The sequence below is a fragment of the Pseudomonas sp. B3(2017) genome (assembly GCF_002113595.1).
GTDB lineage: Bacteria > Pseudomonadota > Gammaproteobacteria > Pseudomonadales > Pseudomonadaceae > Aquipseudomonas > Aquipseudomonas ekonensis.
The window spans coordinates 229,233-286,903 of sequence record NZ_NEIU01000001.1 but is presented as its reverse complement, the minus strand read 5'-3'; the positions used below and the strand labels follow the sequence as shown (position 1 = coordinate 286,903).

Annotated in this window: 49 protein-coding genes and 1 pseudogene (1 of these 50 only partly in view); 27 read left to right on the top strand and 23 right to left on the bottom strand. The window is 64.9% G+C overall.

Annotated elements, in window-relative coordinates; genetic code table 11:
• Both CAG33_RS01170 and CAG33_RS01165 read right to left on the bottom strand, forming a co-directional pair.
• Positions 1-651 carry the 5' portion of a YihY/virulence factor BrkB family protein gene (locus CAG33_RS01170; protein ID WP_085580580.1) on the bottom strand. It extends 300 nt beyond the left edge of the window, so 651 of the gene's 951 nt are visible here — the first part of the coding sequence; the start codon lies at positions 649-651; its stop codon lies beyond the left edge, outside the window.
• Between the two features lie 174 nt (positions 652-825).
• Positions 826-1,017: a CsbD family protein gene (locus CAG33_RS01165; protein ID WP_085580577.1), complete on the bottom strand. Its 192-nt coding sequence runs from the start codon at positions 1,015-1,017 to the stop codon at positions 826-828.
• Between the two features lie 197 nt (positions 1,018-1,214).
• On the opposite strand from CAG33_RS01165, the gene CAG33_RS01160 reads away from it, so the two are divergent.
• Positions 1,215-1,592, top strand: a complete 378-nt coding sequence (locus tag CAG33_RS01160; protein ID WP_085580575.1) for a hypothetical protein — start codon at positions 1,215-1,217, stop codon at positions 1,590-1,592.
• A gap of 64 nt (positions 1,593-1,656) precedes the next feature.
• Here the strand turns inward: CAG33_RS01160 and fadD1 are convergent, their stop codons facing one another.
• The gene (fadD1, locus tag CAG33_RS01155; protein ID WP_085580573.1) at positions 1,657-3,360 is read right to left on the bottom strand and encodes a long-chain-fatty-acid--CoA ligase FadD1; all 1,704 of its coding nucleotides are present in this window, start codon (positions 3,358-3,360) and stop codon (positions 1,657-1,659) included.
• A 348-nt stretch (positions 3,361-3,708) separates the two neighbouring features.
• The gene (gene fadD2 / locus CAG33_RS01150) at positions 3,709-5,397 is read right to left on the bottom strand and encodes a long-chain-fatty-acid--CoA ligase FadD2 (RefSeq protein ID WP_085636629.1); all 1,689 of its coding nucleotides are present in this window, start codon (positions 5,395-5,397) and stop codon (positions 3,709-3,711) included.
• Between the two features lie 226 nt (positions 5,398-5,623).
• Between fadD2 and CAG33_RS01145 the strand changes: the two genes are divergently transcribed.
• Both CAG33_RS01145 and CAG33_RS01140 read left to right on the top strand, forming a co-directional pair.
• Positions 5,624-6,568 (top strand): alpha/beta hydrolase, encoded by a 945-nt coding sequence (locus CAG33_RS01145; protein WP_085629573.1) that lies wholly within the window; start codon positions 5,624-5,626, stop codon positions 6,566-6,568.
• Positions 6,569-6,609: 41 nt separating this feature from the next.
• Complete coding sequence (locus CAG33_RS01140; RefSeq protein WP_003227420.1) at positions 6,610-7,080, top strand: MaoC family dehydratase; 471 nt, start codon at positions 6,610-6,612, stop codon at positions 7,078-7,080.
• 137 nt (positions 7,081-7,217) lie between these two features.
• Here the strand turns inward: CAG33_RS01140 and CAG33_RS01135 are convergent, their stop codons facing one another.
• Positions 7,218-7,685 carry a PA2169 family four-helix-bundle protein gene (locus CAG33_RS01135; RefSeq protein WP_085580567.1) on the bottom strand — a complete coding sequence of 156 codons (468 nt, stop codon included), beginning with the start codon at positions 7,683-7,685 and terminating at the stop codon, positions 7,218-7,220.
• 205 nt (positions 7,686-7,890) lie between these two features.
• Here CAG33_RS01135 and CAG33_RS01130 point away from each other — a divergent pair, with 205 nt between their 5' ends.
• Positions 7,891-8,127, top strand: a complete 237-nt coding sequence (locus CAG33_RS01130) for a DUF3820 family protein (protein WP_085580565.1) — start codon at positions 7,891-7,893, stop codon at positions 8,125-8,127.
• A gap of 26 nt (positions 8,128-8,153) precedes the next feature.
• On the top strand, positions 8,154-9,335 hold the full coding sequence (locus CAG33_RS01125; protein WP_085580563.1) for an aminotransferase class V-fold PLP-dependent enzyme: 1,182 nt from the start codon (positions 8,154-8,156) through the stop codon (positions 9,333-9,335).
• Here the strand turns inward: CAG33_RS01125 and CAG33_RS01120 are convergent.
• From CAG33_RS01120 to zwf, 4 genes are all read right to left on the bottom strand, one after another.
• A complete protein-coding gene (locus tag CAG33_RS01120) occupies positions 9,319-10,065 on the bottom strand; it encodes an intradiol ring-cleavage dioxygenase (protein ID WP_085580561.1) in 747 nt (248 codons plus the stop codon). The two genes, CAG33_RS01125 and CAG33_RS01120, sit on opposite strands and share 17 nt — an antisense overlap.
• 214 nt (positions 10,066-10,279) lie before the next feature.
• A complete protein-coding gene (locus CAG33_RS01115) occupies positions 10,280-10,945 on the bottom strand; it encodes a bifunctional 4-hydroxy-2-oxoglutarate aldolase/2-dehydro-3-deoxy-phosphogluconate aldolase (RefSeq protein WP_085580559.1) in 666 nt (221 codons plus the stop codon).
• Positions 10,946-10,962: 17 nt separating this feature from the next.
• Positions 10,963-11,676, bottom strand: coding sequence for a 6-phosphogluconolactonase (pgl, locus tag CAG33_RS01110; protein WP_085629567.1), 714 nt, complete (start codon positions 11,674-11,676; stop codon positions 10,963-10,965).
• Positions 11,663-13,129, bottom strand: coding sequence for a glucose-6-phosphate dehydrogenase (gene zwf / locus CAG33_RS01105; protein WP_085636627.1), 1,467 nt, complete (start codon positions 13,127-13,129; stop codon positions 11,663-11,665). Before zwf ends, pgl begins: the two co-directional genes overlap by 14 nt.
• 226 nt (positions 13,130-13,355) lie before the next feature.
• Here zwf and CAG33_RS01100 point away from each other — a divergent pair, with 226 nt between their 5' ends.
• Positions 13,356-14,216, top strand: coding sequence for a MurR/RpiR family transcriptional regulator (locus tag CAG33_RS01100; protein WP_170929938.1), 861 nt, complete (start codon positions 13,356-13,358; stop codon positions 14,214-14,216).
• Positions 14,217-14,450: 234 nt separating this feature from the next.
• Here the strand turns inward: CAG33_RS01100 and CAG33_RS01095 are convergent, their stop codons facing one another.
• The 11 genes from CAG33_RS01095 to edd form a co-directional block, all read right to left on the bottom strand.
• On the bottom strand, positions 14,451-15,305 hold the full coding sequence (locus CAG33_RS01095; protein WP_085629563.1) for a D-hexose-6-phosphate mutarotase: 855 nt from the start codon (positions 15,303-15,305) through the stop codon (positions 14,451-14,453).
• 114 nt (positions 15,306-15,419) lie between these two features.
• Positions 15,420-16,769, bottom strand: coding sequence for a carbohydrate porin (locus CAG33_RS01090; protein WP_085580548.1), 1,350 nt, complete (start codon positions 16,767-16,769; stop codon positions 15,420-15,422).
• Between the two features lie 94 nt (positions 16,770-16,863).
• Positions 16,864-18,024 (bottom strand): ABC transporter ATP-binding protein, encoded by a 1,161-nt coding sequence (locus tag CAG33_RS01085; RefSeq protein WP_085580546.1) that lies wholly within the window; start codon positions 18,022-18,024, stop codon positions 16,864-16,866.
• 2 nt (positions 18,025-18,026) lie between these two features.
• Positions 18,027-18,872 carry a carbohydrate ABC transporter permease gene (locus tag CAG33_RS01080; protein ID WP_085580544.1) on the bottom strand — a complete coding sequence of 282 codons (846 nt, stop codon included), beginning with the start codon at positions 18,870-18,872 and terminating at the stop codon, positions 18,027-18,029.
• Positions 18,865-19,773: a carbohydrate ABC transporter permease gene (locus tag CAG33_RS01075; protein ID WP_085580542.1), complete on the bottom strand. Its 909-nt coding sequence runs from the start codon at positions 19,771-19,773 to the stop codon at positions 18,865-18,867. The genes CAG33_RS01080 and CAG33_RS01075 overlap by 8 nt, the downstream gene beginning before the upstream one ends.
• 136 nt (positions 19,774-19,909) lie before the next feature.
• A complete protein-coding gene (locus tag CAG33_RS01070; protein WP_085580540.1) occupies positions 19,910-21,211 on the bottom strand; it encodes an ABC transporter substrate-binding protein in 1,302 nt (433 codons plus the stop codon).
• A 118-nt stretch (positions 21,212-21,329) separates the two neighbouring features.
• Positions 21,330-22,589, bottom strand: a complete 1,260-nt coding sequence (locus CAG33_RS01065; protein ID WP_085580538.1) for an AGE family epimerase/isomerase — start codon at positions 22,587-22,589, stop codon at positions 21,330-21,332.
• A 214-nt stretch (positions 22,590-22,803) separates the two neighbouring features.
• Positions 22,804-24,273 carry an ATP-binding protein gene (locus CAG33_RS01060; RefSeq protein ID WP_085580536.1) on the bottom strand — a complete coding sequence of 490 codons (1,470 nt, stop codon included), beginning with the start codon at positions 24,271-24,273 and terminating at the stop codon, positions 22,804-22,806.
• Positions 24,263-24,994, bottom strand: coding sequence for a response regulator (locus tag CAG33_RS01055; RefSeq protein WP_085580534.1), 732 nt, complete (start codon positions 24,992-24,994; stop codon positions 24,263-24,265). The genes CAG33_RS01060 and CAG33_RS01055 overlap by 11 nt, the downstream gene beginning before the upstream one ends.
• 166 nt (positions 24,995-25,160) lie before the next feature.
• Positions 25,161-26,111 carry a glucokinase gene (locus tag CAG33_RS01050; protein ID WP_085580532.1) on the bottom strand — a complete coding sequence of 317 codons (951 nt, stop codon included), beginning with the start codon at positions 26,109-26,111 and terminating at the stop codon, positions 25,161-25,163.
• Positions 26,108-27,934, bottom strand: coding sequence for a phosphogluconate dehydratase (gene edd / locus CAG33_RS01045; protein WP_085629553.1), 1,827 nt, complete (start codon positions 27,932-27,934; stop codon positions 26,108-26,110). The genes CAG33_RS01050 and edd overlap by 4 nt, the downstream gene beginning before the upstream one ends.
• 220 nt (positions 27,935-28,154) lie before the next feature.
• On the opposite strand from edd, the gene gap reads away from it, so the two are divergent.
• The 9 genes and pseudogenes from gap to CAG33_RS01005 all read left to right on the top strand — a co-directional run bounded on the left by gap (position 28,155) and on the right by CAG33_RS01005 (position 38,683).
• Positions 28,155-29,156 (top strand): type I glyceraldehyde-3-phosphate dehydrogenase, encoded by a 1,002-nt coding sequence (gap, locus tag CAG33_RS01040; RefSeq protein ID WP_085580527.1) that lies wholly within the window; start codon positions 28,155-28,157, stop codon positions 29,154-29,156.
• Between the two features lie 169 nt (positions 29,157-29,325).
• Positions 29,326-29,844 carry an RNA polymerase sigma factor gene (locus tag CAG33_RS01035; protein ID WP_085580525.1) on the top strand — a complete coding sequence of 173 codons (519 nt, stop codon included), beginning with the start codon at positions 29,326-29,328 and terminating at the stop codon, positions 29,842-29,844.
• Positions 29,845-29,968: 124 nt separating this feature from the next.
• Entirely contained in the window at positions 29,969-30,934 is a 966-nt protein-coding gene (locus CAG33_RS01030) for a FecR domain-containing protein (RefSeq protein WP_085580523.1), read from the top strand.
• Between the two features lie 122 nt (positions 30,935-31,056).
• A complete protein-coding gene (locus CAG33_RS01025) occupies positions 31,057-33,642 on the top strand; it encodes a TonB-dependent receptor (RefSeq protein ID WP_085636625.1) in 2,586 nt (861 codons plus the stop codon).
• A 111-nt stretch (positions 33,643-33,753) separates the two neighbouring features.
• Positions 33,754-34,350, top strand: a complete 597-nt coding sequence (locus CAG33_RS01020) for a biliverdin-producing heme oxygenase (protein WP_085636623.1) — start codon at positions 33,754-33,756, stop codon at positions 34,348-34,350.
• A gap of 160 nt (positions 34,351-34,510) precedes the next feature.
• Positions 34,511-34,906, top strand: a complete 396-nt coding sequence (locus tag CAG33_RS01015; RefSeq protein ID WP_085580517.1) for a YbaN family protein — start codon at positions 34,511-34,513, stop codon at positions 34,904-34,906.
• Between the two features lie 112 nt (positions 34,907-35,018).
• A pseudogene (locus CAG33_RS28930) lies at positions 35,019-36,317 on the top strand (chemotaxis protein); the annotation flags it as partial.
• A 150-nt stretch (positions 36,318-36,467) separates the two neighbouring features.
• Positions 36,468-37,223: a methyl-accepting chemotaxis protein gene (locus CAG33_RS28925; RefSeq protein WP_371856096.1), complete on the top strand. Its 756-nt coding sequence runs from the start codon at positions 36,468-36,470 to the stop codon at positions 37,221-37,223.
• 110 nt (positions 37,224-37,333) lie between these two features.
• Positions 37,334-38,683 carry a CoA transferase gene (locus CAG33_RS01005; protein ID WP_085636620.1) on the top strand — a complete coding sequence of 450 codons (1,350 nt, stop codon included), beginning with the start codon at positions 37,334-37,336 and terminating at the stop codon, positions 38,681-38,683.
• Between the two features lie 159 nt (positions 38,684-38,842).
• Here the strand turns inward: CAG33_RS01005 and CAG33_RS01000 are convergent, their stop codons facing one another.
• Both CAG33_RS01000 and arcD (CAG33_RS00995) read right to left on the bottom strand, forming a co-directional pair.
• Positions 38,843-39,694, bottom strand: a complete 852-nt coding sequence (locus tag CAG33_RS01000) for a DNA-3-methyladenine glycosylase (RefSeq protein WP_085636618.1) — start codon at positions 39,692-39,694, stop codon at positions 38,843-38,845.
• Positions 39,691-41,118, bottom strand: a complete 1,428-nt coding sequence (gene arcD, locus CAG33_RS00995; protein WP_085580509.1) for an arginine-ornithine antiporter — start codon at positions 41,116-41,118, stop codon at positions 39,691-39,693. The genes CAG33_RS01000 and arcD (CAG33_RS00995) overlap by 4 nt, the downstream gene beginning before the upstream one ends.
• A 450-nt stretch (positions 41,119-41,568) precedes the next feature.
• Here arcD (CAG33_RS00995) and arcD (CAG33_RS00990) point away from each other — a divergent pair, with 450 nt between their 5' ends.
• From arcD (CAG33_RS00990) to CAG33_RS00935, 12 genes are all read left to right on the top strand, one after another.
• A complete protein-coding gene (gene arcD, locus CAG33_RS00990; protein ID WP_085580507.1) occupies positions 41,569-42,996 on the top strand; it encodes an arginine-ornithine antiporter in 1,428 nt (475 codons plus the stop codon).
• A 33-nt stretch (positions 42,997-43,029) separates the two neighbouring features.
• Positions 43,030-44,286, top strand: coding sequence for an arginine deiminase (arcA, locus tag CAG33_RS00985; protein ID WP_085580505.1), 1,257 nt, complete (start codon positions 43,030-43,032; stop codon positions 44,284-44,286).
• A 68-nt stretch (positions 44,287-44,354) separates the two neighbouring features.
• Positions 44,355-45,365 carry an ornithine carbamoyltransferase gene (locus CAG33_RS00980; RefSeq protein WP_085580503.1) on the top strand — a complete coding sequence of 337 codons (1,011 nt, stop codon included), beginning with the start codon at positions 44,355-44,357 and terminating at the stop codon, positions 45,363-45,365.
• Between the two features lie 177 nt (positions 45,366-45,542).
• The gene (gene arcC / locus CAG33_RS00975) at positions 45,543-46,472 is read left to right on the top strand and encodes a carbamate kinase (protein ID WP_085580501.1); all 930 of its coding nucleotides are present in this window, start codon (positions 45,543-45,545) and stop codon (positions 46,470-46,472) included.
• A 61-nt stretch (positions 46,473-46,533) separates the two neighbouring features.
• The gene (locus tag CAG33_RS00970; protein WP_085580499.1) at positions 46,534-46,896 is read left to right on the top strand and encodes a DUF5064 family protein; all 363 of its coding nucleotides are present in this window, start codon (positions 46,534-46,536) and stop codon (positions 46,894-46,896) included.
• A gap of 216 nt (positions 46,897-47,112) precedes the next feature.
• Positions 47,113-48,621: a sigma-54-dependent transcriptional regulator gene (locus tag CAG33_RS00965; RefSeq protein ID WP_085580497.1), complete on the top strand. Its 1,509-nt coding sequence runs from the start codon at positions 47,113-47,115 to the stop codon at positions 48,619-48,621.
• A 437-nt stretch (positions 48,622-49,058) separates the two neighbouring features.
• Positions 49,059-49,442: a glycine cleavage system protein GcvH gene (gene gcvH / locus CAG33_RS00960; protein ID WP_085636616.1), complete on the top strand. Its 384-nt coding sequence runs from the start codon at positions 49,059-49,061 to the stop codon at positions 49,440-49,442.
• An 11-nt stretch (positions 49,443-49,453) separates the two neighbouring features.
• Entirely contained in the window at positions 49,454-52,306 is a 2,853-nt protein-coding gene (gcvP, locus tag CAG33_RS00955) for an aminomethyl-transferring glycine dehydrogenase (RefSeq protein WP_085636614.1), read from the top strand.
• 195 nt (positions 52,307-52,501) lie between these two features.
• Positions 52,502-53,878, top strand: coding sequence for an L-serine ammonia-lyase (locus tag CAG33_RS00950; RefSeq protein WP_085636612.1), 1,377 nt, complete (start codon positions 52,502-52,504; stop codon positions 53,876-53,878).
• Positions 53,879-53,922: 44 nt separating this feature from the next.
• The gene (gcvT, locus tag CAG33_RS00945) at positions 53,923-55,047 is read left to right on the top strand and encodes a glycine cleavage system aminomethyltransferase GcvT (RefSeq protein WP_085580489.1); all 1,125 of its coding nucleotides are present in this window, start codon (positions 53,923-53,925) and stop codon (positions 55,045-55,047) included.
• A gap of 404 nt (positions 55,048-55,451) precedes the next feature.
• Positions 55,452-55,664 carry a cold-shock protein gene (locus CAG33_RS00940; RefSeq protein ID WP_085580487.1) on the top strand — a complete coding sequence of 71 codons (213 nt, stop codon included), beginning with the start codon at positions 55,452-55,454 and terminating at the stop codon, positions 55,662-55,664.
• A 97-nt stretch (positions 55,665-55,761) separates the two neighbouring features.
• The gene (locus CAG33_RS00935) at positions 55,762-56,250 is read left to right on the top strand and encodes an RDD family protein (protein ID WP_085580485.1); all 489 of its coding nucleotides are present in this window, start codon (positions 55,762-55,764) and stop codon (positions 56,248-56,250) included.
• A gap of 133 nt (positions 56,251-56,383) precedes the next feature.
• Here the strand turns inward: CAG33_RS00935 and nadA are convergent, their stop codons facing one another.
• A complete protein-coding gene (gene nadA / locus CAG33_RS00930) occupies positions 56,384-57,442 on the bottom strand; it encodes a quinolinate synthase NadA (RefSeq protein ID WP_085636610.1) in 1,059 nt (352 codons plus the stop codon).
• Positions 57,443-57,671: the final 229 nt, after the last annotated feature.

The following is a 57,671-nucleotide window of genomic DNA, read 5'->3' as shown; positions in this document are numbered from 1 at the left end:
CACCGAGCCGGGGGTGATGAAGCGGAACTCCTGCTTGACGTCGGGCATCACGTAGTAGATCACCGCCACCGCGACCATCATCAGGATCACGATCACCGGCCAGCGGGCGATCGTCCACACCGTGACGACCGCTTCCTCCAGCCCCACCTGCGACGCGATCCAGCCCATCACCTGGGGCCCGAGCACCATCAGCGCGGCGGCCACCAGCAGCATCCCGGCGATGCCGACGGTGTAGATGACCGACAGCGGAAAGCGCTTCCAGATCGGCCGGCCCTCGACGACGTCGTAAGCGGCGTTCATCGCGCTCATCATCAGCCGCACGCCGGCGGACGCGGTGTACAGGGCGACCACGATACCCACCGAGAGCAAGCCGCCCTTGGACTGCTGCAACTGGTCGATCACCGGGTTGACCTGCTCCAACGCCTGGGGCGGCAGCACCAGCTCCGATTGCAGGCGCAGCCAGGAAAAGAAGTCCGGCAGGTGCAGGAAACCGATCAGGGCGATCAGGAACAGGATGAACGGGAACAGCGAGAACAGCATCTGGTAGGCCAGCGCCGAGGCATAGGTCGACATCTCGTCGGCGATGAATTCAGTGACCGTGCGCACCATCACCCGGTGCAGGGGCAGACCTTTCATGTCCGGAAAAATCATTCGCGTCTCCTTTCGCCGCAAACAGGTTCAAGTCGTGGCGACTCAGGGGCCGTGCTCTTTCATCAAGGTAGCTTACTTGGCGCCGTTGAAACACCGTGTTCCGTGACCGCAGGTGAACGGCACAAAAAACGGCCATCCTTGGATGGCCGCCGGGGTGAATCGTTCAAGGCCGGGTCACGCCTTGTCGACACCTTTCTTGATCGCGTCCTTGGCTTTGCCGACCGCTTGCTGGGCTTCGCCTTTCTTTTCCTGCAGCTTGCCTTCAGCCTGCAGACGCTGGTTGTCGGTGGCCTTGCCGACGCCTTGCTTGACGTTGCCGACCGCTTCGTTGGCCATGCCTTTCACTTTATCGCTCGTGCTGCCCATGGTGATTCTCCTTGGAACATTGACGGGGAAATGTCATTACGCAACGGTGGACTGACCGCGTTCGCCCAAGGTTTCATTTATTTTCGGCGGCCTTCATTCGTCGCGCCGGGCATGCCGGGCTTTATGTTTGCCGGGTTTGCCCCGAGAATGGCCACCTGACGGGCGCCACGCGCCCAAGACCGACCCGCAGGATTCCCATGAAACTCGACAAACCGCAGGCCATCGCCCGAATCAACCAGCAACTGGGCGGAGCCGTGCTCGGCGTCAACAACTGCCACTTCACCGAACTGAATCGCAACCGCAACATCTGGTGGTTCGACATCCCGATGTCGCGCCTGGCGATCGGCCAATACCCGTGGATCCACCTGCTGATGCACACCCCGGCCACCGACGAGTTGCTGCACGTTAAGGTGCCGACCGCGTTCCTGCGCGAACAGCTCGACGGCCTGGTGGTGCGCAACCAGGGCAAGCGCAAGGCCGCCCTGAGCCTGGAACTGAGCGCCGACAAGGATTCGTTCCTGCAGGACATGCGCCCGGCGGGCACGAACGTGAACTTCGCCAGGTTCCGCCAGTAAGGCAGAACCCGCCCTCGCCACGGCCACCGGCAAAAAAAAGCCCCGCATCTGCGGGGCTTCTTGTTTACGCGGCGCTGGCGTTCTTGGCCTTGATCTTCTTGAGCTCTTCGTCGCGCAGTTCGCGGCGCAGGATCTTGCCGACGTTGGTGGTCGGCAGCGAATCGCGAAACTCCACCGAACGCGGCACCTTGTAGCCGGTGACGTTGGCGCGCATGTGCTCCATCACCTGTTCCTTGGTCAGGGTGACGCCCGGCCGCGCGACGATGAAGATCTTGATCGCCTCGCCCGACTTCTCGTCAGGGATGCCGATGGCCGCGCACTGCAGCACGCCCGGCAGGGTCACCAGCACGTCTTCCAGCTCGTTCGGGTACACGTTGAAGCCCGAGACCAGGATCATGTCTTTCTTGCGGTCGACGATGCGCATGTAGCCGTCCGGCTGGATCAGCGCGATGTCGCCGGTCTTGAGCCAGCCTTCGCTGTCGAGGATCTCGTCGGTGGCCTCCTGGCGCTGCCAGTAGCCCTTCATCACTTGCGGGCCCTTGACGCACAGCTCGCCGATCTCGCCCATCGGCTGCTCGACGCCGGCATCGTCGACGACCTTGCACAGGGTCGACGGCACCGGAATGCCGATGGTGCCGATCTGGATGTTCTGGATCGGGTTGACCGTGGCCACCGGGCTGGTTTCGGTCATGCCGTAGCCTTCGCAGATCGGGCAGCCGGTGACCGCTTTCCAGCGCTCGGCCGCCGCCAGTTGCAGGGCCATGCCGCCGGACAGGGTGACCTTCAGCGCCGAGAAGTCCAGCTTGCGGAAGCCTTCGTTGTTGCACAGCGCCACGAACAGGGTGTTGAGGCCGACGAAGCCGCTGAACTTCCACTTCGACAGTTCCTTGACCATCGCCGGCAGGTCGCGCGGGTTGCTGATCAGGATGTTGTGGTTGCCGATCAGCATCATCGCCATGCAATGGAAGGTGAACGCGTAGATGTGGTACAGCGGCAGCGGCGTGATCAGGATCTCGCAGCCCTCGTTGAGGTTGGAGCCCATCAGCGCCTTGCACTGCAGCATGTTCGCCACCAGGTTGCGGTGGGTCAGCATCGCGCCCTTGGCCACGCCGGTGGTGCCGCCGGTGTACTGCAGCACGGCCACGTCGCCGCTGGCCGGGCTGGCCTCGGCCACCGGCTGGCCCTGGCCCTTGCTCAGCACGTCGTTGAACTTGACGGCCTTGGGCAGGTGATAGGCCGGCACCATCTTCTTCACGTACTTGATGACGCTGTTGATCAGCAGGCGCTTGAACGGCGACAGCAGGTCGGCGACCTCGGTGACGATGACGTGCTTGACGCCGGTCTTGGGCACCACGGCCTCGGCCAGGTGGGCCATGTTCGCCAGGCACACCAGGGCCTTGGCGCCGGAGTCGTTGAACTGGTGTTCCATCTCCCGCGCGGTGTACAGCGGGTTGGTGTTGACCACGATCAGCCCGGCGCGGATGGCACCGAAGACGGCCACCGGGTACTGCAGGACGTTGGGCAGCTGCACGGCGATTCGATCACCGGGCTGCAAATCGGTATGCTGTTGCAGGTACGCGGCAAAGGCACCGGACAATTCGTACAGTTCACCGTAGGTGATCGTCTTGCCCAGGTTGCTGAAAGCCGGTTTGTCGGCGAAGCGCTGGCAGGACTGCTTCAGCACTGCTTGAATATTCGGGTACTCGTCTGGATTGATGTCGGCAGCAATTCCAGCGGGGTACTTATCCTTCCAAAAGTCTTCGATCATGGAAGCCCACTCCTCAGCAACGCGAATTCAACACCGCATTCGATGCGATTGTTATTGGTGTGTGTTTATTGTGGTGAGTCTGGCTTTTCTTCAAGGCCGAGAAGTCACAAAGCGCGCCGAGAGTAGCAGCTTTGCCAAGGGGCGACTAGAGCCAAAAGTGGTCGCCACAGTCATTTAAATGACTCAAGACCCTTTAAAAGTCATTTTAGAGCAAAAAACCTATACACCCTTGAAAGCCCCGGTTTTCGGGGACACCCCCCTAAAAAATCGCGAGCAGGCCCGCGCCTACAGAAGTGTCCATGCCTCTGTAGGCGCGAGCCTGCTCGCGATGGCGTCAGACGCAGTTCGTCAGGCGATGTCCCGCAGCTCCCGCCGCAGGATCTTGCCGACCGGCGTCATCGGCAACGACTCGCGCAGCACGATGTGCTTGGGCACCTTGTAGGCGGTGAAATTCTCTTTGCAGTAGGCCTTGAGCTCTTCCAGGCTCACGCCGGTTTCCCGGGCCACCACAAACAGCTTCACCGCCTCGCCGGAGCGCTCGTCCGGCACGCCGATCACCGCGCAGTTGGCCACCTTCGGGTGGGCCATCACCACGTCTTCGATTTCGTTGGGGTACACGTTGAAGCCCGAGACGATGATCATGTCCTTCTTGCGGTCGACGATGCGCACGAAGCCGTCGGGATCGATCACGGCGATGTCGCCGGACTTGAACCAACCGTCGGCGTCGAGCACCTCGGCGGTGGCTTCGGGCTTCTGCCAGTAGCCCTTCATGATCTGCGGCCCCTTGATGCACAGCTCGCCGCGCTCCCCTGTCGCCTGCTCGACCCCTGCGTCGTCGATGACCTTCAAGGTGGTGCCCGGCACCGGCAGGCCCACCGTGCCCAGCCGCGACTGGTCGCCATAGGGGTTGGTGCAGGCCACCGGCGAGGTTTCGGTCAGGCCGTAGCCCTCGGTGATGCGGCAGCCGGTGAGCTGTTCCCAGCGCTCGGCGGTGGCCTTGACCAGCGCGGTGCCGCCGGAGTTGGTGAGCTTGAGGCTGGAGAAGTCCAGGGACTTGAAGTCCGGATGATCCATCAGCGCGACGAACAGGGTGTTGAGCCCCAGCAGCGCCGAGAAGCGCCAGTTCTTCAGCTCCTTGATGAAGCCGCCTATGTCCCGCGGATTGGTGATCAGCACGTTGTGGTTTCCGGAGACCATCATGCACATGCAGTTCGCCGTGAACGCATAGATGTGGTACAGCGGCAGCGGCGCGATCATCACCTCCTGCCCTTCGCGCAGCAGCGGCTGGCCGTCGCTGCCCAGCTGGGCGAGGCAGGCGCGCACCTGCTGCATGTTGGCCACCAGGTTGCCGTGGGTGAGCATCGCGCCCTTGGCCAGGCCGGTGGTGCCGCCGGTGTACTGGAGCACGGCGATGTCGTCCAGGCCGACCTTCAGCGGCTTGATGCCCAGGCCCCGGCCCAGGCGCAGCGCGCTCTTGAACGACAGCGCCTGGGGCAGCGAATAGGCCGGCACCATCTTCTTCACCTTGCTGACCACCGTGTTGACCAGCCAGCCCTTGGCGGTAGGCATCAGGTCGCCCATCTTCGCTTCGATCAGGTACTGGATGTCGGTGTCCGCCAGCACTTGCTGCACCTTCTGGCCGAACATGTTCAGGTACACCAGCGCCCGGGCGCCGGAGTCCTTGAACTGGTGACGCATCTCCCGCGCGGTGTACAGCGGGTTGGTGTTGACCACGATCAGCCCGGCCCGCAACGCGCCGAACACGGCGATCGGATAATGCAGGACATTGGGCATCTGCACCGCGATGCGGTCCCCCGGCACCAGATCGGTGTGCGCCTGCAGGTAGCCGGCGAACGCCGCGCTGTGACGTTCGAGCTCGGCGTAGGTCAGGGTCACGCCCATGTTGCTGAACGCCGGGCGGTCCGCGAATTTCTTGCAGGAACGCTCGAACACCTCGATCACCGACTTGAACTCACCCGCGTCGATGTCCAGGGGCACGCCCGCCGGGCGTTTGTCATTCCAGAAATCAGGTTGCATTGTTCTTGTCCTCTTTACCTGAGCCGTTCCGGGGCCGCCTCTCTGTCACTTTTGAATGCGCAGCGCGAAAAGCGGGGCTCCCCGGACACTAGCAGCTATGGTCAATCAGGCAAATACGGGCAGCGTCCCCATTGATCCCGTGAATCTTGCGGCCGTGGCGCGGGCGGATCGGACGCGCTATACAATGCAACGACCTCGAACCGGGCAGCTCTGCAAAGGAATCGCCATGATCCACGACACCTTCTGGCTGGACGCGAATGACCGCACCCGCCTCTTCGTCAACCAGTGGCTGCCCGCCGCGCCGCTGAAGGCGGTGATCCTGCTGGCCCACGGCATGGCCGAACACAGTGCCCGCTACGCCCGGCTGGCGGATCGGTTGTGCGCCGAAGGCTACGGCGTGTACGCGCCGGACCTGCGCGGACATGGCAAAACCGCCGATTCCGGCACCCTCGGGCATTTCGCCGACGACGACGGCTGGTGCAAGGTCGTCGGCGACCTGGCCAGCCTCAACCAGCACATCGGCCAGGCCCACCCCGACGTGCCGATCGTGCTGCTCGGCCACAGCATGGGCAGCTACCTGGCCCAGGCCTATCTGCTGCACCACAGCGCCAGCCTGCACGGGGCTATCCTCAGCGGCTCGAATTTCCAGCCCGTGGCGCTGTACCGCGCGGCACGGCAGATCGCCCGCTTCGAGAAACTGCGCCAGGGCGCCAAGGGCCGCAGCGCGCTGATCGAATGGCTGTCGTTCGGCTCGTTCAACAAGCGCTTCAAGCCGGCGCGCACCGCTTTCGACTGGTTGAGCCGCGATCCGGCCGAAGTCGACAAGTACGCCACCGATCCGCTGTGCGGTTTCCGCTGCACCAACCAGTTGTGGATCGACCTGCTCGGCGGGTTGCAGCAGATCAGCAAAGCGTCCAATCTCGCCCAGATCGATCCGGGCCTGCCGCTGCTGGTGATCGGCGGCGAATGTGATCCGGTGAGCGAAGGCAAGCGTCTGACTGATCTGGCCGATGCCTTGCGCGCGGCCGGCAGCCAGAACCTGCAACTGAAGATCTATCCGCAGGCGCGGCACGAATTGTTCAACGAGACCAACCGCGACGAAGTGACCGCCGATGTGCTGGCCTGGATCGACCAGGCCCTGAGCCACCGCCGGCCGCACCGGTCCGAGTAATCTTTCTGGATTCACCCCATCCGTCACAGGAACCGAAACCGATGACCCAGGTTACCAACATCCCTTACGAAGCCCTTGAAGTCGGCCAGACCGCCAGCTACAGCAAGACCGTCGAAGAGCGCGACATCCAGCTGTTCGCCGCGATGTCCGGCGACCACAACCCGGTGCACCTGGACGCCGAGTTCGCCGCCGCCAGCATGTTCAAGGAGCGCATCGCCCACGGCATGTTCAGCGGTGCGCTGATCAGCGCCGCCGTCGCCTGCGAGCTGCCTGGGCCCGGCACCATCTACATCGGCCAGCAGATGAGCTTCCAGAAGCCGGTGAAGATCGGCGACACCCTGACCGTACGCCTGGAGATCCTCGAGAAACTGCCGAAATTCCGCGTGCGCATCGCCACCCGCGTCTTCAACCAACGCGACGAGCTGGTGGTGGACGGCGAAGCCGAGATCCTGGCGCCGCGCAAGCAGCAGACCGTGACGCTGCCGACCTTGCCGGCGATCAGCATCGGCTGACGCGAACCGGCATGGCCCAAACAATGCGGGAGCGAGCCTGCCCGCGAAAACCGTCTGACAGTCGATACCGATGCTGACTGTTCTGACGCCATCGCGGGCAGGCTCGCTCCCACAGTTCCGGCTTTAGCGGTGTTGGATCATGAGCGCGCGCGGGCCTGGTTGCGCAGGGCCTTCACCTGATCGTGATTGCGCTGCACACCGTGGTACTGGCGTTCGACCAGGTCACGGATGCCCACCAGATTGTGCTTGTTGATCTTGTCGATGGCGTCGCGGTACGCCTTCAGGGCGTGGTCCTCGCCGCGCTCGGCCTCATTGAGCACCGCTTCTTCATCCTTGCCGGTGAACATCGCCTTGACGTCGACCCAGCGGCGGTGCAGATCGCCGCTGACGCTGGTGGAGGTTTCCGGATCGCCGCCCATCGAACGCACGGTCGCCTGCAGTTCGGCGGCCGCCGCGGCGCAGTCGCCGGAGCGTTTGACGAACAGCGCCTTGAGTTCCGGATGCTTGATGTCTTCGGCACAGGTCTTGAACCCTTCCTGACCGTCCTTGCTGGTTTCGATCAGGTCGTTGAGTACGGAGATGGCCTCTTTGTTCATGTCGGTCATTTTTTGATTCCTCACATTCGATGGAAGATGCAAGGAGGTGTTGCAGCGGCCGTGCCAGCGCCAGATTCTGAATTAACCCATTAAAAATCAATGAGTTATAAAGAAAGGCAAAATCTGTATCCCCTTTATTTGCATGATCTGTCATTTGGCCTGCATGCAGAATGCCTGTATTTTCCGAAGCGTAACGAATCCGGATCTACCCCCGATGAACCCTGAGAAACTCGAACTGCTGATCACCCGCGAAATGCCTTTCGGCAAGTACAAGGGACGCATCATCGCCGACCTGCCCGGCCCGTACCTGAACTGGTTCGCCCGTGAGGGCTTCCCGAACGGCGAGCTCGGTGGCCTGCTGGCGCTGATGCACGAAATCGATCACAACGGTCTGTCGGACCTGCTTGAACCGCTGCGCGCCAAACACGGCAAACCCGCCCCGCGCCACTGAGGCGCCCCCCCTGTTGCGAGCCGACCATGCCCGATAACACCCGCCGCGCCCGAGACGAAGCCTTCTGGCAAACCTTCGCCGACCGCTACGATGTCCAGCCCGGCCCGATCAACCTGGAAAACGGCTACTTCGGACGCATGTCGCGCACCGTGGTCGAGGAATACCAGCGCAACATCGAGCTGATCAACAACAGCAACTCGGTCTACGTGCGCCAGCGTTTCGAGCAGCACGACAGCCTTGAGATCCGCGCGCATCTGGCCGAGCTGATCGGCGTGCGGGCACAGAGCGTCGCCTTCACCTGCAACGCCACCGCCGCCCTGCAGTCGCTGATCCGCAACTACAACCGGCTGCGGCCGGGCGACCAGGTGCTGATCAGCGACCTGGAGTACGACACGGTCAAGAGCGCCATGCGCTGGCTCGCCGGCAGCCGCGGGGTCGAGGTGATCGAGATCGAGCATGCGCACCCGGCCAGCTTCGACGGCTTGCTGGCGACGTACCGCGAAGCGTTCGTCCGCTACCCGAACCTCAAGCTGATGGCGCTGACCCACGTCACCCACCGCACCGGCCTGGTGATGCCGGTGCAGGCCATCGCCGCGCAGGCGAAGGAGCACGGGGTGGACATCATCCTCGACGGCGCCCATGCCCTCGGCCAGATCGATTTCGACCTTGAGGCGCTGGGCATCGCCTTCGCCGGCTTCAACCTGCACAAATGGATCGGTTCGCCGCTGACCCTCGGGTTCCTCTACATCGCGCCGCAGCGTCTGGCCGACATCGATCCGGACATGGCGGAAGCGCACTTCCCGGTCACCGACATCCGCTCGCGCACCCCCTACAGCACCCCGAACTTTCCGGCGCTGATGACCCTGCCCCTGGTGTTCGAGGAACACCGGGCACTGGGCGGCGCACCCGCCAAGGGCGCGCGGCTCAACCACCTGCGCGACCTGTGGGTGAAGGCCGTGCGCAACCTGCCGGGCATCGAAGTGATGACCCCGGACGACCCGCGCCTGTACTGCGGCATCACCTCGATGCGCTTCACCCGTCACCCCGACCAGCAGGTGCTGGTTGATCGCTTGCTCAACGAGTTCAACCTGTTCACCGTGGCGCGCAACGGCTCGGCGTGCGGCCCCTGCATCCGCATCACGCCGGGGCTGACCACCACCGCAGCCGACATGCAGCGCTTGGTCGTCGCCCTCAACGAACTGCGCTGACCTCCTGCACCGTATACTTGTCGAAGTCCTCGGGCTTGATCTGCGTCGACACCGCAAAGGTGTCGATGCCGATCGTCAAATGGCCGAAGAACCCGTCTTCGTGGCTGTCGCGCCCCACCGGCCAGACGGTCAGCGTCGAGGCCTCGCCGCCCATGCCGCTGAAGTAGGCGTCCTGATCGTTGCCCAGGGGTGACGAGGCGCGTCCGCGATAGGCCTTGGCGTTGAGCACCGCCCGGGAGACGACCTCGGGAAAGTACAGCTGGCCGACCCAGGCGACATGACGTTCCTCCAGGTACGCGTGGCCGCTGGGGATGCGCACCGCCACATGGATGTGCAGCGTGCGCCCGGCGTAGTAGCCGGGATAGATGGTGGTGAAGCGTACCCGCCCCTTGGGGTCGCTGAACTGGCTGCCACGCAAGTAAGTGTCGTCGTCGGTGCGCGGCACCGAACCGACGGCCTCCGCGTCGACCTCCACATCCGGATCGACCCGGCTCCAGCCGGAATAGGCACCGCGGGCATTGCAGTGCCAGATGTCCACCAGCGCACCGTTGACCGGCTCGCCGGTCATGGCGTCCACGATGGTCAGGCGCAGCAGCAACGGCAGGCCCTCGGCGCCTTCGCTGATGTTGCGCCGCAGCAGTTTCGGATTGCGGAAGTACGGCCCGGCGACTTGCTCGGGGGCCAACTGGTAAACCGTGCAAGACGACGGCGCTGAAGACTGATCATCCATGACGCGTTCTCCTTTGCGTAAGAAGCACGCAGGTTAGCGCCGCTGGTGATCGGTCGTGCGGTAACTATGTATCGCGGCATGTATCGCGGCATGTATCGCGGGATGTGCTGCGGGATGTCCCCCGCCGCTTTTCGCCGGGCAAAAAAAAACGGTGCACCGACCAAGCGCACCGTAAAGCCGTAGAACACACAACGAAGTGTCGGGTGAAGCGGAATCAGTCCAGCAGCGCCAGGGCCTCGGCGGTGCATTCCTGAATGCGGGCCCAGTCGCCGTTCTTGACCCACTCCGGATCAAGCATCCAGCTGCCGCCCACGCACATGACGTTCTTCAGCGCCATGTAGCTCTTGATGTTGGCCGGGCCCACGCCGCCGGTCGGGCAGAATTTCACTTCGCCGAACGGGCCGCCGAGGGCCTTGATCGCTGCCACGCCGCCGCTGACTTCGGCCGGGAACAGCTTGAAGCGGCGGTAGCCCAGGCCATAGCCTTCCATGATGCCGGAGGCGTTGCTGATGCCCGGCAGCAGCGGCACCGGGCTGGCGACGCTGGCTTCGAGCAGGTCGCGGGTGATGCCCGGCGTGACGATGAACTGCGAGCCGGCGGCTTCGGCGGCGGCCAGCATGTGCCGGTCGAGCACGGTGCCGGCGCCGGTCACCAGTTCCGGACGCTGTTCGCGCAGGATCTGGATCGCCTTGAGGCCGAACTGCGAACGCAGGGTCACTTCCAGCGCCGTCAGGCCACCGGCGGCCAGGGCGTCGGCCAGCGGCAGCACGTCCTGTTCGCGGGCGATGGTGATCACCGGCAGGATCCGCGCCTTGGCGCAGAGGCTGTCGATCAGGGCAACTTTGTCCGCCATGGAAACGGTCGGGGATGGGTTTGTCATAGCGGCTGTTCCTTGGCTCATGGGCACCAGTAGATCTCTAACGTGGGTTGCAGAAACGCGCGAACCGGCATGGCGGCGACATCGTCGCCGGCCACTGCGGCGTTCAGGGTGGCCAGTTTGGACTGGCCGGAAATCGACAGAATCTTGTGCCGGGCCGAGGCCAGCAGCGCTCGGCTCATGGTCAGGCGCTGACGCGGCACGCTCGGCGCCAGCATCGGCCAGCAACGGCGGGTGCCGTCGGCCTGCAGGGCCTGGGCCAGGTTCGGGCTGTCGGGGAACAGCGAGGCGGTGTGCCCGTCGTCGCCCATGCCCAGCACCAGCACATCGATGGCCGGCAGCTCGCCCAGCAGGCGGTCGGCCTGTTCGGCGGCCTGTTCGACGCTGGCGGCAGCGCTGTACAGGCTCAGGAACTGCGCCTTGGCCGCCGGGCCCTTGAGCAGGTACTGCTTGAGCAGGCCGGCGTTGCTGTCGGCGTGTTCCACCGGCACCCAGCGCTCGTCGGCCAGGGTCACGGTGACGTTCGCCCAGTCCAGGTCCTGCTTGGCCAGGTGCTGGAAAAACGCCACCGGGCTGCGCCCGCCGGACACCACCAGCACCGCGTGGCCACGGGCGGCGATGGCATCGCCCAGTTGCTTGGCCACGCTCAGCGCCAGGCCTTCGGCCAGCAGCACCGGGCTCTTGAAGGCATGGGCGCTGACGCCCGCCGGCAGTTTCACATCAGATATCGCCATACCACGACCTCCCGTCCCGCGTGATCAGTGCGATGGAGCTCATCGGCCCCCACGACCCGGCCGCATACGGCTTGGGCGCATCGCCGGACTTCTTCCACCCGGCGATCAGTTGGTCGCACCACTTCCACGCGGCTTCGATTTCATCTTTACGGACAAACAGGTTCTGGTTGCCGTTCATCACTTCCAGCAACAACCGCTCGTAGGCGTCGGGGATCCGCGCGCTGCGCCAGGTGTCGGAGAAATTCAGCTGCAGCGGCCCGCTGCGCAGTTGCATGCCTTTGTCCAGGCCTTGGTCCTTGGTCATCACACGCAGGGAAATGCCTTCGTCCGGCTGCAGGCGGATGATCAGTTTGTTGCTGATCTGCAGGCGCTGCTCCGGCGCGAAGATGTAGTGCGACGGTTCCTTGAAGTGGATGACGATCTGCGACAGCTTCTGCGGCATGCGCTTGCCGGTGCGCAGGTAGAACGGCACGCCGGCCCAACGCCAGTTGCGGATGTCGGCACGCAGGGCGACGAAGGTTTCGGTGTCGCTCTGGGTGTTGGAATTGGGTTCTTCGAGGTAGCCCGGCACGGACTTGCCTTCGCTGTGGCCGGCGATGTACTGGCCGCGCACCACCTGGGTGGTCAGGCCTTCCGGACTGATCGGCGCCAGGGCCTTGAGCACCTTGACCTTCTCGTCGCGGATGCTGTCGGCGGACAGGTCGGCCGGCGGGTCCATGGCGATCAGGCAGAGCAGCTGCAGCAGGTGGTTCTGGATCATGTCCCGCAGTTGGCCGGCCTTGTCGAAGTAGCCCCAGCGCCCCTCGATGCCGACCTTCTCGGCCACGGTGATTTCCACGTGGGAGATGTAGTTCTGGTTCCACTGGGTCTCGAACAGGCTGTTGGCGAAACGCAGGGCGATCAGGTTCTGGACGGTCTCTTTGCCCAGGTAGTGGTCGATTCGGTAGGTGCGGTTCTCCGGGAAGAACTGGGCCACGGCGTCGTTGACCTTGCGCGAGGATTCCAGGTCCGAGCCGATCGGCTTCTCCAGCACCACGCGGGTGTTCTGGGCCAGGCCGACATTGGCCAGGTTCTCGCAGATCGCGCCGTACACCGCCGCCGGGGTGGCGAAGTAGGCGATCATGCGCTGGGCGGTGCCGGCCGCCTCGGCCAGCGCCTCATAGTCTTCGGCCTTGAGGAAATCGACGTGCAGGTAGCTCAGGCGCGCCAGGAAGCGCTCGGCCACCGCCTCGTCCAGCTCCTTGCCCACGTAGCGGCGCAGCTCGGCGGCGATGAACGCCAAGTGCTGCTCCACGGTGCCGGCTTCACGGGCCAGCGCGATGATGCGCGTGTCCTCGTGCAGCAGGCCGGCGCCGTCCAGGTGGTAAAGGGCAGGAAACAGCTTGCGCAGGGCCAGGTCGCCGAGGGCGCCGAACAAGGCAAAGGTGCACGGTTCTACCGTAATCGAAGGCATGATGTTTGTTCTTTTATCAAGTTAAGCTACAAATACCTTTTTTCAAGGCATCACTCAAGGGAAAATGTAGTAATAACCACAACATTTTCGCAAAATGCAGATTCCGAGTGGTGGTCGATCGGAGCCGACAGTAGGATAGGCCACCGTCACGGGCCGCATCAAAGGCCCAATTTGCATAGCCGCGCGCCTACCCGCGCCGGTGAATTAGGAACCCCATATGGACCGCGTGCGAAATTTACTGGAACAGATCCAGAGTCGCCTTGAAGAGCTGAACAAGGCCGAACGCAAAGTCGCCGAAGTGATCCTGCTCAACCCACAGCAGGCCACCCGCTTCAGCATCGCCGCCCTCGCCCAGGCGGCCTCGGTCAGTGAGCCGACCGTCAACCGCTTCTGCCGTTCGTTCGGCGTCAGCGGCTACCCCGAACTCAAGCTGCAACTGGCCCAGAGCCTGGCCAGCGGCGCCGCTTACGTCAGCCGCGCAGTGGAGGCCGACGACAACCCCGAGGCCTACACGCAAAAGATTTTCGGCAGCGCCATCGCCTCGCTGGACAGCGCCTGCCAGGCCCTGGACCCGAACCTCATCAGCCGCGCCGTCGACATGCTGATCCAGGCCCGGCAGATCCACTTCTTCGGCCTCGGCGCCTCGGCCCCCGTGGCCCTGGATGCGCAGCACAAGTTCTTCCGCTTCAACCTTGCGGTCTCCGCCCATGCCGACGTGCTGATGCAGCGCATGATCGCGTCGGTGGCGCACACCGGCGAGCTGTTCGTGATCATTTCCTACACCGGACGCACCCGCGAACTGGTGGAAGTGGCGCGCATCGCCCGGGAGAACGGCGCCTCGGTGCTCGGCCTGACCGCCGAGAACTCGCCGCTGGCCAAGGCCAGCACCCTGAGCCTGAACATTCCGCTGCCGGAAGACACCGACATCTACATGCCGATGACCTCGCGGATCATTCAGCTCACCGTGCTGGATGTGCTGGCGACCGGCATGACGCTGCGCCGCGGGGTGGATTTCCAGCCGCACCTGCGCAAGATCAAGGAGAGCCTGAACGCGAGCCGCTATCCGGTGGGCGACGAGTTCGACTGATCCGCAACTTCCGTGACCGTCCCGCTCCCACAGGGAGCCGTGTCGCCAATCAAACTGTGGGAACCAGCCTGCTGGCGATGGCGGAGTGTCAGCACCCTAGATGTCGGCAGTTGCGGCGTCATCGCTTGCAGGCAAGCTCCTACAGGATTCGGTGAGATACCGCAGGCACCCACGATCCCCTGTGGGAGCCAGCCTGCTGGCGATGGCGCCAGCAAAGGCAGCGCAAAACCCGGCTCAGGCCGCCGCCCAGGCCTGCAGGCTCAGGTGCGCCTTCTCCCCCGGCGCCAGGTGCAGGCTGTCGGTGCCCCCCGCCGCCGCTTCCACGCAGACGAATTCCGTCACCTCGTCCCAGCTCACCCCCAGCAACGGCCGTGAACCGGGGTGCCACACCACGGTGTCGGCGCTCTCGCCGGTGTCGATGCACAGCTCGCGCTGCCAGGCGCGGTCCTTGAGCTGCAGTTCGCCGTCGTGCTGGAACACCCGCTGGCAGCCACCATCGACCCGCAGCTCGCCTTCCTGCTGGCAAGCCTCACGGCTCAACTGGTCGTAGCCCTGCGCCCCTTCCAGCCCAGACAGCGCTATCTCACTGACGTCGCCAATGCGCCAGTAAGCGTGCAACGCCTGGCTCAACTGGCACGGCATGTCGTCCTGATGCTCGGTGCTCAGGCGCAGGTCCATGCGCTCGCCCAGGTGCGCATGCAGGTCCACCTGCCAGTCGCACAGCTGCAGTCGCCAATGCAGGCGCACGCCGTCCTCGGCGCTGGCGCTGTCGAGCAGCTTCCAGTCCAGCAGCCGCGCCCAACCGTGGGACGGCCAGGCGTTCTCGCTCGGATGGCGGCCGTACCACGGCCAGCACACCGGCACCCCGCCGCGGATCGCACCGACGTGCGGCCACTTCGCCGCGCACCACAGCCACGGTTTCTGCCCGCGCGGCTGAAAGTGCAGCAACTGCGCGCCCTGACGACTGAACACCGCCTGGCACAGCGGATGGTCGATCACCAGCACGTCGCGCATCTGATAGCGCTCCCAGGCGAACACCGGCCGTTCGCGCAGGGATCTGAAGAAGCGTTGCAGCGGATGCTCATGCATGGGCCACGGTCCTGAAAATCACGTGTCACAGGGCGGCGCCGGCCCCAAAAAAAAGCGGACAGCCAGGGCCGTCCGCAAATATGCGCACATGGAGAGGAGCTTATCGCAGACGCGTCAGAACACCGACTGAATTTTCAGGCCGGCGACCAAAGCGTTGTCGACTTCATCCACACCGCCCGGATGGGTGATGTATTGCAGGTTAGGGCGCACGGTCAGCCAGTTGGTGACATGGAAGCCGTAGTTGATCTCGTAGTTGTATTCGGTTTCGCGCAGCGGCGAGAACACTGGGTTGTCGTAGTCCGAAACGCCGTTGGCGACGTTGAGCAGCTCGGCGTTCTTCTTCACGTCGTCGTTGACGTGGATGCGCGCGAAGCCGATGCCCACGTCATCCTTGGGACGCGCGTCGAACGGGCCCTTGTAGACAAACATCAGCGACTGGTAGTTGTCGATGAAGTTGGTGTCCTTGTCGTGGAAGGTGGCGTTGGCCGCGATGTTCAGGCCACGGGACGCGTCGCCGTTGTGGCTGGTGAGCTGCTGCTGGGCCACGAACCAGTAGCCGTGCTTGCTGCTGTGCACGCGGTAGGCGTCGCCGGTGGTCGCGGCGTCCAGGCCGTTGCCGTCCTCACGCACGTCGTTGGCGTCGGCGGTGCTCTTGTAGTAACCCACGCGGTATTCGCCCGGCAGGCCGTTGACCTTCGGCGACCAGACCAGCTCGACCGGCAGCACGGTGCCGGCGGTGCCGCTGCCGCTGAGCTTGAAGCCGTTGCCGTGCTCCAGCTGCGACGGGTTCTGGTTGTACGCGCCGATCTGCGCATACAGCTCATCGTTGATGTTGTACTTCACGCGGATCGCCGCCTGGCTGACCGGCCAGTTGTACCAGATGTTGGTCGCCCAGTTGCCCACCTGGGAGCCGCAGAACGCCAGGTTCTGGAAGTCGCACGGGAAGGTGTTGAAGTCTTCGCCTTCGCCGAAGTAACCGGCCTTGACGTCGAGCTTGTTGTCGAAGAACTGGTGCTGGATCCACAACTGGGTCAGACGCACCATGTGGCCGCGGCCGTAGACTTCCTGCGAGGAGCTCAGGGTGCCGGCGCGCGGGTCGCCGATGCGGTCGTTGGAGATGTTTTCGCCGTTGCGGTTGGTCAGCTGGATCTTGGCCTGGGTGTTGTCCCAGCCCCACAGTTTCTGCAGGTCCAGGGCCACGCCCAGACCGAACTGGTCGCTGTAGCGGCCGGTCTTGTCGTCGTTGTAGCCGCCGTGCAGGTTGGCGCCCATCTCGCCGACGTAGTCCATCTTGATGTCGATGCCTTGCTCGATGAGCTTGGTGCGCTCGCCGCCCCAGTCGCCGGTCATCCACTTGGAATCGGAGCTGAACGCATCGGCGGCCATCGCGTTGCCGGCCAGCACCAGTGCGGCGGCGGCCGACATCCGGCAGATCAAACGGGCATTGACGTGTTTCATTTTCATCCCTACATCCTCGTCTTTATTGTTATTAACTGTTTTTTTCCAACGCGGTTTACACCCCTGTGGGAGCGGGCTTGCCCGCGCCCACATTTGTTCTTCAGCGCCCCTTGAACTGGGCGACATTGGCCGAATGCGCTTCGGCCTTCGCAACACCCGCAGTGCCCAAGCGCTCCCCGGTCTGGGCATCGAACAGCAGCACCTTGGCCGGATCGAACTGCAGGGTCAGGGTCTCGCCCACCTGCGGCGCCACGTCCGGCGCCAGGCGGCAGCAGACCTTGGTGTCGTTGAGGTTGACGAACACCAGGGTGTCCGGACCGGTGGGCTCGGTGACCTGCACTTCGGCACGGATGGTCGGCGCACCGTTGGCGTCGCCGTTGGCCAGGGCGATCTGCTCCGGGCGCAGGCCGAGGATCACTTCGCGATCCTCAAGCCCCGCGTCCTGCACGCCCAGCGGCAGTTCGCAGCGGGCCTGGCCGCTGTCGAGCAGCGCCACCAGCCGGCCGTCCTTGCGTTGCAGGCGCAGGGGGATGAAGTTCATCGGCGGCGAACCGATGAAGCTGGCCACGAACTGGTTGGCCGGGTCGTTGTAGATTTCCTTCGGCGTACCGAACTGCTGGATGATCCCGTCCTTCATCACCGCCACCTTGTCGCCCAGGGTCATGGCCTCGATCTGGTCGTGGGTCACGTAGACCGTGGTGGTCTTGAGGCGCTGGTGCATCAGTTTCATTTCGGTGCGCATCTCGACCCGCAGCTTGGCGTCGAGGTTGGACAGCGGCTCGTCGAACAGGTAGATCTTCGGCCGCCGCGCCAGCGCCCGGCCCATCGCCACGCGCTGCTGCTGGCCGCCGGAGAGCTGGCCCGGCTTGCGGTTGAGCAGGTGCTCGATCTGCAGCAGCTTGGCGACCCGGGCGACTTCCTCGTCGATGGCCGGCTGGCTCATCTTGCGGATCTTCAGGCCGAACTCGATGTTCTCGCGCACGTTCATGGTCGGGTACAGCGCATAGGACTGGAACACCATGGCGATGTCGCGGTCCTTGGGGCTCATGCCGCTGACGTCCTGGTCGCCGATCATGATCGCGCCGCCGGTGATGGTCTCAAGGCCGGCGATGCAGTTCATCAAAGTCGACTTGCCGCAGCCCGAAGGCCCGACGAGGATCAGGAACTCGCCGTCCTTGATCGACAGTTCGATGTTCTTCAGGGTGTCCGGCAGGCCGGCGCCATAGGTCTTGTTTACATTGCGAAGTTCGAGCGTAGCCATGATTACCCCTTGACCGCGCCGGCCGTCAGCCCGCGCACGAAATACTTGCCTGCCACCACATAGACCAGCAGGGTCGGCAGCCCGGCGATCATCGCCGCTGCCATGTCAACGTTGTATTCCTTGACCCCGGTGCTGGTGTTGACCAGGTTGTTCAGCGCCACCGTGATGGGCTGCGAGTCGCCGCTGGAGAACACCACGCCGAACAGGAAGTCGTTCCAGATCTGGGTGAACTGCCAGATCAGGCAGACCATGATGATCGGGGTGGACATCGGCAGGATGATCCGCCGGAAGATCGTGAAGAACCCGGCGCCATCCAGCCGCGCCGCCTTCACCAGCGCATCGGGGATGGTCACGTAGTAGTTGCGGAAGAACAGCGTGGTGAACGCCAGGCCGTAGACCACGTGGATGAACACCAGGCCCGTGGTGGTGCTGGCCAGGCCCATCTTGCCGAGGGTGAACGAGGCCGGCAGCAGGACGGTCTGGAACGGCAGGAAGCAGCCGAACAGCAGCAGGCCGAAGAACAGTTGCGAGCCGCGAAAGCGCCACATCGACAGCACATAGCCGTTGAGCGCACCGATGGCGGTGGAGATCAGCACCGCCGGAACGGTGATCTTGATCGAGTTCCAGAAGTAGCCGTCCACCGTGCCCCAGGCCTTGACCCAGCCGATGCCGCTGACCACGGCCGGCCAGCTCAGGAGGTTGCCGGTGCTGATGTCTTCCGGGGTCTTGAAGCTGGTCAGCAGCATGACCACCAGCGGCACCAGGTACAGCACCACGGCGAGCAGAAGCACGGCGTGGATGGCGATGCGGCTCAGGCTGACGGAAGGTTTGTCGGCGAGGTTAGTCATGGCGCTTGGTCCTCAGCTCGGAATAGAGGTACGGCACGATGATCGCGAGGATCGCGCCGAGCATCAGGATGGCGCTGGCCGAGCCCATGCCCATCTGGCCGCGGCTGAAGGTGAACGAATACATGAACATCGCCGGAAGGTCCGAGGAGTAGCCCGGGCCGCCGGCGGTCATCGCCGCCACCAGGTCGAAACTCTTGATCGCGATGTGGGCCAGGATCATCACCGCGCTGAAGAACACCGGACGCAGGCTCGGCAGCACAACTTTCCAATAGATGGTCGGCATGCTCGCGCCGTCGATCTGGGCGGCGCGGATGATCGACTGGTCGACGCCGCGCAGGCCCGCCAGGAACATCGCCATGATAAAGCCCGAGGCTTGCCACACCGCCGCGATCACCAGGCAATACACCACCCGGTCAGGGTCGATCAGCCAGTCCAGACGGAAGCCTTCCCAGCCCCAGTCGCGCAGCAGCTTGTCCAGGCCCATGCCGGGGTTGAGCAGCCATTTCCACGCCGTGCCGGTGACGATCATCGAGAGCGCCATCGGGTACAGATAAATGGTGCGGATGAACCCTTCGCGGCGGATGCGCTGATCCAGGAACACCGCCAGCAGCACGCCGATCACCAGGGTGATGCCGATGAACAGGCCGCCGAACACCGCAAGGTTCTTGCTCGCCACCCACCAGCGGTCGTTGTCGAACAGGCGCGCGTACTGCGCCAGCCCCGCCCACTTGTAGGTCGGCAGGAACGTCGAGGTGGTGAACGACAGGACGAACGTCCACAGGATGTAGCCATAGAAGCCCACCAGCACGATGAACATGCTCGGCGCCAGCACCAGCTTGGGGAGCCAGCGCTGCAACGCATCGAACGGCGAGGCCTTGCTGAACACAGCGACAGAACTCATGGGGAAATCCAGTACAGGGATTGAGGATCGCAAGCTGCGGGAGCCAGCCTGCCGGCGGTCGCGGTTCGTCAGCCGACACATCGGCCGGCTGCTCCACCGCTTTCGCGAGCAGGGCTCGCCCCTGCAGGGGCGAGCGTTACTTGGCCGACTTGACGGCGGTGCCCAGCTTCTTGGCCGCGTCGGCCGGGTCGGCTTTCGGGTCGTTGATGTAGTTGGTCACCACATCGAAGAACGCGCCCTGCACCGCCAGCGTGGTGGCCATGTTGTGCGCCATGCTCGGCTGCAGGCCGCCGGTCTTGGCGTCCGCCAGGAAGTCCTTGGCGGCGGTCTGGGCGCAGGAGTCGAAACCGAACTTGCCCATGTCGGCCAGCATGTCGTTGCGCACCGGGATCGAGCCCTTGTTGATGCTGAAGACCTTCTGGAAGTTCTCGCCCAGCACGACCTTGGCGATGTCCTGCTGACCGGCCGCGGTGCCCGCGTCCTTCTGCTTGAACACGGCCAGGGAGTCGATGTTGTAGGTGAAGGCCTTGTCGGTGCCCGGGAAGGCCACGCACTCGTAGTCCTTGCCGGCGACTTTCTTGGCCGCGGTCCATTCGGACTTGGCCCAGTCGCCCATGATCTGCATGCCGGCCTTGCCGTTGATGACCTTGGCGGCTTCCAGGTTCCAGTCCTGGCCTTTGCCGTCGGCGTCCATGTAGGTCGCGACTTTCTTCAGCTCGGTCAGGGCCTTGACCATCTGCGGGCCGGTCAGGGCCGCGTCGTCGAGGTCCACCAGGGCTTTCTTGTAGCCGTCGACGCCCATGACCGAGAGCACCACCGCTTCGAACACGGTGCTGTCCTGCCATGGCTGGCCGCCGTGGGCCAGCGGGATGAAGCCGGCGGCCTTGAGCTTGTCGCCGGCGGCGTAGAATTCTTCGAGGGTGGTCGGGGCCTTTTCGATGCCGGCCTTCTTGAAGACTTCCGGGTTGATCCACAGCCAGTTGACGCGGTGGATGTTCACCGGCACGGCCACGTAGTCGCCTTCGAACTTCACGGTGTCGGAGACTTTCTTGTCGAGCAGGCTGTCCCACTTCTCGGCCTTGGCGACGTCCTTGAGCACGTCGGTGTCGAGCAGGCCGGTGGAGGCCCAGTCCTGGATGTCCGGACCCTTGATCTGGGCCACGCCCGGCGGGTTGCCGGCCACTGCGCGGCTTTTCAGCACGGTCATGGCGGTCGCGCCGCCACCGCCGGCCACGGCGCCGTCCTTCCAGGTAAAGCCGTCTTTTTCGACCTGGGCCTTGAGCACATCGACCGCTGCCTTCTCGCCGCCGGACGTCCACCAATGCACGACTTCCACCGATCCTTTGGATTCGGCGGCGGAAACACTCAGAGGGAGCGCAGCGAGCGGGAACAGGGAGGCAACAGAAATGACAGTGGCGAGGCGAGAAATCGCATTCATCTGAGAGGTACCTTTCTTGTTGTTATGCATGCAAGTCTGGAGCTTGCGCTGCACACGAGTTTAAACAGCGCGCATCCCTGCGCAGGTAACGAAGGGACGCGCGAATGTCACGACATGGTTACACAGGAACGCTCTGGGACCACTGCGCCAGGGCCGTGGCCATGCTCGGCGCCAGGGGCAGGCGGGGAATCAGCACGGCCTGCCACGCGTGGTAGAGATCCGGCTTGCCCGGCCAGATGTCGGCGCTGGGGCGGTTCAGCGGATCGAGTTCGTGGTGCCAGCTGCCGTCGCAGCGGTCGATGAACTTCAATTCACAGAATTCCCAGAACAGCCGGTACCAGGCTTCGTAGCGCTCTTCGCCGGTGCGTTTGAGCAAGGCGCTGGCGGCGGCGCTGGCTTCGGCGTGCGTCCAGTGCAGGCGATGGCGCACGACGGCCTTGTTGTCCCAATCGAGGGTGTAGACGATGCCCGGCGCACCGTCCGCCGCCCAACCGTGACGGCAGTTTTCCTCGAACAGTTTCTGCGCATCGGTGGCCAGCCAGCCGGGGGTGAGCATGCCGGCCCGTACCCGCGCCGCCTCCAGGTGCAGCATCAGCCGTGCCCATTCGAAGCCGTGGCCCGGCGTGGTGCCGTAGGGGCGGAAACCGTCGGCGGGATTGTCGCGGTTGTATTCGCGCAGCGGCTGCCAGTCGCGGTCGAAGTGCTCGATCACCAGGTAGCCGTTGGCGGCGGCGTGGCCGTGGATCACCCGTTCGACGATGCGCTGGGCGCGCACCAGCCAGCGCGGGTCTTCGGTGACGTCGGCCAGGGCGAGAAAGGCCTCGGTGGCGTGCATGTTGCTGTTGGCGCCGCGGTAGGCTTCCTCTTCGCGCCAGTCGCGGCTGAAGGATTCGCGCATCGCGCCCTCTTCGTCGCTCCAGAAGCAGGTGTCGATGATGTCGATGGCGTCGTCGAGCAGCGCTTCGGCGCCGGGGCGTCGGGCGACCACCGCCGAACTGGCGGCCAGGGCGACGAACGCGTGCAGGTAGGCGTTCTTGCCGGTGTTGCCGTCGCGGTGCTCGGCGGTGGCGAACCAGCCGCCGTGCACGGCGTCGCGCAGCGGGCCGCGCAGCGAGCGGACACCGTGATCGACCAGCTCGGCGAAGCCTGGCAGGCCCTGGATGTGGGCCATGGCGAAACTGTGGGTCATGCGGGCGGTATTCATGGTTTCGGCGTGCGCACCGGCCGGCAGGCGACCGCGCCCGTCGAGGTTGCCGAAGCCCTCCGGCAGCCACGAGGCCTTGGCGAAGTCCAGCAGGCGCAAGCCTTCGTCGGCGAGCCAGCGCTGGTGGGCAGGGGCGTTCAGCCAACTGCTGAAGCCTGGATTGAAGTGATCCATGGGTGGCCTTTTTTGTTGTTATGACTGCGGGGAGTCTAAACAACGGGCCGGGGCGGGCTTGTAACGAAGGGGACGGGGTTTGTCACCGACCGGTGACATTTGTGTCGTTTCGCAGGACGCCTTCGCGGGCAAGCCCGCTCCCACAGGGGGCTGCGTCGATCACAGGCCCAGTATGGGAGCGGGCCAGCCCACGAAAAAAGCTGACGCGGCCCGGCTAATCGGCGCTGCGCGGCAACTGCAACGTCACCCGCAGGCCGCCCTCGCGCAGGTTCTGCAGCGTGACCTCGCCGCCGTGGCTGTGGGCGATGTTGCGCGCAATGCCCAACCCGAGCCCATAACCTTGCTGCTGCCCGGCCAGGCGGAAATGCGGCTCGAACACCTGCTCCAGCCGCTGCTGCGGCACCCCCGGCCCTTCGTCGTCGACGTGCAGCACGAAGGCGCTCTCATCGTCGTCGATGTGCAGGTGCGCGTTCTGCCCGTACTTGAGGGCGTTGTCGATCAGGTTGCCGATGCAGCGCTTGAGCGCCAGCGGCTTGCCCGGGTATGTCGCCAGCGCCCGCCCGTGCTGGGTCACGCGGCCATTGCCGTTGGGCGCCAGGTACGGCTCCACCAGGCATTCCAGCACATGGTTGAGATCCACCGGCTCGATGTTTTCGTGGATGTCGGTGTCCTTGACGCATTGCAGCGCGCCCTTGACCAGCATCTCCAGCTCATCCAGGTCGCGGCCGAACTTGGCCTGCAGCGCTTCGTCCTCCAGCAGTTCGACCCGCAGGCGCAGTCGGGTGATGGGCGTGCGCAGGTCATGGGAGATCGCGCTGAACAACTGGCTGCGCTCAGTCAGGTAACGGCTGATGCGCTCGCGCATGGTGTTGAACGCCCGGCCCACCTCGACCACTTCGCTGCCGCCGCCTTCGGCCACCGGTTCCACGTCGGCCCCCAGCGACAGTTCCCGCGCCGCCCGCGCCAGGCGCTTGAGCGGGCGGCTCTGCCAATGCACCAGCAAGCCGATGAACAGCAGCAAAAAGCCGCTGGTGAAGACGATGAACCACACCTGCTGCGTCGGCAGGCCCTGCTCTTCGAGGCTGGTGTACGGCTCGGGCAACAGCGAGGCGATGTACAGCCATTCGCCCGGCGCCAATTGGATCTGGGTGACCAGCACCGGCGGGTTCACCGGCTCCAGGGTCAGCGCGTAGTGGGCCCAGGACCGCGGCAGTTCATCGAGCTTGAGTCCGGCGTTGAAGATCCGCAGGTCTTCGGGGCTGACGAAGGTCACGAGGATGTCGGTGTCGTGCCCCAACGATTGGTGCAGCACTTCGTCCACCGCCGTGATCACGGCAGCCTTGCGCGGCGTGACCGGCAGCACGTCCATGTCCAGCGGCTTGTCGTTGAGGGTCACCACGAAACGGGTGCCGCCCATGCTGCGCAACTGATCGAGCACCAGCGGCCGGTACGCCACCGGCAACGAGCGGAAGTAACTGACGCTGGCAGTCATCGAATGGGCGAGGCTGCGGGCGCTGGTGACCAGGCCTTCGAGCTGGGTCGCCCGCAGCTGCGAGACCCAGATCACGCTGGACAGGGTCTGGGCGAACAGCACCGCCAACAGCGTCAGCAGCAGCATCCGCCCGAGCAGCGAACGCGGCATCGGCACCTTGCCGGCCAGGTTGCGCAAAAACTCAGTGGCCATTGCCGGCAACCACATTGGCCGCCAGTTGATAACCGCTGCCGCGCACGGTGCGGATCAGCCTCGGCGGCTTTTCCGTGTCGCGCAGGCGCTGGCGCAGACGGCTGACGGCCATGTCGACGATGCGGTCGAGGGGCATCAGCTCGCGGCCGCGGGTGGCGTTGCCGATGGTGTCGCGGTCGAGGATTTCCTGGGGGTGGTCGAGGAACAGCTTGAGCAGCGCGAAGTCGGCGCCGGACAGGATCACTTCTTCGCCGTCGGTGTGGAACAGCCGGTGGCTGACCATGTCCAGCCGCCACTCGTCGAAGCTCAGCACCTCGCTGGCGCTGCGCTCCTGGGCGAACTGGGCCCGACGCAGCAACGCCTTGATCCGCGCCTGCAGCTCACGGGGGCTGAACGGTTTGCCGAGGTAGTCGTCGGCGCCCAGCTCCAGGCCGATCACCCGGTCGGCCTCGTCGGAACTGGCGGTGAGCATGATGATCGGCACCTGGGCCTGGCGCGGATGCTGGCGCACCCAGCGGCACAGGCTGAAGCCGTCCTCGTCGGGCAGCATCACATCCAGGATCACCAGATCGCTCGGCGCCTCGTTGAGCGCCTGGCGGAAACCGGCGCCGTCAGCCGTGGCCCGTACCTGAAACCCTGCGCGGGTCAGGTAGGTCTGCAGCAACTCGCGTATCTCCTGGTCGTCATCGACCAACAAAATCGACTTGTTGACTGAGCTCACTTCGAAGGCATCCTGATTATTGGAATTGGGACGGATTATGCCTGATGAACCTTGGAAATTTGTCACCGACTCTGATCCCATCGCTGTCCAGCCAGCGCCCACAGGGGTCTGCGTTGATCACAACACCTGTGGAAGCTGGCTCGCCAGCGATGAAGCCGACTCGGCCCTAAGCCTGTTCGAGCGCCACACCGGCGCCCGTCAGGCCCGAATACGGCGCCGTCACCAGCCACACCGGGATGCCCTTGAAGTAGTCGCTCATGCAGCCCTTGTCGGCGAAGCTCTTGGCGAAACCGCTGGCCAGGAAGAAATCGGCGAAGCGTGGCACCACACCGCCGACGATGAAGACCCCGCCCCGGGCACCGGTGGTGAGCACGTTGTTGCCGGCCACGCGGCCGAGCCAGCGGCAGAACTGCTCCAGCACCTCCAGCGCCACCGGATCCCCCGCCAGGCCGGCAGCGGTGATCGCCTCCGGCGTGTCGAGCGTGGGCTCATGCCCGTCCACCGCGCAGATCGCCCGGTAGACCCGCGGCAGACCGCCGCCGCTCAGGGCGGTCTCGGCGCTGACATGGCCGATCTCGCTGTGGATGTGCTGCCACAGTTGGGTCTCGCGCGGGCTGCTCAGCGGCAAGTCGACGTGCCCGCCCTCCCCCGGCAACGCGGCGAACCGGCCCTCGCCCAGGTCCAGCAACGTGCCGACCCCAAGCCCCGTGCCCGGGCCGATCACCACCGCCGGGCGCAGCGGCTCCGGCGTGCCTTCGCAGACCACGCGGAATTCGCCGGGCTGCAGGCGGGTCATGCCCAGGGCCATGGCCGAGAAGTCGTTGACCAGCAACAGCCGCTCGACCTGCAAGGCCTGGCAGAACGCCTGGCGGCTCAGGCGCCAGTGGTTGTTGGTGAACTTGAATTCGTCGCCGCTGACCGGACCGGCCACCGACAGGCACACCGACCCGATGGCGCCCGGCGCCAGGCCCAGCCGGCTCAGGTAGAGGCCGATGGCCTCTTCCGGGCTGGCATGGTCGGCCGTGGCCAGCACCTGCACCGATTCGAGCTGCTGATCTTTCCACAACGCAAACCGTGCGTTGGTGCCTCCGATGTCACCGACCAAAGCCAGTTTCAATTAAGCGTCTCCAGGGCAGAAGTGAAGGCGCTGGCGCCCTGCTCCGCCGAGCTGAAGGCCATGCGCATGAAGCCGAACAGCTCGCGGCCGCTGCCGATGTTGTTGCCCAACAGGCCTTTGGCGGGTTCGCGCGCTGCGAATTCGGCGGCGTCCACCTTGAGTTCCAGGGTGCCTTTGACGCCGTCGACGCGGATGATATCGCCCTCTTGCACCCGCGCCAAAGCGCCGCCCACATAAGCTTCGGGGCTGACGTGGATCGCCGCCGGGATTTTCCCCGAGGCGCCGGACATGCGCCCGTCGGTCACCAGCGCCACCTTGAAGCCGCGGTCCTGCAGCACGCCGAGGAACGGCGTCATCTTGTGCAGCTCCGGCATGCCGTTGGAGCGCGGGCCCTGGAAGCGCATCACGGCGACGAAATCCTTTTCCAGCAGGCCGGCCTTGAATGCGTCGGCCAGGTCCTGCTGATCCTGGAACACCATGGCCGGCGCTTCGACGATCTGATTCTCCAGCGCCACGGCGGAGACCTTCATCACGCCGCGACCGAGGTTGCCTTCCATCACCCGCAGACCGCCCTCCGGCGAGAACGCGCGGGCCACCGGGCGCAGGATGTTTTCGTCGAGGCTCTCGGTCGGGCCGTCGCGCCACACCAGCTCGCCGTTGTCGAGGAACGGCTCCTGGGTGTAGCGGCGCAGGCCGTGGCCAAGCACTGTGTTGACGTCTTCATGCAGCAGGCCGGCGTCGAGCAGTTCACGGATCAGGAACGCCATGCCGCCGGCGGCCTGGAAGTGGTTGATGTCGGCCTTGCCGTTCGGATAGACGTGGCTCAGGGTCGGCACGACTTCGGAGAGATCGGCCATGTCCTGCCAGGTCAGCTGGATGCCCGCCGCCATGGCAATGGCCGGCATGTGCAGGGTGTGGTTGGTGGAGCCGCCGGTGGCGTGCAACGCGACGATGGAGTTGACCAGCGCCTTCTCGTCGACGATCTCGCCGATCGGCAGGAAGTGGCCGTTCTGCTTGGTCAGGCGGGTGACCTGGTGCGCGGCTTCGCGGGTCAGCGCGTCGCGCAGCGGCGTGTTCGGGTTGACGAACGACGCGCCCGGCAGGTGCAGGCCCATGACTTCCATCAGCAACTGGTTGGTGTTGGCGGTGCCGTAGAAGGTGCAGGTGCCGGGGCTGTGGTAGGACTTCATCTCCGATTCCAGCAGCTCTTCGCGGGTGGCCTTGCCTTCGGCGTACTTCTGCCGCACGTCGGCTTTCTCCTTGTTGGAGATGCCCGAGACCATCGGCCCGCCCGGCACGAAGATCGTCGGCAGATGGCCGAAGCGCAGGGAGCCCATCATCAGGCCCGGCACGATCTTGTCGCAGATGCCGAGCATCAGCGCGCCGTCGAACATGTTGTGCGACAGCGCCACCGCCGTGGACATCGCGATCACTTCGCGGCTCGGCAGGCTCAGCTCCATGCCCGGCTCGCCCTGGGTGACGCCGTCGCACATGGCCGGGGTGCCGCCGGCGAACTGGCCCACCGAGCCGATCTCGCGCAGGGCGTTCTTGATCAGTTCCGGGTAGACCTCGTACGGCTGGTGCGCCGAGAGCATGTCGTTGTAAGACGAAACAATGGCGATGTTCGCCGAGTTCATCATCCGCAGGCTGTGCTTGTCCTGGCTGCCGCAGCCGGCCACGCCGTGGGCGAAGTTGGCGCATTGCAGCTTGCCGCGCATCGGCCCGTCGGAGGCTGCGCCGCGAATCAATGCAAGGTAAGCCTGGCGCGTGGCGCGGCTGCGGGCGATAAGCCGTTCGGTGACCTCAAGAACGCGGGGATGCATGTGTAGAACTCCAGGCTAACGGATGTGGCGACCTGATTGTCTATGCTGATCAAAGGCCCGCGCGCTCGGGATGACGGACGGTTTTCTTGATCATTCGAACCAGTTGATTCAGGTCACTCGTTGTAGATAAAACAAAATACTGCCACCAAAAAGGCTTGTTTTCTATTTTTTTGCGAATAATCTTGTAATTCCAACAACAAAACGACGGCGGCGCTGTTCAATGACTCTTCGAATCGCAATCAATGGTTTTGGCCGCATCGGCCGTAACGTCCTGCGCGCACTGTATACCCAAGGCTATCGGCAGGACTTGCAGATCGTCGCCATCAACGACCTGGGTGACAGCGCGATAAACGCCCATCTGCTCAAGTACGACACCGTTCACGGCACGTTCGATGCCGAAGTCGCCCATGACAACGAGAGCCTGACCGTCAACGGCGACCGCATTTCCGTCAGCGCCATCCGCAATCCGGCCGACCTGCCCTGGGCCGCGGAAAAGATCGACGTGGTGTTCGAATGCACCGGCCTGTTCACCGACCGCGCCAAGGCCGCCGCGCACATCAGCGCCGGCGCCCGCAAGGTGATCATCTCGGCGCCGGCCAAAGGCGCCGACGCCACCGTCGTCTACGGCGTGAACCACGACATCCTGCGCGCCTCGCACCAGATCATCTCCAACGCCTCGTGCACCACCAACTGCCTGGCCCCGGTGGCCCAGGTGCTGCACCGCGAACTGGGGATCGAAAGCGGCCTGATGACCACCATCCATGCCTACACCAACGACCAGAACCTGACCGACGTCTATCACAGCGACCCGTACCGCGCCCGTTCGGCCACCCAGAACATGATCCCGAGCAAGACCGGCGCCGCCGAAGCGGTGGGCCTGGTGCTGCCGGAACTGGCCGGCAAGCTGACCGGCATGGCCGTGCGCGTGCCGGTGATCAACGTGTCGCTGGTGGACCTGACGGTGCAGCTCAAGCGCGAGGCGTCCGCCGACGAGGTCAACGCGCTGCTCAAGGCCGCCAGCCAGCACTCGAAGATCCTCGGCTACAACGCCCTGCCGCTGGTTTCCAGCGACTTCAACCACAATCCGCTGTCGTCGATCTTCGACGCCAACCACACCAAGGTCAGCGGCAAGCTGCTCAAGGTGCTGGCCTGGTACGACAACGAATGGGGCTTCTCCAACCGCATGCTGGACAACTGCCTGGCGCTGTGCAACGCCGAGTGACCCCGGATCGTTCTGTGGGAGCGACTGCTTTCGGCAGGCTGGCTCCCACAGGGACAGGGGGATGCCACCGCTCCCGCATGAAGTGCCTGATTTCAATCTGAAATCAGAGCTTGACCATTCGACTGGATGATAAGCATTATCATTTGATCGAAACGGATCAGGTCCTCCCGTGAGTCAGGCACAGTTCAACCACGTCTTCCTTGCCCAGCGCAGTTCGCTGCTGCGCACGCTGCAACGGATGGTCAACAACCCCAGCACCGCCGAAGACCTGCTGCAGGAGACCTACCTGCGCGTGACCCGGGCCTTGGGCGAGCGGGCCATCGATCACCTCGAACCCTTCGTCTTCCAGACCGCCCGCAACCTGGCGCTGGATCATCTGCGCGCCCGCAAGATCCACGCGCGCACCATGGTCGACGACGTCCCGCAGGAGGTGGTGCACAGCGTCGCCGCCCCCGCCAGCAGCGCCGAAGACGCCGCCCATGCAGAACAACTGCTGGAGCGCCTGAACGTGAGCCTCAGTGAACTCAGCCCCCGCCAGCAGCAGATCTTCATCCTCAGCCGCCTGCACGGCCACAGCTACCAGCAGATCGCCGACGAGCTGGACGTGTCCCTCAGCACCGTGCAGAAAGAACTCAAGCTGATCATGACCATCTGCATCGGCGTCGCCGAACGCTTGAACGGCGACTGAAGCCGTAGGAAAGGTCTGTAAGTCCGAGCAGCGACTGCGCGGATCATCGGGCTTTGTTACCCTTGCCCGACTTTTACGCTTCACTAAAAAAACAGCCGTGCAACGACACTGCCGAGGAAACACCGTGACGGACACCCACCGCCCGCCTTCGCCCGATACGGCGCAGGACGCCGCCAACGCAATGGACCAGGCCCTGGACTGGCTCATCGCGCTCGGCAGTCCGGACGAAGAGCAGACCCGGCAGTTCCACGCCTGGCTGGCGGCCGATCCGCGCAACGCCGAAGCCTTCGCAAAGGCCCAGGCCATTTGGGACGGCCCGCAAGTGGCGCAGTGCGCCCAGGCGCTGGCCGCCAAACCGCAGAAAGTCACCGTCCTCACCCGCCTGCGCCCGCACTGGAAACCGCTGGCCACCGCCGCCGTGCTGGTGCTGGGCCTGTTCAGCTTCAGCAACCTGCCGATGCGCCTGCAGGCCGACCACCTGACCGTGGTCGGCGAGCGCCAGCGCCTGCAACTGGAGGACGGTTCCAAAGTCCTGCTCAACACCAACTCGGCATTTTCCAGCACCATCAACGACCGCCAGCGGGTGGCGCGGCTGTACCAGGGCGAAGCGTTCTTCGAGATCGCCGCCAACCGCAGCCAGCCGCTGGAGATCGACGCCGGCCCCGTGAAGGCCAGCGTGCACGACACCGCGTTCGCCGTGCGCTACCTGGACGGCGTGGCCCAGGTGCGCGTGCAGCGCGGCGACGTCGACCTGCGCGCCACCGGGGACGACGCCCGGGTGCGCCTGTCGGCCGGGGAAAGCATCCGCATCGGCCCCAACGGCTTCGACCGCCCGGCCAAACAGGACGCCGCCACCGACCTTGCGTGGGTGCAGGGCCGGCTGATCTTCGAGAACTGCCCGCTCAGCCAGGTCCTGGCGGAGCTGCGCCGCTACTATCCAGGCTGGATCATCAACACCAACGAGCAGTTGGCCGACGTCGCCGTCACCGGCAACTACCGCCTCGACCAGCCGCTGGACGTGGTGCGTTCCCTGGCCCACATCACCTCCGCGCGCCTGAAGGAATTCCCGGCGCTGGTGATCCTGAACTAAATGAGAATTATTTTTACTCGATAGCCGAAGCTCGTACGTCTCGTTATAGCCAATGCAATTGATTCGCATCTCCGGACGCGGATCAGCACCTATAAAGATTCGTGCGACACGGAGCGCTATCGATGTCATCACGCCTTACCCGCCAGACCGCTTCCCCTTCCCGCGTACTGTCGCTGCTGACGGCCGCCATCCTGATGGCCGGCACCGCACCGCTGATGGCGGCCACCGAACAGCCTGCGCGCAACATGGGCGACTACTCGTTCGCCATCGCCCAGCAGCCGCTGGTGTCGGCGCTCAATGCGTTCACCGCCGTCACCGGTTGGCAGGTGGGCCTGCCGGCGCAACTGGGGGAAGGCGTGTCGTCGCCGGGCGTGCGCGGTTCGCTGCCGCCGGAAAAAGCCCTGGAGCGCCTGTTGGCGGGAACCGGCCTGAGCTTTCGCAAGATCGGCAACAACAACGTCGTGCTGGAGAAACGCAGCACCGCCGGCGCGCTCAACCTGGATCAGGTGACCATCAGCGCCACCCGCCAGGAACAGTCGGTGAACAGCGTGCCCGCCACCGTCACCGTGCACACCCGTGAAGAGCTCGACCGCAGCAACGTCAACACCATCAAGGACCTGGTGCGCTACGAGCCCGGCGTCTCCGTGGGCGGCGCCGGCCAGCGCGGCGGGATCAGCGGCTACAACATCCGCGGCATCGACGGCGACCGCATCCTGACCCAGGTCGACGGCGTCGAAGTGCCGGACGGCTTCTTCAACGGCCCCTACGCCAAGACCCAACGCAACTACGTCGACCCGGAAATCGTCAAGCGCGTGGAGATCCTCCGCGGCCCGGCCTCGGTGCTGTACGGCAGCAACGCCATCGGCGGCGCCGTGAGCTACTACACCCTCGACGCGGACGACATCATCAAGCCCGGCAAGGACGTCGGCGCCCGCCTCAAGACCGGCTACAGCTCCGCCGACGAAAGCTGGCTGAAGTCCGCCACCGTCGCCGGCCGCGCCGACCGGTTCGACGGCCTGCTGCACTACAGCCAGCGCGACGGCCATGAAACCGACTCCTACGGCAGCAACAACGGCACCGGCCTCGACCGCACCGCCGCCAACCCGGAAGACGTCAAGGCGAGCAACGTGCTGGCCAAGCTCGGCTGGAACTACGCCGAGGGCTCGCGCCTGGGCCTGACCTACGAGAAATACAAGGACGACCGCGACACCGACCAGAAAAGCGCCTACGGCGGCCCCTACTTCAACGGCGCGCCGACCCTCCCCAACAGCGTGCTGCCCGGCGGCATGTACCAGTGGCGCACCGGCAACGACACCATCACCCGCGAGCGCTTCGGCCTGGAGCACAGCTTCGAGCTCAACAGCCTGCTGGCGGACAACGTGAAGTGGAGCCTCAACCATCAGACCGCCAAGACCGACCAGAGCACCGAGGAGTTCTACTACCCGATGACCCGCAAGGTGCTGCGCACCCGCGACACGGTCTACGAAGAAAAGCAGTGGGTGTTCGACGCGCAGCTGGACAAGGCTTTCAGCCTCGGCGCCACCGACCATGTCCTGACCTACGGCACCACGATCAAGCGGCAGGAAGTCACCGGCTCGCGCAGCGGCGACGGCAAGTGCCTGGCGGTCGGCCGCGGCTGCACCGCCATCGGCGCCACCAGTGCAGCCGACGTGCTGAAGAAGTCCAGCGACTTCCCGGATCCGACCATCAATACCTACAGCCTGTTCGCCCAGGACCAGATCAGCTGGAACGACTGGACCTTCCTGCCGGGCCTGCGCTACGACTACACCCAGCTCAAGCCGCACATCACCCAGGAGTTCCTCAACACCGTGGCCGCCGACGGCAAAGGCACGGTCAGCGATTCGAACAAGACCTGGCACAAAGTCTCGCCCAAGTTCGGCCTGACCTACGCCCTGACCGAGAACTATACCTGGTACGGCCAGTACGCCGAAGGCTTCCGCACCCCGACCGCCAAGGCGCTGTACGGCCGCTTCGAGAACAGCACCACCGGCTACAACGTGGCGCCGAACCCGGATCTGGAGCCGGAGAAAAGCAAGAGCTACGAGACCGGCCTGCGCGGCAACTTCGAATCCGGCTCGTTCGATGTGGCGGTCTTCTACAACAAGTACCGCGACTTCATCAACGAAGACGCAGTCACGCCCGGCTACAGCGAGCTGACCTTCCAGACCAACAACATCAAGCACGCCACCATCAAGGGCGCCGAGGTCAAGGGCCGCCTGAACCTGGACGCGTTCGGGGCGCCGCAGGGTCTGTACACCCAGGGTTCGGTCGCCTACGCCTACGGTCGCAACAACGACACCGGCGAGCCGCTCAACAGCGTCAACCCGCTGACCGGCGTGTTCGGTCTGGGCTACGACCAGGACAACTACGGCGGCCTGCTGAGTTGGACCGTGGTGAAGAAAAAGGACCGCGTCGACGACAGCCAGTTCAAGTCGCCGGACGGCGTCAGCAGCCAGTTCAAGTCGCCGGGCTTCGGCATTCTCGACCTGACCGGGTTCTACAAGGTCACCGACGACGTCACCGTCAGCGGCGGCATCTACAACCTGACCGACAAAAAGTACTGGCTGTGGGACGACGTGCGCGGCTACGACAGCGTCGGCGAAGCCGCGGTGCTGAGCCCGGCCAACCTCGACCGCCTGACCCAGCCGGGCCGCAACTTCGCGGTCAACCTGGTCTGGGACATCTGACCCGGCCCGCCTCACTGCGCGCGTGCATCGCCGCGCAGTGAGGTTTTTTTACGCTCATGCGTCTTCTTGTACGTCTCGTTATCAAGTGCCACTGCTTTTCAAGGACATCCCATGATCGCCCCGGAAAAATCCCTGCGTTCGCAACGCCTGAACCAGATCACCCACGAGCCGCACAGCAAGCTCGATGCGCTGGTCAAGGCTCACGCCCCCTTCGAGACCCGCGAAAGCTTCGCCCGCTTCGTGGTCGCCCAATACCTGTTCCAGTCGGAACTGGTGGCGCTGTACAACGATGCCGAACTGACCGCCATCGTCCCTGACCTGCCGGCCCGTTGCCGCGCCGAAGCGGCCAAGGCCGACCTCGCCGACCTCGGCACCGACGTCCCGGCCCCGGTGGCCGGTGCGGTGCACAACCCGAGCAAGGCCCGTGCCCTGGGCTGGATCTTCGTCTCCGAAGGTTCGAAGCTCGGTGCGGCCTTCCTGATCAAGCGCGCCGTCGCACTGGACCTGAGCGAAACCTTCGGTGCCCGTCACCTGGGCGAACCGGAAGGCGGCCGCGCCGAAGGCTGGAAGCGCTTCGTCAAGACCCTCGATTCGCTGCCGTTCACTGCCGAAGAGGAAGCCGAAGCCGAGCAAGGCGCCCTCGACGCCTTCAACCGCTTCACCGTGCTGCTGAAACAGGCCTACTCGACCGAAGCCGAACCGGCCTGACCGGCCGCCGTCTCCCTGTGAACGGCAACTGTGCCTTCAAGGGCGTTATCGCCAGCAGGCTGGCGATGGCGTCCGTGCAGGCGCCGCAAGGCAGTTGCCTCAACCCCAGACCGCACAAGCCTGTAAGATCCCCTTCCGCCTCACGTGCCCCACCGACTCCATGCCCCGACCCGCCTCCTCGAAACTCGCCCGCCTGCTGTTCGGCCTGCTGGCCTACGTCAGCCTCGGCATCGGCCTGATCGCCATCGTGGTGCCCGGCCTGCCGACCACCGAGTTCATCCTGCTCGCGGCCTGGGCCGCCACCCGCAGTTCCCCGCGCCTGAGCGCCTGGCTGGAGAACCATCGGCTGTTCGGCCCGATCCTGCGCAACTGGCGCAACGGCAAGCTCATCGCCCGCCGGGCCAAGCTCAGCGCCACGGCCAGCATGCTGCTGTGCGCCACGCTGATGCTGGTGATGCTCGATCACGGCTGGCCGGTCTACCTCGCCATCGCTGGCATGACCCTGGGCAACCTGTGGATCTGGTCACGACCGGAACCGTTGCCGAAGATCTCCTGAATTTTCTGCCCTTTTCAGGGCATTTTCCTGCGCAAACGTTTAGCCATGACCGTTCGTCGGTCGACGCCTCATGCGGCTGTGCCCCAAGCCGATGAGCAAGGCATGGCGCTGAATGGATTTGGCGAAACGGGTGAGTCCGCCCCGTGGCCAACCTTTCATTCATTCGCGAGATCGCCCCATGTTCGACTCTCTTTCCATTCGCCTGAAAATCGTCCTGCTCTCCGGCCTGTGCCTGCTCGGCGTGGTGGCGCTGATCGTCGGCATCAACATCCACCAGACCAACCGCAACGACGAACTGGTCAGCGACTCCAGCAGCAAGATGCTCATCGCCAGCGTGCAGGACCTGCTGCAGGCCAAGGCCGCCGAACAGGCGGTGCGGGTGCAGAAGACCTTCGGCGAAAGCCTGCTGGCGGTCACCGCCCTGGCCGACCAGATCAAGGACATGCGGGTGATGGCCGCCAAACGCTCGATGGATGCCGGCGCCCTGCGCGAAGAGTTGAACCAGAGCCTCAAGACCGCCTTCGAGCGCAACGCCAAGGTGCTCGGCATCTGGCTGGCGTTCGAACCCGACGGCCTGGACGGCAAGGACAGCGAATTCAAGAACGACGCCGCCCGCCAATCCAACGAGGCCGGCCGCTTCGCCAGCTACTGGAGCCGCGCCGCCGGCACCGCGCTGAACACGATCATGGTCGAAGAGGACATGACCAAGACCACCCTCAGCCTCAGCGGCACGCCGTACAACAGCTGGTACACCTGCCCCCGCGACAACAAGCGCACCTGCCTGCTCGACCCGTACGCCGACACCGTGGGCGGCAAGGAAATGCTCATGACCACCATCTCCGTGCCGCTGCTGGTGGACGGCAAGGCCATCGGCGTGGTCGGCGTCGACATCGCCCTCGACGCCCTGCAAGCGGCGGCGGTGGATTCCCAGCGCGAACTGTTCAACAGCGCCGGGCACATGCTGATCGTCTCCGGCAGCGGCGTGCTGGCCGCCTACAGCGCCGACGCCAGCAAAGTCGGCAAAGGCATCGCCGACACCCTGGGCGCCGAAGGCAAGGACATCCTGCAACTGCTCGGCGGCGGCAGCCCGAAGATCCTCGAACAGGGCGACCTGATCCGCGCCGTGTACCCGGTCAACCCGATCGGCGACGCCCGCGCCTGGGGCGTGGTCATCGACCTGCCCAAGCAAGTGCTGCTGGCGGACTCGGTCAAATTGCAGGCGGTGCTCGACGACGCCCAGGAGGCCGGCACGATCACCGCCCTGTCGGTCGCCGTGGTGGCCGGCCTGCTCGGGCTGCTGCTGATCTGGCTCACCGCCTCGGGCGTGACCCGGCCGATCAACAGCGTCGCCGACATGCTCAAGAACATCGCCAGCGGCGAAGGCGACCTGACCCAACGCCTGAACTACGGGAAAAAAGACGAACTGGGCGAACTGGTGAACTGGTTCAACCGCTTCCTCGACAAGCTGCAGCCGACCATCGCCCAGATCAAGCAGAGCATCACCGACGCCCGCGGCACCGCCGACCAGTCGTCGGCCATCGCCCGCCAGACCAGCGAAGGCATGCAGGTGCAGTTCCGCGAGATCGACCAGGTGGCGACCGCCTCCAACGAAATGAGCGCCACCGCCCACGACGTCGCCAACAGCGCCTCGAACGCGGCCAACGCCGCCAAGGGCGCGGACCAGTCGGCCCGGGACGGCATGTCGATCATCGAACGCAGCACCCGCGACATCAGCCAACTGGCCGATGAAGTCAGCAAGGCGGTGGCCGAAGTCGAGGAACTGGCGCTCAACAGCGAACAGATCGGCTCGGTGCTGGAAGTGATCCGCAGCATCGCCGAACAGACCAACCTGCTGGCGCTCAACGCCGCCATCGAGGCCGCCCGCGCCGGCGAGAGCGGCCGCGGCTTCGCGGTGGTGGCCGACGAAGTGCGCAACCTGGCCAAGCGCACCCAGGACTCGGTGGAGGAGATCCGCGTGGTCATCGAACGCATCCAGTCCGGCACCCGCGGCGTGGTCGCGACCATGCACTCCAGCCAGAGCCAGGCCCAGAGCAACGCCGGGCAGATCCGCCAGGCCGTGGACGCGCTGGGCAAGATCAGCGAAGCGGTCACCGTGATCAGCGACATGAACCTGCAGATCGCCAGCGCCGCCGAACAGCAGAGCGCCGTGGCCGAAGAGGTCAACCGCAACGTCTCGGCGATCCGCACCGTCACCGAAACCCTGACCGAACAGGCCAGCGAATCGGCGGCCATCAGCAGTCAGCTCAACGCCCTGGCCAGCCAGCAGATGAAGCTGATGGATCAGTTCCGCGTCTGACCCCTGCCATGCGGTGCCCCTGCTGGCGTCATCGCCAGCAGGCTGGCTCCCACAGGGTTCCCGGGTGCGCCTTTTGCACTATGCTGCGCTCTCCTTCCGGAGGGCCTTCGATGACCGATCTGCTCGCATCCATCCAAGCCGCGCTCGGCCTGCCCCGCACGCCGATCCCCTTCACCGCCGTCGGCGCCCTGCCCTCGGCCTTCGCCGTCACCGACCTGGCCTGCGCCAGCATCGCCGCCGCAGGCCAAGCGGTCAGCGAACTGTTGCTCCGGCAGACCGGCCACCGGCCCGCCGTCGAAGTCGACCGCCGCCTCGCCTCGTTCTGGTTCGCCGCCTCGCTGCGCCCGGACGGCTGGAACGTGCCGCCGTTGTGGGATCCGGTGGCCGGCGACTACGCGACGCAGGACGGCTGGATCCGCCTGCACACCAACGCCCCGCACCACCGCGCCGCCGCCGAACGCGTGCTCGGAGCCTGCGCCGACCGCGCCGCCATGACTGCGAAGGTCGCGCAGTGGACCGCCGCGGAGCTGGAGCACGCGGTGGTCGAGGCCAACGGCTGCGCGGCGCAGATGCGCAGTTGGGCCCAGTGGCAGCAGCACCCGCAGGGCCTGGCGGTGAATGCCGAGCCGCTGGTGCATGTCTTCGACGGTCAAACGCAAAGCCCCTGCGCCTGGACAGGCTCGGCGGCGCAACCGCTGGCCGGGCTCAAGGTGCTGGATCTGACCCGGGTGCTGGCGGGGCCGACCGCCACCCGTTTTCTAGCCGGCCTGGGCGCCCAGGTGCTGCGCATCGATCCGCCGACCTGGAACGAGCCCGGTGTGGTGCCGGAACTCACCCTCGGCAAACGCTGCGCGCGACTGGATCTTCACGCTCCGGCGGATCGCGCGGTGTTTGAGACGCTGCTCAAGAACGCCGACATCCTAGTGCACGGCTACCGGGCCGATGCCCTGGAAAACCTCGGTTTCGGCGCCGAATCCCGGCGCAAGTGGGCGCCGGGGCTGATCGACGTCAGCCTCAACGCCTACGGCTGGAGCGGCCCGTGGCGCAACCGTCGGGGCTTCGACAGCCTGGTGCAGATGAGCAGCGGCATCGCCGAGGCCGGGCAGCGCTGGCGGCGCAGCGACACGCCGACGCCGCTGCCGGTGCAGGCGCTGGATCACGCCACCGGGTATCTGATGGCGGCCAGCGTGATCCGCCTGCTGACCGAGCGCCTGCACAGCGGCAAGGCCGGCTCGGCACGGTTGTCTTTGGCGCGCACGGCGAAGCTGTTGATCGAGCAGGGGCCGGGGACGGATGAACCGTTGCGGGCCGAGGACGGCCAGGATCAGGACGCGCGGGTGGAGCAGACGCCGTGGGGGCCGGCCCATCGGCTGAAGGCGTCGCTGAACATCAGCGGGACGCCGTTGCGCTGGGCGTTGCCGGCCACCGAACTAGGTTCGCATTCCCCGCATTGGCTGTGACTTCGCCGGCTCGCTGCCCGGGCGCCTTCACCGGCGCCATCGCCAGCAGGCTGGCTCCCACAGGGACTGACGGTGCCTACAGATTTTGTGCTCACCGCAAAAACTGTGGGAGCCTGCCTGCTGGCGATGAGGCCGGTGCAGCCGACACAAAACCCGCGATCAATCCCCCCGCCCCAACGACGTCCACAGCACCTGCGCCGCATACCCCCGGTACGGTCGCCAGGCCTCGGCCCGCGCCGTCAGTTCCCGCGCCGTCGGCCGCCGGCCCTCCAGCACCTCCAGCGCCCGCAGCAACCCCACATCCCCGGTCGGAAACCCGTCCATGTCCCGCAATTGGCGCAAGGCGATGTACTGCGCCGTCCAGTCGCCGATGCCGTGCAAGGCCAGCAGCCGCGTCACCCCGGATTCGAACAGCGACGGATCGTCCAGCAGCGCCTGCGCCACGCCGGACAACGTCCGCCCCCGGCTTTTGGGCATGCCCAACGCCGCCAGATCGGCGACCGCCAACACGTCAGCCTCGGGAAAGGCATGGGTCAACCCCGGCACCGGCGAATGGATCGGCTCGCCGTAACGCGCCACCAGTTTCCCCGCCAGACGGATCGCCGCCGTCACCGTGATCTGCTGCCCCAGCACCGCACGGAACGCCAGCTCCAGCCCGTCCCACGCCCCCGGCACCCGCAGTCCCGGCCGTTCGGCGATCAACCGCGCCAACAGCGGGTCCGCCGCCAGGTGCCGCTGCATCCGCACCACATCCGCATCCAGGCCGAACAATCGACGCAAACGCGCGACGATCTCCGGCACCGCCGCCGGCTCGGGAAAATCCAGTTCCACGTCCAGGCCATCCCCGTCACCGGGCCGGACCGACACGCTGCCGCCGACCCCGTTCAAACCGATGATCCGCGAATACACGCCGGCCTCGACCGTCTCCATGCCGGCCACCGCCCGTGCCCCAAGGAATCCGAGCATCGCCGGCCAGTCGTAGGGCGCCTGAACGTCCAGCCGCAGCCTCACAGCGACAGCAGGCCGCTGTACAACCCATACGCCGCCAGCCCGGCCCCGCCGATCACGCAGGTGAAAATCCCCTTCTCCAGCGTGGTGAACAGCGGCTCACCCTGCTCATGCTTGGCCTTGGCGAACAGGATGACGCCGGGCGCGTACAGCAGCGCCGACAGCAGCAGGTACTTCACCCCGCCGGCATACAGCAGCCACACCGCGTAACACAGGGCGATGCCGCCGATGAGCAGGTCCTTGGTGCGCTCGGCCGAGGCGTGCTCGTAGGTTTCGCCCCGGCCGCTGAGCAGCACCGCATAGGCCGCCGACCACAGGTACGGCACCAGAATCATCGACGAGGCGAGATAGATCAGGCTGGTGTAGGTGCCGGCGGAAAACAAGGTGATCAGCAGGAAGATCTGGATCATCACGTTGGTCAGCCACAGCGCGTTGACCGGCACGTGGTTGGCGTTCTCCTTCTTGAGGAACGCCGGCATGGTCTTGTCCCGGGCCGTGGCGAAGAGGATCTCGGCGCACAGCAGCGCCCACGAGAGCAACGCGCCGAGCAGCGACACCGCCAGGCCGATGCTGATCAGCAGCGCGCCCCACGGCCCGACGATGTGCTCCAGCACCGCCGCCAGCGACGGGTTCTGCAGGGTCGCCAGTTCCGGTTGGCTCATGATCCCCAGCGACAGCACGTTCACCAGCACCAGCAGCGCCAGCACGCCGATGAAGCCGATCACCGTGGCCCGGCCGACGTCGCTGCGTTTCTCCGCCCGGGCCGAGTACACGCTGGCCCCTTCGATGCCGATGAACACGAACACCGTCACCAGCATCATGTTGCGCACCTGGTCCATCACCCCGCCGAAGCTGGGGTTGCTGCGGCCCCAGATGTCGCGGGTGAAGACGTCGGCCTTGAACGCCACCGCCGCGATGACGATGAACATCACCAGCGGGACGATCTTGGCCACGGTGGTCAGTTGGTTGATGAACGCCGCCTCCTTGATCCCGCGCATCACCAGAAAGTGCACCGCCCACAGCAGCAGCGACGCGCAGCCGATGGCCACCGGCGTGTTGCCCTGGCCGAACACCGGAAAGAAATAGCCCAGGGTGCTGAACAGCAGCACGAAGTAACCGACGTTGCCCAGCCACGCGCTGATCCAGTAGCCCCAGGCCGACGAGAACCCCATGTAGTCGCCGAAGCCGGCCTTGGCGTAGGCGTACACCCCGGAATCGAGTTCCGGCTTGCGGTTGGCCAGGGTCTGGAACACGAACGCCAGGGTCAGCATGCCGACCGCCGTGATCGCCCAGCCGATCAGGATCGCGCCGGCGTCGGCCCGGGCCGCCATGTTCTGCGGCAGGGAGAAGATGCCCCCGCCGATCATCGAGCCCACCACCAGGGCGATCAGTGCGCCAAGGCGCAGTTTTTGCGTCGGTTGCGACATTCCAGCGTCTCCAGGTTCCCGTGGGTCGAAGGCCGTAAACAGCGTCATGTAACCGTCGTTAATCAAACGGATTCAAGCGTAATAACGTTTATTGGATATCGCCAATAAACCCCTTTTATATATAGCCATTGACTCTAACGGCGAGTGCCGAAAATCAATTTTGTGCGCCATTCGTAATAAATCATTTCTGTACTGAAAACAGATGCGGAAAATTTGCCAAACCGGCAAAACGGACTAGCTTCAACATCCCAAGGGAATACGAGTTATTCCCGTTTTCTCTTGCAGACCCTTCTGCCACGGGCCTTCCAGGCGAGCGACCTTATGCCCTAGGCGAATTCATAAGTCATTCATTTAGCAATGGAATGTGCCCATGAACTGATCTAAGTCAGCTGTTTGACCGACCAACAGACTTAACCTGACGTCTCTCTTCTCCTGCAATGGAGTCATGCAATGTCTGAGTCCTCCGCAAAACTTAAACTCGGTGCGCTGACTGCACTGGTCGTCGGTTCCATGATCGGTGGCGGGATCTTTTCATTGCCGCAGAACATGGCCGTCAGCGCCGATGTCGGCGCCGTGCTGATCGGTTGGGCCATCACCGCCGTCGGCATGCTGACCCTCGCGTTCGTGTTTCAGACCCTGGCCAACCGCAAACCCGACCTGGACGGCGGGGTGTACGCCTACGCCAAGGCCGGCTTCGGCGACTACATGGGCTTCTCCTCGGCCTGGGGCTACTGGATCAGTGCCTGGTTGGGCAACGTCGGTTACTTCGTGCTGCTGTTCAGCACCCTGGGCTACTTCTTCCCGATCTTCGGCGAAGGCAACACAGTCGCCGCGATCATCGGCGCCTCCGTGCTGCTGTGGGCGGTGCACTTTCTGGTGCTGCGCGGCATCAAGGAAGCGGCGTTCATCAACCTGGTGACCACCGTCGCCAAGGTCGTGCCGCTGCTGCTGTTCGTGCTGATCGCGCTGTTCGCCTTCAAGCTGGACATCTTCACCGCCGACATCTGGGGCGCGAAGAACCCGAGCCTCGGCAACGTGATGAACCAGGTGCGCAACATGATGCTGGTCACCGTGTGGGTGTTCATCGGCATCGAGGGCGCGAGCATCTTCTCGGCCCGGGCGGAAAAGCGCACCGACGTCGGTAAGGCCACCGTGATCGGCTTCATCACCGTGCTGCTGTTCCTGGTGCTGGTGAACGTACTGTCGCTGGGGATCATGACCCAGCCGGAACTGGCCAAGCTGCAGAACCCGTCGATGGCCGCCGTGCTCGAGCACGTGGTCGGCCACTGGGGCGCGGTGCTGATCAGCGTCGGCCTGATCATCTCGCTGCTGGGGGCGCTGCTGTCGTGGGTGCTGCTGTGCGCGGAGATCATGTTCGCAGCCGCCAAGGACCACACCATGCCGGAGTTCCTGCGCCGCGAGAACGCCAACCATGTGCCGGCCAACGCCCTGTGGCTGACCAACGCCATGGTGCAGCTGTTCCTGGTGATCACCCTGTTCTCGGCCAGCACCTACCTGTCGCTGATCTACCTCGCCACCTCGATGATCCTGGTGCCCTACCTGTGGTCGGCGGCCTACGCCGTGCTGCTGGCGGTGCGCGGCGAAAGCTACGAGGGCGCGGCGGGCGAGCGGCAGAAAGACCTGATCATCGGCGCCATCGCCCTGCTCTACGCGGTGTGGCTGCTCTATGCCGGCGGCGTGAAGTACCTGCTGCTGTCGGCCCTGCTCTACGCCCCCGGCGCGATCCTGTTCGCCAAGGCCAAGCTTGAAGTCAAGAAACCGGTTTTCACCCCTGTCGAGAAGCTGATTTTCGCCGCAGTGGTCGCGGGCGCCCTGGTGGCTGCCTACGGTCTCTACGACGGCTTCCTGACCCTGTAACCGCGAGATAACCATCTCTGGAGGATCACAGTAATGACCACGGAAAAAGTTAAGTACGGCGTCCATTCCGAAGCCGGCAAACTGCGCAAAGTCATGGTTTGCTCCCCCGGCCTGGCCCACCAGCGGCTGACCCCGAACAACTGCGACGAACTGCTGTTCGACGATGTGATCTGGGTCAACCAGGCCAAGCGCGACCACTTCGACTTCGTCACCAAGATGCGCGAGCGCGGCATCGAAGTCCTGGAAATGCACAACCTGCTGACCGAGACCGTCCAGAACCCCGAAGCGCTGAAATGGATCCTGGACCGCAAGATCACCCCTGACACCGTCGGCGTCGGCCTGACCAACGAAGTGCGCAGCTGGCTCGAAGGCCTGGAGCCGCGCAAGCTGGCCGAGTTCCTGATCGGCGGCGTGGCCGGCGAGGACCTGCCGGACAGCGAAGGCGCCAGCGTGATCAAGATGTACCGCGACTACCTGGGCCACTCCAGCTTCCTGCTGCCGCCGCTGCCCAACACCCAGTTCACCCGCGACACCACCTGCTGGATCTACGGCGGCGTGACCCTCAACCCGATGTACTGGCCGGCCCGCCGCCAGGAAACCCTGCTGGCCACCGCCATCTACAAGTTCCACCCCGAATTCGCCAACGCCGACTTCGAAGTCTGGTACGGCGACCCGGACAAGGACCACGGCCAAGCCACCCTTGAGGGCGGCGACGTCATGCCGATCGGCAACGGCGTGGTGCTGATCGGCATGGGCGAGCGCACCTCGCGCCAGGCCATCGGCCAACTGGCGCAGTCGCTGTTCGCCAAGGGCGCGGTGGAGAAGGTCGTGGTGGCCGGCCTGCCCAAATCCCGCGCGGCGATGCACCTGGACACCGTGTTCAGCTTCTGCGACCGCGACCTGGTGACGGTCTTCCCGGAAGTGGTCAAGGAAATCGTGCCGTTCATCATCCGCCCCGACAGCAGCAAGCCTTACGGCATGGACGTGCGCCGCGAGAACAAATCGTTCATCGAAGTGGTGGCCGACGCCCTCAACCTCAAGCAGCTGCGCGTGGTCGAGACCGGCGGCAACAGCTTCGCCGCCGAGCGCGAACAGTGGGACGACGGCAACAACGTGGTGGCGCTGGAACCGGGCGTGGTCATCGGCTACGACCGCAATACCTACACCAACACCCTGCTGCGCAAGGCCGGCATCGAGGTCATCACCATCAGCGCCGGCGAACTGGGCCGCGGACGCGGCGGCGGCCACTGCATGACCTGCCCGATCGTGCGCGACCCCATCGACTACTAAACGACCATTTTCCCGGCCGCCCCCACCCGGCGCGGCCGGGCCGATCACCGAATCCAAGGAGAATCATCATGGCGTTCAACATCCACAACCGTAACCTGCTCAGCCTGGAACACCACACCGCCCGCGAGCTGCGCTACCTGCTCGACCTCTCCCGCGACCTCAAGCGCGCCAAGTACACCGGCACCGAACAGCAGCACCTCAAGGGCAACAACATCGCCCTGATCTTCGAAAAGACCTCGACCCGCACCCGCTGCGCCTTCGAAGTCGCCGCCTATGACCAAGGCGCCAACGTCACCTACATCGACCCCAACTCCTCGCAGATCGGCCACAAGGAAAGCATGAAGGACACGGCCCGCGTGCTGGGCCGCATGTACGACGCCATCGAGTACCGCGGCTTCAAGCAGGAGATCGTCGAAGAACTGGCCAAGTTCGCCGGGGTGCCGGTGTTCAACGGCCTGACCGACGAATACCACCCGACCCAGATGATCGCCGACGTGCTGACCATGCGTGAGCACGCCGACAAGCCGATCCACGAAATCAGCTACGCCTACCTGGGCGACGCCCGCAACAACATGGGCAACTCGCTGCTGCTGATCGGCGCCAAGCTGGGCATGGACGTGCGAATCAGCGCGCCCAAAGCCCTGTGGCCCCATGACGACCTCGTGGCCCGCTGCAAGAAATACGCGGAAGAAAGCGGTGCGCGCATCACCCTGACCGAAGACCCGAAAGCGGCGGTCAAGGGCGTGGACTTCATCCACACCGACGTCTGGGTGTCGATGGGCGAGCCGGTCGAAGCCTGGGGCGAACGCATCCAGCAACTGCTGCCGTACCAGGTCAACGCCGAACTGATGAAGGCCTCGGGCAACCCGCGCACCAAGTTCATGCACTGCCTGCCGGCGTTCCACAACAGCGACACCAAGGTCGGCAAACAGATCGCCGAGCAGTACCCGCACCTGGCCAACGGCATCGAGGTGACCGACGACGTGTTCGAATCGCCGGCCTGCATCGCCTTCGAGCAAGCGGAAAACCGCATGCACACCATCAAGGCGATCCTGGTCTCGACCCTGGCCGACCTGTAAACCGGCGAAGCTCCCACTGACGCGACACGGTCACTGTGGGAGCTGGCTTGCCAGCGATAGCGGTGTGTCAGCCAAAGACAATGCTGACTGCCCCGTCGCCATCGCGGGCAAGCCCGGCTCCTACAGTGACCGCACTTGTTCCGTCTGACCTTATTGCTATTCAGAAGGACTCGCACCATGCGTATCGTCGTTGCTCTGGGCGGTAACGCCCTGCTCCGCCGGGGTGAACCCATGACCGCGGACAACCAGCGCGCCAACATCCGGATCGCCACCGAGCAGATCGCCAAGATCCATCCCGGCAACCAACTGGTCATCGCCCACGGCAATGGCCCGCAAGTGGGCCTGCTGTCGCTGCAGGCGGCGGCCTACACCTCGGTCACCCCTTACCCGCTGGACGTGCTCGGCGCCGAGACCGAAGGCATGATCGGCTACATCATCGAACAGGAACTGGGCAACCTGCTGGACTTCGAAGTGCCGTTCGCCACCCTGCTCACCCAGGTCGAGGTGGACGCCAAGGATCCGGCCTTCCAGAATCCCACCAAACCCATCGGCCCGGTCTACGGCAAGGCGGAGGCCGAGAAGCTGGCCGCCGAAAAAGGCTGGGCGATCGCCCCGGACGGCGACAAGTTCCGCCGCGTGGTGGCCAGCCCGCGGCCCAAGCGCATCTTCGAGATCCGCCCGATCAAGTGGCTGCTGGACAAGGGCAGCATCGTGATCTGCGCCGGCGGCGGCGGCATCCCGACCATGTACGACGAAAACCGCAACCTCAAGGGCATCGAGGCGGTGATCGACAAGGATCTGTGCTCGTCGCTGCTGGCCGAACAGCTGGACGCCGACCTGTTGGTGATCGCCACCGACGTCAACGCGGCCTACATCGACTTCAACAAGCCGACCCAGAAGGCCATCGCCCAGGCCCACCCGGACGAACTGGAACGCCTGGGCTTCGCCGCAGGCTCCATGGGGCCGAAGGTGCAGGCAGCCTGCGAATTCGCGCGCCATACTGGCAAGGTCGCGGTGATCGGTTCGCTCGCGGACATCGAAGCCATCGTCCAGGGCACCGCCGGTACGCGGGTCAGCACGGCAGCGCCGGGCATCACCTACCGATAAAAAGAAACGGCGGGGCAGATCGAAGGTCTGCCCTTCTCCCATGCCTTGAAAGGAGAGAACCATGGCCCAATTCGAACCCGGCCGTCTGCACATCGAGCGGCACGCGCTGGACAAGAACGACGTCAGCTACGAAATCAGCCTGACCTACGAGGTCTTCCAGGATCCGCACAAAGGCAAGGGAATGCAGTTCAGGATGCACGGGACGATCCAGGGCAAGACGGTGGACGAGCCGTTCTTCCTGCCCAAGGAAGAAGCCTACAACTTCGCCCGCAACGTGACGCAGATCGCCGAGAAGTACGGCATTCCCAAGACCCACAGCAGCATTGGCTCGATGCACAAGATGTACGACGACATGTTCGAGGACGTGCGCAAGCAACTGAACATGAAGTCCGGCGACGCGGTGAACCCCGAGCATTTCGAATAGCCCCGATCCTCAGGACACCCCAAATCCCTGTAGGAGCGAGCCTGCTCGCGATGGCGCAATGTCAGGCGACATCCGTGTCGACTGTCGAACCGCAATCGCGAGCAGGCTCGCTCCTACAGGGACCGGCGTCGTCCCGACCGCTGCGACAGGTTTCACCATCCCCCCGCCCCAAGGCATACTTGCCACCCTCCGCACCGCAGAACACTGAACCGCCCCATGCGTATCCACGTCAGCTTCATCGACCGCGTCGGCATCACCCAGGAAGTCCTGGCCCTGCTCGGCGGGCGCAACCTCAACCTGGATGCGGTGGAGATGGTGCCGCCCAACGTCTACATCGACGCGCCGACCCTCAGCCCGCAAGTGCTCGAAGAGCTCAAGGACGCGCTGTTCCGCGTGCGCGGCGTGGAGGCGGTGACGGTGGTCGACATCCTGCCCGGCCAGCGCCGGCACCTGCAGCTCGACGCCTTGCTCGCCGCGATGACCGACCCGGTGCTGGCCCTGGACAGCGCCGGCAAGGTGCTGCTGGCCAACCCGGCGCTGATCGCGCTGTACGGCCGGGAGCCGGCGGGCGAGAGCGTCGCCGAACTGTTCAACGACCCGGGCCTGCTGGACGCCCTGCTCGAACACGGTTTCCGCCTGCCGCTGCGGGAAATCACCGTCAACGGCCAGACCCTGCTGCTGGACGCCACGCCGATCACCGACGCCGGCGCCCTGCTGACCCTGTACCAACCCAACCGCATCGGCGAACAGCTCTCGGCCCTGCACCACGACCACGCCGAAGGCTTCGACGCGCTGCTGGGCGATTCCCCCGCCATCCGCACCCTCAAGGCCCGGGCGCAGCGGGTGGCGGCCCTCGATGCGCCGCTGCTGATCCAGGGCGAGACCGGCACCGGCAAGGAACTGGTGGCCCGCGCCTGCCACGCCATCAGCGCCCGGCACAGCGCGCCGTTCCTGGCCCTCAACTGCGCGGCGCTGCCGGAGAACCTCGCCGAGAGCGAACTGTTCGGCTACGCCCCCGGCGCCTTCACCGGTGCCCAGCGCGGCGGCAAGCCGGGGCTGATGGAACTGGCCAACCAGGGCACGGTGTTCCTCGACGAGATCGGCGAGATGTCGCCGTACCTGCAGGCCAAGCTGCTGCGCTTTCTCAACGACGGCAGTTTCCGCCGGGTCGGCGGCGACCGCGAGGTGAAGGTCGATGTGCGGATCCTCAGCGCCACCCACCGCGACCTGGAGAAAATGGTCAGCGAAGGCCTGTTCCGCGAAGACCTGTTCTACCGCCTCAACGTGCTCAACGTCGAAGTGCCGCCGCTGCGCGAGCGCGGCCAGGACATCCTGCTGCTGGCCCGCCACTTCATGCAGCAGGCCTGCGCGCAGATCCAGCGCCCGGTCTGCCGCCTGGCGCCCGGCACCTATCCGGCCCTGCTCGGCAACCGCTGGCCGGGCAACGTGCGGCAACTGCAGAACGTGATCTTCCGCGCCGCCGCGATCTGCGAAAGCAGCCTGGTGGACATCGGCGACCTCGACATCGCCGGCACCTCGGTGGCGCGCCAGGCCGACACCGACGTCGACAGCCTCGAACAGGCCGTCGAAGCCTTCGAGAAATCCCTGCTCGAAACCCTCTACGTCAGCTACCCCTCGACCCGCCAACTGGCCAGCCGTCTGCAGACCTCCCACACGGCCATCGCCCATCGCCTGCGCAAGTACGGCATTCCCAACAAGCCCTGAGCCGGTGCGCCGTTCTTGCGCACGCCGTCGCCAGCAGGCTGGCTCCCACAGGAATCCAGGCTGTGCGCAACAGCCTGGACACAGCAAACATTTTGGGAGCCAGCCTGCTGGCGATGGCGCCACCAAAGGCCTCCGCAGCCCAAAAGCGACCTCCAACTGTACTGAAAGCGCTACAGCGGAACGATATCGATACACCCGCCTGCAGCCACCGCCGCGCAAGGCTTTGATCCGGTTCAGCTTTTCTCCCCGCCCCCAGCTGTAGCGATTTCGCTACAGCGAGTCGATCCCAGACTCCCTTACATCTATCTAACTCATTGATTTAAAACGATAAATAAACATTGGCCGCGTTCTTGCTTAGTACCCATCCATAAACAAGGGCTTTATTGCCCCAGCCTTCCACCGCGTCCACCGGACGAGTCCGGCCCCTAGGAGTTTCCATGAGCGAGTTGCGTTTCACTGAAGATCACGAATGGCTGCGCGCCGAAGCTGACGGCACCGTCACGGTCGGCATCACCGCTTTCGCGCAGAACGCCCTGGGCGACGTGGTCTACGTTCAGTTGCCGGAGCTTCAGGCCTACGAAAAAGGCGCCGAGGCCGCCACGGTGGAATCGGTGAAGGCGGCCAGCGGCGTGTACATGCCGCTGGACGGTGAGGTCGTCGCCGTCAACGAACTGCTCAACGACAGCCCGGAACAAGTCAACGAAGACCCGCTGGGCGACGGCTGGTTCTTCCGCTTCAAGCCGAGCGACGCCAGCGCCGTCGGCAAACTGCTGGACCAGGACGCCTACGACCGTTTGCTCAAAGCCAACGCCGACGCCTGAGGAGACCGGACATGACTCAAGTGAACCTGACCACCGCCAACGAATTCATCGCCCGTCACATCGGCCCGCGCGCCGGCGACGAGCAGGCCATGCTCAACAGCCTCGGCTTCGACTCCCTCGAAGCCCTGAGCGCCAGCGTCATCCCGGAAAGCATCAAGGGCACCAGCGTGCTGGGCCTGGACGACGGCCTGAGCGAAGCCCAGGCCCTGGCCGCGATCAAGGCCATCGCCGGCCAGAACCAACTGTTCAAGACCTACATCGGCCAGGGCTACTACAACTGCCACACGCCGTCGCCGATCCTGCGCAACCTGCTGGAGAACCCGGCCTGGTACACCGCCTACACCCCGTACCAGCCGGAGATCTCCCAGGGCCGCCTCGAAGCGCTGCTGAACTTCCAGACCCTGATCAGCGACCTCACCGGCCTGCCGATCGCCAACGCCTCCCTGCTCGACGAAGCCACCGCCGCCGCCGAAGCCATGACCTTCTGCAAGCGCCTGAGCAAGAACAAGGGCAGCCACCAGTTCTTCGCCTCGATCCACAGCCATCCGCAGACCCTCGACGTGCTGCGCACCCGTGCCGAGCCGCTGGGCATCGACGTGGTCGTGGGCGACGAGCGTGAACTGACCGACGTGACCCCGTTCTTCGGCGCCCTGCTGCAATACCCGGCGAGCAACGGCGACGTGTTCGACTACCGTGAGCTGACCGAGCGCTTCCACGCCGCCAACGCCCTGGTGGCCGTGGCCGCCGACCTGCTGGCCCTGACCCTGCTGACCCCGCCGGGCGAGTTCGGCGCCGACGTGGCCATCGGCAGCGCCCAGCGCTTCGGCGTGCCGCTGGGCTTCGGCGGCCCGCACGCGGCGTACTTCTCCACCAAGGACGCGTTCAAGCGCGACATGCCGGGCCGCCTGGTCGGCGTGTCGGTCGACCGCTTCGGCAAGCCGGCCCTGCGCCTGGCCATGCAGACCCGCGAGCAGCACATCCGCCGCGAGAAAGCCACCTCGAACATCTGCACCGCGCAAGTGCTGCTGGCCAACATCGCCAGCATGTACGCCGTTTACCACGGCCCCAAAGGCCTGACCCAGATCGCCAACCGCGTGCACCACCTGACCGCTATCCTCGCCCAAGGCCTGAGCGCCCTGGGCCTGAACGTCGAGCAGGCGCACTTCTTCGACACCCTGACCTTGGCCACCGGCGCGCAGACCGCCGCGCTGCACGACAAGGCCCGTGCCCAGCGCATCAACCTGCGCGTGGTCGATGCCCAGCGCCTGGGCCTGTCGGTGGACGAAACCACCACCCAGGCCGACATCGAGAGCCTGTGGGCGCTGTTCGCCGACGGCAAGGCCCTGCCGGACTTCGCCGCCCTCGCCGCCTCGGCGCAAGGCACCCTGCCGGCGGCGCTGGTGCGCCAATCGCCGATCCTCAGCCACCCGGTGTTCAACCGCTACCACTCCGAAACCGAGCTGATGCGCTACCTGCGCAAGCTGGCGGACAAGGACCTGGCGCTCGACCGCACCATGATCCCGCTGGGCTCGTGCACCATGAAGCTCAACGCCGCCAGCGAAATGATCCCGGTGACCTGGGCCGAATTCGGCGCCCTGCACCCGTTTGCCCCGGCCGAGCAGAGCGCCGGCTACCAGCAACTGACCTCTGAGCTGGAAGCGATGCTTTGCGCCGCCACCGGCTACGACGCGGTGTCCCTGCAGCCGAACGCCGGCTCCCAGGGTGAATACGCCGGCCTGCTGGCGATCCGCGCCTACCACCAGAGCCGTGGCGACGAGCGCCGCGACATCTGCCTGATCCCGTCGTCGGCCCACGGCACCAACCCGGCCACCGCCCACATGGCCGGCATGCGCGTGGTGGTGACCGCGTGCGACGCCCGCGGCAACGTCGACATCGAAGACCTGCGCGCCAAGGCCATCGAGCACCGCGAGCACCTCGCCGCGCTGATGATCACCTACCCGTCCACCCACGGCGTGTTCGAGGAAGGCATCCGCGAAATCTGCGCGATCATCCACGACAACGGCGGCCAGGTGTACATCGACGGCGCCAACATGAACGCCATGGTCGGCCTCTGCGCACCGGGCAAGTTCGGCGGCGACGTGTCGCACCTGAACCTGCACAAGACTTTCTGCATCCCTCACGGCGGCGGCGGCCCTGGCGTCGGCCCGATCGGCGTCAAGTCGCACCTGGCCCCGTTCCTGCCCGGCCACGCCGAGATGGCGCGCAAGGAAGGCGCGGTCTGCGCGGCGCCGTTCGGCAGCGCCAGCATCCTGCCGATCACCTGGATGTACATCCGCATGATGGGCGGCGCCGGCCTCAAGCGCGCCTCGCAGCTGGCGATCCTCAACGCCAACTACATCTCGCGCCGCCTCGAAGAGCACTACCCGGTGCTCTACACCGGCAGCAACGGCCTGGTGGCCCACGAGTGCATCCTGGACCTGCGTCCGCTCAAGGACAGCAGCGGCATCAGCGTCGATGACGTCGCCAAGCGCCTGATCGACTTCGGCTTCCACGCCCCGACCATGTCGTTCCCGGTGGCCGGCACGCTGATGATCGAGCCGACCGAAAGCGAATCCAAGGAAGAGCTGGATCGCTTCTGCGACGCCATGATCCGCATCCGCGAAGAGATCCGCGCGGTGGAGAACGGCACCCTGGACAAGGACGACAACCCGCTCAAGAACGCCCCGCACACCGCGGCGGAGCTGGTCGGCGAGTGGACTCACCCGTACAGCCGCGAGCAGGCGGTGTACCCGGTGGCGTCGCTGGTCGAGGCCAAGTACTGGCCGCCGGTCGGCCGCGTCGACAACGTGTTCGGCGACCGCAACCTGGTCTGCGCCTGCCCGTCGATCGAAAGCTACGCTTGAGACAGGGCGGGACCGGTTCGCCGGTTCCGCCTGCACCGCAGCCCCCTGTGGGAGCGAGCCTGCTCGCGATAGCGGTATGTCAGTCAAACAATGCATCGACTGAAGCACCGCTATCGCGAGCAGGCTCGCTCCTGCAAGGGAATGCGGCAACCCAGATTCCGCTGATACCCCATAACAAGAAACCGGAGAACAACCATGTCGTTAAGCGTGTTCGACCTGTTCAAGATCGGCATCGGCCCCTCCAGCTCCCACACCGTCGGCCCGATGCGCGCCGCCGCGCGCTTCGTCGAGGGCCTGCGCCGGGACAACCTGCTGACCGCCACCGCCTGCGTGAAGGTCGAGCTGTACGGATCCCTCGGCGCCACCGGCAAGGGGCACGGCAGCGACAAGGCCGTGCTGCTGGGCCTTGAAGGCGAACATCCGGACACCGTCGACACCGACACCGTCAGCGCCCGCTTGGCCGACATCCGCGCCAGCGGCCGCCTCAACCTGCTCGGCGAACACAGCCTCGCGTTCAACGAGAAAGAACACCTGGCGATGATCCGCAAGCCCCTGCCCTACCACCCCAACGGCATGATCTTCCGCGCGTTCGACGCCGCCGGCCTGCAGATCCGCAGCCGCGAGTACTACTCGGTGGGCGGCGGTTTCGTGGTCGACGAGGACGCCGCCGGAGCCGACCGCATCGTCGAGGACGCCACCCCGTTGACCTTCCCGTTCAAGACCGCCAAGGAACTGCTCGGCCACTGCGCCACCTACGGGCTGTCGATCAGCCAGGTGATGCTGACCAACGAAAGCGCCTGGCGCCCCGAAGCGGAAACCCGCGCCGGCCTGCTGAAGATCTGGCAAGTGATGCAGGACTGCGTGGCCGCCGGCTGCCGCAACGAAGGCATCCTGCCGGGGGGCCTGAAGGTCAAGCGCCGGGCGGCGGCGCTGCACCGGCAACTGTGCAAGAACCCGGAATCGTCGCTGCGCGATCCGCTGTCGGTGCTGGACTGGGTCAACCTCTACGCCCTGGCCGTCAACGAGGAAAACGCCTACGGCGGACGGGTCGTCACCGCACCGACCAACGGCGCAGCCGGGATCATCCCGGCCGTGCTGCATTACTACATGCGCTTCATCCCCGGCGCCAACGACGACGGCGTGGTGCGCTTCCTGCTGACGGCGGCGGCCATCGGCATCCTGTACAAGGAAAACGCCTCGATCTCCGGCGCCGAAGTCGGCTGCCAGGGCGAAGTCGGCGTGGCCTGCTCGATGGCCGCCGGCGCCTTGTGCGAAGTCCTCGGCGGCAGCGTGCAGCAAGTGGAGAACGCCGCGGAGATCGGCATGGAGCACAACCTCGGCCTGACCTGCGACCCCATCGGCGGCCTGGTGCAAGTGCCCTGCATCGAACGCAACGCCATGGGCTCGGTGAAGGCGATCAACGCCGTGCGGATGGCCATGCGCGGAGACGGCCAGCACTTCGTCTCCCTCGACAAGGTCATCCGCACCATGCGCCAGACCGGCGCCGACATGAAAAGCAAATACAAAGAGACCGCCCGCGGCGGTCTGGCAGTCAACATTATCGAATGCTGATGCCTGCGCGCATCGGCAGCAGCCCACCTTCCAAGGAGTTGAAGATGTCCACCGAACAATTGTCGAAAACCCCGCTCCACGCCCTGCACCTGGAACTCGGCGCCCGCATGGTGCCGTTCGCCGGCTACGACATGCCGGTGCAGTACCCGCTGGGCGTGATGAAGGAACACCAGCACACCCGTGAACAGGCCGGCCTGTTCGATGTCTCGCACATGGGCCAGATCCGCCTGACCGGCGCCGGCGCCGCCAAGGCCCTGGAGAGCCTGGTGCCGGTGGACATCATCGACCTGCCGGTGGGCATGCAGCGCTATGCGATGTTCACCAACGAAACCGGCGGCATCCTGGACGACCTGATGGTGGCCAACCTGGGCAACGACGAACTGTTCCTGGTGGTCAACGCCGCCTGCAAGGATCAGGACCTGGCCCACCTGCAAAAACACATCGGCGGCCAATGCACCATTGAGGCGCTGTTCGAGGAGCGTGCGCTCCTCGCCTTGCAAGGCCCGGCGGCGGTGACCGTGCTGGCGCGCCTGGCGCCGGAGGTGGCGAAAATGACCTTCATGCAGTTCACCCGCGTGAACCTGCTGGGCGTGGACTGCTTCGTCAGCCGTTCGGGCTACACCGGTGAGGACGGCTATGAAATCTCGGTGCCGGCCGCCGACGCGGAAAAGCTCGCCCGCGCCTTGCTGGCCGAACCGGAAGTCCAGGCCATCGGCCTCGGCGCCCGCGATTCGCTGCGCCTGGAAGCCGGTCTGTGCCTGTACGGCCACGACATGAACACCGACACTACCCCCATCGAAGCCAGCCTGCTGTGGGCCATCTCCAAGCCCCGCCGTGCCGACGGCGCACGGGCCGGCGGCTTCCCGGGCGCGGACAACGTGTTCACCCAGCAGCAGAACGGCGTGGCACGCAAACGCGTCGGCCTGCTGCCCCAGGAGCGCACGCCGGTGCGCGAAGGCGCGGAAATCGTCAATGAAGCGGGCGAAATCATCGGCAGCGTGTGCAGCGGCGGTTTCGGCCCGACCCTGGGCGGGCCGGTGGCGATGGGTTACCTCGACAGCGCCTATGTCACCCTCGACACGCCGGTCTGGGCCATCGTGCGTGGGAAAAAGGTGCCAATGCTTGTAAGCAAAATGCCATTTGTTCCACAACGCTACTATCGCGGCTGATTGACTGTTTCTATAAGTAACGCGATTGCGTTATGCGTGCACTAATGTGTAACGCAATCGCCATAAAACAGTGCATTGATTTAACAGCCGATTCGAATATGAACTTGGCTTATAACGATCGAAAACAATTGAACAACGCAATCGTCTAAGCCTGCGCCCGCGTACCGGTAAGTGGCGGCAAGCTCAGGAAAACCGGGGGCTTCACAGGGCTTGTTTTTCCTCCCGTAGTTGGCGTAGAGTTTGCCCACTGTGTTTGCATGGGTCAGCTTGGAATCGTGACCTGGGCAGTAGCCTACAAGTTAGCTACATCCCGTTCGACGTCTTCTTACTCTCCTGCAACCAGCCCCAGTACTCTTTCATGAGAAAGAGACTGTCATCAATTTTTGCGTCAAAGGAAATAAGAAATGTCCACACGTCAGAGCGGCACCGTCAAGTGGTTTAACGACGAGAAAGGTTTTGGTTTTATCACTCCAGAAAGCGGTCCGGATCTGTTCGTGCATTTCCGCGCCATCCAGGGCAGCGGCTTCAAGAGCCTGAAAGAAGGCCAGAAAGTGACCTTCGTTGCCGTGCAAGGCCAGAAAGGCATGCAGGCTGATGAAGTCATCGCAGAAGGCTGATCTTCTGTAACGAAAAAGCCCCTGATATTGATATCAGGGGCTTTTTTGTGCGCGCGAATCCGTAAAATGGCGCTTCATTTTCCGTCCAGAGGCTGCCATGTCGAAACACCTGCTCTCCCCCCAGGGCGACTTTCCCGCCGTCGGCCTGGGCCGTCGCCTGGCAGCGATGTTCTATGACTTCCTGCTCTGCACCGCCCTGCTGATCGTCACCGGCGGCATCTACAAGATGATCCAGGCCGCCCTCATCGGCGAGGAACGCCTGCGGGTGATGACCGATGCCGGCCAGCTGGACGGCGATCCCCTCTATTCCACCGTGCTGTTGCTGGTGCTGTTCGGCTTCTTCGCCAAGTTCTGGACCCACGCCGGCCAGACCCTAGGCATGCAGGTGTGGGGCATCCGCGTGCAGAACGCCGACGGCACCGCCATCAGCCTGTGGCAGGCGCTGCTGCGCTTCATGGTGTCGATGGCGTCGTGGCTGTGCCTGGGGCTGGGGTTCTTCTGGTCGCTGTTCGACAAGCAAAAGCGCACCTGGCACGACATCTATTCCGATACCCGCGTGGTGCGGATCCCGAAAAAGGCCAAGTGATCCTTGGCGCAGAAACGACTGCAGGAGCGAGCCTGCTCGCGATGGCGGTGCGTCAGTCGATGGATTATTTGACTGACATACCGTAATCGCGAGCAGGCTCGCTCCTGCATCACGGGCGGCCGGAACTCAGGTTTCAGGCGTTGCCGGCCAGCTTCATGCGCGCCGCCTGGGTGAAGTCCAGCATGCGCTTGAGCGGGCGGATCGCCTGCGGAATCAGCGCCGGGTCGACGAAGATCTCGCCGGTGCCCTCTTTAAGGCACTTGAGCGTGCGCTCAAGCGTGTTCATGGCCATCCACGGGCAATGCGCGCAGCTGCGGCAGGCGGCGCCGTTGCCGGCGGTAGGCGCCTCGATGAAGACCTTGTCCGGGCACACCTGCTGCATCTTGTAGAAGATGCCGCGGTCGGTGGCGACGATCAGGGTCTTGTGCGGCAGCGTCTTGGCCGCGGCGATCAACTGGCTGGTGGAACCGACGGCGTCCGCCAGCTCGATGACCGACGTCGGCGATTCCGGGTGCACCAGAATGGCCGCGTCCGGGTACAGCGCCTTCATGTCTTCGAGCTGCTTGGCCTTGAACTCTTCGTGAACGATGCAGGCACCGTCCCACAGCAGCATGTCGGCGCCGGTCTGGCGCTGGATGTAGGTGCCCAGGTGCTTGTCCGGGCCCCAGATGATGGTCTCGCCGTTGTCCATCAGGCTCTCGACGATCTCCAGCGCGCAGCTGGACGTCACCACCCAGTCGGCCCGCGCCTTCACCGCCGCCGACGTGTTGGCGTACACCACCACCGTGCGCTCCGGGTGCTGGTCGCAGAACGCCGAGAACTCATCCACCGGGCACCCCAGGTCCAGGGAACAGGTGGCGTCCAGCGTCGGCATCAGCACGCGCTTTTCCGGGTTAAGGATCTTGGCGGTCTCGCCCATGAACTTCACGCCGGCCACCACCACGGTCTTGGCCGGGTGGGCATTGCCGAAGCGGGCCATCTCCAGGGAATCGGACACGCAGCCGCCGGTCTCTTCGGCCAGGGCCTGGATGACCGGATCGCAATAGAAGTGGGCAACCAGCACGGCGTCCTGAGCCTTGAGCTCGGCGGCGATGGCGGAACGGTAGTGAGCCTCTTCCTCGGCCGTCAGCGGCTTGGGCTGCTTGGCATCGAGGTGGGCTTGAACCAGAAGGCGTTCGGAAATCTGCGTCATGTTCGCAAGACCTGCAGGCGCATTCGCGCGAAAGTCGAGTATACACCCGGCTCCGGACCACTTGAGGGCACCGCCGGGAGAGTGAGTGTCATCAGGCACGGACAGCATTGAAGCTGCGCAAGGCTACAGAATATCCCGTTGATGCAAAAGATGATTCTGACCTGCGTCACGGCAGGTCGGCACCGGGTCGGGCATGCCCGAATCGCAGGCAAAAAAAAATCCGGAAATC

Coding starts and splice junctions, on each gene's coding strand:
- CAG33_RS01025 (WP_085636625.1), top strand. CDS start 31,057: ATGTCATCACGCCTTACCCGCCAGACCGCTTCCCCTTCCCGCGTACTG.
- arcD (WP_085580509.1), bottom strand. CDS start 41,118: ATGTCGCAACCGACGCAAAAACTGCGCCTTGGCGCACTGATCGCCCTG.
- CAG33_RS01120 (WP_085580561.1), bottom strand. CDS start 10,065: ATGGATGATCAGTCTTCAGCGCCGTCGTCTTGCACGGTTTACCAGTTG.
- CAG33_RS00950 (WP_085636612.1), top strand. CDS start 52,502: ATGTCGTTAAGCGTGTTCGACCTGTTCAAGATCGGCATCGGCCCCTCC.
- CAG33_RS01085 (WP_085580546.1), bottom strand. CDS start 18,024: ATGGCTACGCTCGAACTTCGCAATGTAAACAAGACCTATGGCGCCGGC.
- CAG33_RS01165 (WP_085580577.1), bottom strand. CDS start 1,017: ATGGGCAGCACGAGCGATAAAGTGAAAGGCATGGCCAACGAAGCGGTC.
- gcvT (WP_085580489.1), top strand. CDS start 53,923: ATGTCCACCGAACAATTGTCGAAAACCCCGCTCCACGCCCTGCACCTG.
- CAG33_RS01015 (WP_085580517.1), top strand. CDS start 34,511: ATGCCCCGACCCGCCTCCTCGAAACTCGCCCGCCTGCTGTTCGGCCTG.
- pgl (WP_085629567.1), bottom strand. CDS start 11,676: ATGGCGATATCTGATGTGAAACTGCCGGCGGGCGTCAGCGCCCATGCC.
- CAG33_RS01115 (WP_085580559.1), bottom strand. CDS start 10,945: ATGACAAACCCATCCCCGACCGTTTCCATGGCGGACAAAGTTGCCCTG.
- CAG33_RS00980 (WP_085580503.1), top strand. CDS start 44,355: ATGGCGTTCAACATCCACAACCGTAACCTGCTCAGCCTGGAACACCAC.
- gcvP (WP_085636614.1), top strand. CDS start 49,454: ATGACTCAAGTGAACCTGACCACCGCCAACGAATTCATCGCCCGTCAC.
- CAG33_RS01140 (WP_003227420.1), top strand. CDS start 6,610: ATGACCCAGGTTACCAACATCCCTTACGAAGCCCTTGAAGTCGGCCAG.
- CAG33_RS00970 (WP_085580499.1), top strand. CDS start 46,534: ATGGCCCAATTCGAACCCGGCCGTCTGCACATCGAGCGGCACGCGCTG.
- CAG33_RS01090 (WP_085580548.1), bottom strand. CDS start 16,769: ATGAAAATGAAACACGTCAATGCCCGTTTGATCTGCCGGATGTCGGCC.
- CAG33_RS00940 (WP_085580487.1), top strand. CDS start 55,452: ATGTCCACACGTCAGAGCGGCACCGTCAAGTGGTTTAACGACGAGAAA.
- gap (WP_085580527.1), top strand. CDS start 28,155: ATGACTCTTCGAATCGCAATCAATGGTTTTGGCCGCATCGGCCGTAAC.
- CAG33_RS28925 (WP_371856096.1), top strand. CDS start 36,468: ATGCAGGTGCAGTTCCGCGAGATCGACCAGGTGGCGACCGCCTCCAAC.
- fadD1 (WP_085580573.1), bottom strand. CDS start 3,360: ATGATCGAAGACTTTTGGAAGGATAAGTACCCCGCTGGAATTGCTGCC.
- CAG33_RS01130 (WP_085580565.1), top strand. CDS start 7,891: ATGAACCCTGAGAAACTCGAACTGCTGATCACCCGCGAAATGCCTTTC.
- edd (WP_085629553.1), bottom strand. CDS start 27,934: ATGCATCCCCGCGTTCTTGAGGTCACCGAACGGCTTATCGCCCGCAGC.
- CAG33_RS00935 (WP_085580485.1), top strand. CDS start 55,762: ATGTCGAAACACCTGCTCTCCCCCCAGGGCGACTTTCCCGCCGTCGGC.
- gcvH (WP_085636616.1), top strand. CDS start 49,059: ATGAGCGAGTTGCGTTTCACTGAAGATCACGAATGGCTGCGCGCCGAA.
- arcD (WP_085580507.1), top strand. CDS start 41,569: ATGTCTGAGTCCTCCGCAAAACTTAAACTCGGTGCGCTGACTGCACTG.
- CAG33_RS01020 (WP_085636623.1), top strand. CDS start 33,754: ATGATCGCCCCGGAAAAATCCCTGCGTTCGCAACGCCTGAACCAGATC.
- CAG33_RS01145 (WP_085629573.1), top strand. CDS start 5,624: ATGATCCACGACACCTTCTGGCTGGACGCGAATGACCGCACCCGCCTC.
- CAG33_RS01080 (WP_085580544.1), bottom strand. CDS start 18,872: ATGACTAACCTCGCCGACAAACCTTCCGTCAGCCTGAGCCGCATCGCC.
- CAG33_RS00965 (WP_085580497.1), top strand. CDS start 47,113: ATGCGTATCCACGTCAGCTTCATCGACCGCGTCGGCATCACCCAGGAA.
- CAG33_RS01060 (WP_085580536.1), bottom strand. CDS start 24,273: ATGGCCACTGAGTTTTTGCGCAACCTGGCCGGCAAGGTGCCGATGCCG.
- fadD2 (WP_085636629.1), bottom strand. CDS start 5,397: ATGCAACCTGATTTCTGGAATGACAAACGCCCGGCGGGCGTGCCCCTG.
- CAG33_RS01135 (WP_085580567.1), bottom strand. CDS start 7,685: ATGACCGACATGAACAAAGAGGCCATCTCCGTACTCAACGACCTGATC.
- CAG33_RS01065 (WP_085580538.1), bottom strand. CDS start 22,589: ATGGATCACTTCAATCCAGGCTTCAGCAGTTGGCTGAACGCCCCTGCC.
- CAG33_RS01125 (WP_085580563.1), top strand. CDS start 8,154: ATGCCCGATAACACCCGCCGCGCCCGAGACGAAGCCTTCTGGCAAACC.
- CAG33_RS01070 (WP_085580540.1), bottom strand. CDS start 21,211: ATGAATGCGATTTCTCGCCTCGCCACTGTCATTTCTGTTGCCTCCCTG.
- nadA (WP_085636610.1), bottom strand. CDS start 57,442: ATGACGCAGATTTCCGAACGCCTTCTGGTTCAAGCCCACCTCGATGCC.
- zwf (WP_085636627.1), bottom strand. CDS start 13,129: ATGCCTTCGATTACGGTAGAACCGTGCACCTTTGCCTTGTTCGGCGCC.
- CAG33_RS01005 (WP_085636620.1), top strand. CDS start 37,334: ATGACCGATCTGCTCGCATCCATCCAAGCCGCGCTCGGCCTGCCCCGC.
- CAG33_RS01095 (WP_085629563.1), bottom strand. CDS start 15,305: ATGCATGAGCATCCGCTGCAACGCTTCTTCAGATCCCTGCGCGAACGG.
- CAG33_RS01075 (WP_085580542.1), bottom strand. CDS start 19,773: ATGAGTTCTGTCGCTGTGTTCAGCAAGGCCTCGCCGTTCGATGCGTTG.
- CAG33_RS01160 (WP_085580575.1), top strand. CDS start 1,215: ATGAAACTCGACAAACCGCAGGCCATCGCCCGAATCAACCAGCAACTG.
- arcC (WP_085580501.1), top strand. CDS start 45,543: ATGCGTATCGTCGTTGCTCTGGGCGGTAACGCCCTGCTCCGCCGGGGT.
- arcA (WP_085580505.1), top strand. CDS start 43,030: ATGACCACGGAAAAAGTTAAGTACGGCGTCCATTCCGAAGCCGGCAAA.